Source organism: Levilactobacillus tongjiangensis, assembly GCF_003946345.1.
Lineage (GTDB): Bacteria > Bacillota > Bacilli > Lactobacillales > Lactobacillaceae > Levilactobacillus > Levilactobacillus tongjiangensis.
Genome location: NZ_RHNY01000011.1, coordinates 56,639 through 103,474, shown reverse-complemented (window position 1 = coordinate 103,474; position 46,836 = coordinate 56,639). Strand labels below are relative to the sequence as shown.

General features: G+C 50.2%; 33 protein-coding genes, 1 pseudogene and 1 riboswitch (1 of these 35 running past the window's edge). Of the genes and pseudogenes, 20 read left to right on the top strand and 14 right to left on the bottom strand.

Annotated features, from left to right (window positions below; genetic code table 11):
* Nucleotides 1-372 precede the first annotated feature (372 nt).
* Genes EKM75_RS08170 through EKM75_RS08155 form a run of 4 tightly spaced genes read right to left on the bottom strand, consistent with a single transcriptional unit; the run spans nucleotide 373 to nucleotide 3,567 of the window.
* Nucleotides 373-1,083: a TatD family hydrolase gene (locus EKM75_RS08170; RefSeq protein ID WP_125693641.1), complete on the bottom strand. Its 711-nt coding sequence runs from the start codon at nucleotides 1,081-1,083 to the stop codon at nucleotides 373-375.
* Nucleotides 1,073-1,810 (bottom strand): ABC transporter ATP-binding protein, encoded by a 738-nt coding sequence (locus tag EKM75_RS08165; protein WP_125693639.1) that lies wholly within the window; start codon nucleotides 1,808-1,810, stop codon nucleotides 1,073-1,075. The genes EKM75_RS08170 and EKM75_RS08165 overlap by 11 nt, the downstream gene beginning before the upstream one ends.
* Nucleotides 1,811-1,813: 3 nt before the next feature.
* A complete protein-coding gene (locus EKM75_RS08160) occupies nucleotides 1,814-2,818 on the bottom strand; it encodes an ABC transporter substrate-binding protein (RefSeq protein WP_125693637.1) in 1,005 nt (334 codons plus the stop codon).
* A complete protein-coding gene (locus EKM75_RS08155; RefSeq protein WP_125693635.1) occupies nucleotides 2,815-3,567 on the bottom strand; it encodes an ABC transporter permease in 753 nt (250 codons plus the stop codon). The genes EKM75_RS08160 and EKM75_RS08155 overlap by 4 nt, the downstream gene beginning before the upstream one ends.
* A 60-nt stretch (nucleotides 3,568-3,627) precedes the next feature.
* A riboswitch (TPP riboswitch) is annotated at nucleotides 3,628-3,733 on the bottom strand.
* Between the two features lie 409 nt (nucleotides 3,734-4,142).
* On the opposite strand from EKM75_RS08155, the gene EKM75_RS08150 reads away from it, so the two are divergent.
* The 4 genes from EKM75_RS08150 (at nucleotide 4,143) to EKM75_RS08135 (ending at nucleotide 14,540) form a co-directional block, all read left to right on the top strand.
* Nucleotides 4,143-6,248: a MucBP domain-containing protein gene (locus EKM75_RS08150; protein ID WP_225426684.1), complete on the top strand. Its 2,106-nt coding sequence runs from the start codon at nucleotides 4,143-4,145 to the stop codon at nucleotides 6,246-6,248.
* 520 nt (nucleotides 6,249-6,768) lie between these two features.
* Nucleotides 6,769-8,895, top strand: coding sequence for a KxYKxGKxW signal peptide domain-containing protein (locus EKM75_RS08145; protein WP_125693631.1), 2,127 nt, complete (start codon nucleotides 6,769-6,771; stop codon nucleotides 8,893-8,895).
* A gap of 579 nt (nucleotides 8,896-9,474) precedes the next feature.
* Nucleotides 9,475-11,724, top strand: coding sequence for a MucBP domain-containing protein (locus tag EKM75_RS08140; RefSeq protein ID WP_125693628.1), 2,250 nt, complete (start codon nucleotides 9,475-9,477; stop codon nucleotides 11,722-11,724).
* 764 nt (nucleotides 11,725-12,488) lie between these two features.
* Nucleotides 12,489-14,540, top strand: coding sequence for a collagen-binding domain-containing protein (locus EKM75_RS08135; RefSeq protein ID WP_125693626.1), 2,052 nt, complete (start codon nucleotides 12,489-12,491; stop codon nucleotides 14,538-14,540).
* A 964-nt stretch (nucleotides 14,541-15,504) separates the two neighbouring features.
* Here EKM75_RS08135 and EKM75_RS08130 read toward each other — a convergent pair.
* The 3 genes from EKM75_RS08130 to EKM75_RS08120 form a co-directional block, all read right to left on the bottom strand.
* Complete coding sequence (locus tag EKM75_RS08130; RefSeq protein ID WP_125693624.1) at nucleotides 15,505-16,257, bottom strand: sulfite exporter TauE/SafE family protein; 753 nt, start codon at nucleotides 16,255-16,257, stop codon at nucleotides 15,505-15,507.
* A gap of 488 nt (nucleotides 16,258-16,745) precedes the next feature.
* Complete coding sequence (locus EKM75_RS08125; RefSeq protein WP_125693622.1) at nucleotides 16,746-17,981, bottom strand: MFS transporter; 1,236 nt, start codon at nucleotides 17,979-17,981, stop codon at nucleotides 16,746-16,748.
* A gap of 17 nt (nucleotides 17,982-17,998) precedes the next feature.
* Nucleotides 17,999-19,660 (bottom strand): family 43 glycosylhydrolase, encoded by a 1,662-nt coding sequence (locus EKM75_RS08120; protein WP_125693620.1) that lies wholly within the window; start codon nucleotides 19,658-19,660, stop codon nucleotides 17,999-18,001.
* Nucleotides 19,661-19,861: 201 nt separating this feature from the next.
* On the opposite strand from EKM75_RS08120, the gene EKM75_RS08115 reads away from it, so the two are divergent.
* The 4 genes from EKM75_RS08115 (at nucleotide 19,862) to EKM75_RS08100 (ending at nucleotide 23,838) form a co-directional block, all read left to right on the top strand.
* The gene (locus EKM75_RS08115; protein ID WP_125693618.1) at nucleotides 19,862-20,698 is read left to right on the top strand and encodes an AraC family transcriptional regulator; all 837 of its coding nucleotides are present in this window, start codon (nucleotides 19,862-19,864) and stop codon (nucleotides 20,696-20,698) included.
* An 83-nt stretch (nucleotides 20,699-20,781) separates the two neighbouring features.
* Complete coding sequence (locus tag EKM75_RS08110; protein WP_125693616.1) at nucleotides 20,782-21,639, top strand: SDR family oxidoreductase; 858 nt, start codon at nucleotides 20,782-20,784, stop codon at nucleotides 21,637-21,639.
* Nucleotides 21,640-21,686: 47 nt separating this feature from the next.
* Entirely contained in the window at nucleotides 21,687-22,121 is a 435-nt protein-coding gene (locus EKM75_RS08105) for an Rrf2 family transcriptional regulator (RefSeq protein ID WP_125693614.1), read from the top strand.
* A 391-nt stretch (nucleotides 22,122-22,512) separates the two neighbouring features.
* On the top strand, nucleotides 22,513-23,838 hold the full coding sequence (locus EKM75_RS08100) for a MucBP domain-containing protein (RefSeq protein ID WP_125693612.1): 1,326 nt from the start codon (nucleotides 22,513-22,515) through the stop codon (nucleotides 23,836-23,838).
* Between the two features lie 135 nt (nucleotides 23,839-23,973).
* On the opposite strand, the gene EKM75_RS08095 is transcribed toward EKM75_RS08100, so the two are convergent.
* The 3 genes from EKM75_RS08095 to EKM75_RS08085 form a co-directional block, all read right to left on the bottom strand.
* Nucleotides 23,974-25,179 (bottom strand): glycosyltransferase family A protein, encoded by a 1,206-nt coding sequence (locus EKM75_RS08095; protein WP_125693604.1) that lies wholly within the window; start codon nucleotides 25,177-25,179, stop codon nucleotides 23,974-23,976.
* 10 nt (nucleotides 25,180-25,189) lie between these two features.
* Entirely contained in the window at nucleotides 25,190-26,113 is a 924-nt protein-coding gene (locus EKM75_RS08090; RefSeq protein WP_125693602.1) for a hypothetical protein, read from the bottom strand.
* A 911-nt stretch (nucleotides 26,114-27,024) separates the two neighbouring features.
* Nucleotides 27,025-27,387, bottom strand: coding sequence for a winged helix-turn-helix transcriptional regulator (locus EKM75_RS08085; protein WP_125684644.1), 363 nt, complete (start codon nucleotides 27,385-27,387; stop codon nucleotides 27,025-27,027).
* A gap of 129 nt (nucleotides 27,388-27,516) precedes the next feature.
* Between EKM75_RS08085 and EKM75_RS08080 the strand changes: the two genes are divergently transcribed.
* The 3 genes from EKM75_RS08080 to EKM75_RS08070 all read left to right on the top strand — a co-directional run bounded on the left by EKM75_RS08080 (nucleotide 27,517) and on the right by EKM75_RS08070 (nucleotide 33,537).
* Nucleotides 27,517-28,722, top strand: coding sequence for an MFS transporter (locus tag EKM75_RS08080; RefSeq protein ID WP_125693599.1), 1,206 nt, complete (start codon nucleotides 27,517-27,519; stop codon nucleotides 28,720-28,722).
* A 208-nt stretch (nucleotides 28,723-28,930) separates the two neighbouring features.
* The gene (locus tag EKM75_RS08075; RefSeq protein ID WP_125693597.1) at nucleotides 28,931-31,102 is read left to right on the top strand and encodes an L-type lectin family protein; all 2,172 of its coding nucleotides are present in this window, start codon (nucleotides 28,931-28,933) and stop codon (nucleotides 31,100-31,102) included.
* Nucleotides 31,103-31,242: 140 nt separating this feature from the next.
* Nucleotides 31,243-33,537, top strand: a complete 2,295-nt coding sequence (locus tag EKM75_RS08070; RefSeq protein WP_125693595.1) for an L-type lectin family protein — start codon at nucleotides 31,243-31,245, stop codon at nucleotides 33,535-33,537.
* A 59-nt stretch (nucleotides 33,538-33,596) separates the two neighbouring features.
* On the opposite strand, the gene EKM75_RS08065 is transcribed toward EKM75_RS08070, so the two are convergent.
* From EKM75_RS08065 to EKM75_RS08055, 3 genes are all read right to left on the bottom strand, one after another.
* The gene (locus EKM75_RS08065) at nucleotides 33,597-34,247 is read right to left on the bottom strand and encodes a TetR/AcrR family transcriptional regulator (protein WP_125693593.1); all 651 of its coding nucleotides are present in this window, start codon (nucleotides 34,245-34,247) and stop codon (nucleotides 33,597-33,599) included.
* A 244-nt stretch (nucleotides 34,248-34,491) separates the two neighbouring features.
* On the bottom strand, nucleotides 34,492-34,758 hold the full coding sequence (locus EKM75_RS08060; protein WP_125693591.1) for a hypothetical protein: 267 nt from the start codon (nucleotides 34,756-34,758) through the stop codon (nucleotides 34,492-34,494).
* 242 nt (nucleotides 34,759-35,000) lie between these two features.
* Nucleotides 35,001-35,951: an aldo/keto reductase gene (locus EKM75_RS08055; RefSeq protein WP_125693589.1), complete on the bottom strand. Its 951-nt coding sequence runs from the start codon at nucleotides 35,949-35,951 to the stop codon at nucleotides 35,001-35,003.
* A gap of 195 nt (nucleotides 35,952-36,146) precedes the next feature.
* Between EKM75_RS08055 and EKM75_RS08050 the strand changes: the two genes are divergently transcribed.
* The 9 genes and pseudogenes from EKM75_RS08050 (at nucleotide 36,147) to EKM75_RS08010 (ending at nucleotide 45,678) form a co-directional block, all read left to right on the top strand.
* On the top strand, nucleotides 36,147-36,908 hold the full coding sequence (locus tag EKM75_RS08050) for an ABC transporter ATP-binding protein (protein WP_125693587.1): 762 nt from the start codon (nucleotides 36,147-36,149) through the stop codon (nucleotides 36,906-36,908).
* Between the two features lie 10 nt (nucleotides 36,909-36,918).
* On the top strand, nucleotides 36,919-38,730 hold the full coding sequence (locus EKM75_RS08045; RefSeq protein ID WP_125693585.1) for an FtsX-like permease family protein: 1,812 nt from the start codon (nucleotides 36,919-36,921) through the stop codon (nucleotides 38,728-38,730).
* Between the two features lie 35 nt (nucleotides 38,731-38,765).
* Entirely contained in the window at nucleotides 38,766-39,134 is a 369-nt protein-coding gene (locus EKM75_RS08040) for a GntR family transcriptional regulator (RefSeq protein WP_125693583.1), read from the top strand.
* 1,151 nt (nucleotides 39,135-40,285) lie between these two features.
* Nucleotides 40,286-40,690: an iron-sulfur cluster biosynthesis family protein gene (locus EKM75_RS08035; RefSeq protein WP_125693581.1), complete on the top strand. Its 405-nt coding sequence runs from the start codon at nucleotides 40,286-40,288 to the stop codon at nucleotides 40,688-40,690.
* A 203-nt stretch (nucleotides 40,691-40,893) separates the two neighbouring features.
* Complete coding sequence (locus tag EKM75_RS08030) at nucleotides 40,894-42,249, top strand: collagen binding domain-containing protein (protein WP_225426683.1); 1,356 nt, start codon at nucleotides 40,894-40,896, stop codon at nucleotides 42,247-42,249.
* Nucleotides 42,250-42,328: 79 nt separating this feature from the next.
* A pseudogene (locus EKM75_RS08025) lies at nucleotides 42,329-42,463 on the top strand (HAD-IC family P-type ATPase); the annotation flags it as partial.
* Nucleotides 42,464-42,889: 426 nt separating this feature from the next.
* Entirely contained in the window at nucleotides 42,890-44,425 is a 1,536-nt protein-coding gene (locus EKM75_RS08020) for a multicopper oxidase family protein (protein ID WP_125693579.1), read from the top strand.
* Nucleotides 44,426-45,137: 712 nt separating this feature from the next.
* Complete coding sequence (locus EKM75_RS08015) at nucleotides 45,138-45,416, top strand: type II toxin-antitoxin system Phd/YefM family antitoxin (RefSeq protein WP_125693577.1); 279 nt, start codon at nucleotides 45,138-45,140, stop codon at nucleotides 45,414-45,416.
* Nucleotides 45,417-45,423: 7 nt separating this feature from the next.
* Nucleotides 45,424-45,678 (top strand): Txe/YoeB family addiction module toxin, encoded by a 255-nt coding sequence (locus EKM75_RS08010; RefSeq protein ID WP_191988806.1) that lies wholly within the window; start codon nucleotides 45,424-45,426, stop codon nucleotides 45,676-45,678.
* Nucleotides 45,679-45,844: 166 nt separating this feature from the next.
* Here EKM75_RS08010 and EKM75_RS08005 read toward each other — a convergent pair whose 3' ends face one another.
* Nucleotides 45,845-46,836, bottom strand: the 3' portion of a protein-coding gene (locus tag EKM75_RS08005; protein ID WP_125693573.1) for a linear amide C-N hydrolase. It continues 64 nt past the right edge of the window; 992 of the gene's 1,056 nt are visible here — the last part of the coding sequence; the start codon falls outside the window, past its right edge — the gene reads right to left on this strand; it ends in the stop codon at nucleotides 45,845-45,847.

Below are 46,836 nucleotides of genomic sequence, written 5' to 3'. Positions count from 1 at the left end.
GGGGCAGTGTGCCCCTTTTATTATACAAAAAATTGGTGTTGATAGATTTCTCTATCAACACCAAATATCATAGAACCATAAAAAGTGGCCCTAGTAATCAGTTGTTGATTACTGGGGCCACTTTTTTGAGTTGCTAGTTTGAGGCTGTGTGACATCAATATCTGTGTAGCCGGAAGTGGTCAGGGCGGGGGGGCGGCTGTGTCGGTGGCGTTAACTCGGTGATCTTCCGAGTCTACGCCACGGGATAAGCTTGGAAACGCAGTGAATTTCTGCGGTTTCAAGTTAAGCCGAAAGCCCGTACTTTGGCTGTAGGCGGTCCTCACAGCAGACGCCCGCCCTGACCACTGGAGGCGGCATTTTTTTCAATGATCACTAAGCCAGAAACGCCTCTAAATTCCGATAGACCTGGGTCTCCAGTTCGTCCGCGGCCATTCCCCGTAATGCTGCCACGGCCCGGATGCTCCGGTGTAACACGTGGGGGTAATCGGCCACCGTGGCTTCGGTATCCCCTGCCCAACGGATGGCTTCCAAACCATCCGTCTCAATCAAAAGCCGGTTCAGCGGGACATCCTGGGCTAACTGAGCCACTGCTGGGTCGGTCAGCACGTCCACGCCAATCGTGAAGAAACAGTCCAAACGGATGTAGTCACGTTGATAGTCCTTCGTGGCGTACCAGTGGACCATATAGCGATTGGGATACTTTTGAATGGTTTTGAGCACCGCTCGTTCGCACCCTTTTGTGTGCAAAATGACGGGCTTGCGGTGGTCATGTGCAAACTGGAGTTGGGCTTCAAAGACACGCGACTGGTCCAGCAGGTTCACGTCCGTCCAGACGTTGTCTAAGCCGATTTCGCCGACCACGGCAGTTTTCTCCAGGTAGGGAGTGACTTCCGGCCAGCGAAAGTCCGTGGCCTGCCAGGGGTGAATACCGAAACTCAAGTGTTGGTGAGCACCGGTGAGTAACGTGTTGCCCTCCCACTCGGCGGGTGACTGACAGTTGATGATCGTTAAAATCTGGTCTTGTTGTTGCAGATTGGCCAGTTCCCGGCTTCCTGCCAGGTGGCAGTGGGCATCACTTAACATCGGAATCCTCCCGTAAGAGTTGATAGATTTCAGTCTTCAGCGGGGCCTGAGTGGCCAGCCACTCTCGGTCACGGGTCGCGGGTGTCAGTGAAATGTCCTGGACCACGTGAGCCGGGCGAGCCGATAGAACTAAAATACGGTCGGACAGGTAGATGGCCTCCTCAATGTCGTGGGTCACTAGCACTGTCGTCCGTTTTAAGGCCGTTGGCAGGCTGAGTAACCAATCCTGCATCAGTCCGCGGGTCATGGCGTCTAAAGCGCCAAACGGCTCATCTAAGAGCAGGTAGTTGGCTGGATTCATCATGGTTCGCAGCAGGGCGACCCGCTGCCGCATGCCACCGGAGAGTTGTCGGGGCAAGAAGTGGCGGTAGGCGACCAATCCAAAGAGGGTCAGCAGGTCCGTCACATGGTCCTGATCCACGGCCTGATGGTTGATCCGTTGGTAGAGCGTAATGTTCTGGTCGACGTTTAGCCACGGTAACAACATATCTTCCTGCGGGAGGTAACTAAACGTGGTGTTCAGCCCGGTGATGGGTTGACCGTCGACCACCACTGAACCAGTCGAAATGGGTAACAGGCCGGTTAGAATTTTTAGTAGGGTCGATTTACCGGCGCCACTGGGTGCAATCAAGGACACGAAACTGCCCGCGTTGATAGTGGCCGTGACGTCGTTTAAAATCTCTAGGTCATCTAGTGTCAGGCCAACGTGTTCCAGTGTGATCGCCATAGGCTAACCTCCGACGTATTGGTTGGTGTACAGAGTGCTGGCTGGGATGGTCTTCTTGATCAGACCGTATTCCTTCATAAAGCCGGTGTAGTTGTTCCAGACCTTACTGTCCATTTGGCCCCATTTGCTAGCGTCGTCCGTGTAGTTCTTGGACAGGAAGGCTTGGGATTCCTCAAGGAACTTCAGGTCGTAATCCTTGGCATACTTGTGTAGAATCTTGGCGTCGGCCTTCGGGTGGGCGATAGCGTCCTGGTACCCCTTCTTCGTGGCCTTCATGAAGGCTTTGACCAGCTTAGGATCCTTGTTCAACTGGGTGTTATTCGTAATGATGACGGGCGTGTAGTAGTCTAAGCGTTTGTCCAGTTGACGGAGGGGCATGTAGTTGATCTTGATGCCGTCGTCCTTGGCCCGGATAACGTCCCAGCCTTGGAACCACCATTGGATGTCGTTCTTCTTCCCGAGACTCTTAGGACCATCACCGGTGGTACCGACGATCTTCAAGGATTTCGGATTGACCTTGGCTTCGCTCATAACGGCCTTCAACACGGCCTCTTCACTTGGTGTCTGCCAACCAGCGTAAGTCTTGCCGACAAAGTCCTTAGGTGAGGTGATACCGCTGGACTTCTTAGAAACGAAGCCGGAGGTATTGTGCTTGATGACCGTTCCAATAGCCTTGACGGGGATGTTCTTGCCGTCTGCGTGGGCGTAAGTTACATCTTCTTGATAGCTGACCCCAAACTGGGCCTTGTTGGCACCGACCATGCCGACGCTGGTGGCGTTGTCGCCGGGTTCGATGATTTTAACGTTTAAGCCGGCGTCCTTGAAGTAGCCTTTATCTTTGGCCACGTAGAGCCCTGTATGGTTGGTGTTGGGAACGTAGTCGAGGACAATTGAAACGTCAGTCAACTTTTTAGCGGGTTTAGTGACGGACGATGAACTCTTGGAGTTGCCACAGGCGGTCAGTGAGAGCAGAACCGGAACCAGTAGCCAAAGTTTAGATAATTTCATGATGATCTCCCTTGGATTAATGTTCTATAATATAATTTTTGCAAACTACGCGTTGCTACGTTGAGTCCTAAACTTAAAACGATAACGCAGAAAATGGCGGCGAAGACCTTGTCGATCTGATACCCGTTCTTCACCCGAATCATGTAGTATCCTAGCCCAGCTTCGGCGCTGAGCCATTCCCCGATGATGGCACCGCTCACACAATAGGTGGCGGCGATCCGTAGACCGGCGAAGAAGCCCTGCATGCCTTGTGGAATCTTGAGGATGCGATAGACTTGCCAATCCTTAGCGCCCATGGTCTGTAGGAACCGAATCTGTTCCTTTGAGACTTTACCCAGGGCCTCCGAGAAGGACACGATGATGGGAAAGTAGCTCATTAACACGACCAGGATGACTTTGGGGGCCATGCCAAAGCCAAACCAGAGGCTCAGTAGTGGTCCCAGAACCATGACCGGCAGTGTTTGTGAGATAACCAGTAAGGGATAGAAGGATTGATACAGTAGCTGCCAACGGTCCATGACGAGCGCGGTCCCAAAGGCTAATAAACAGGCGATGACTAGGCCAATCAAGGATTCGTAGAGTGTGACCCAAGAATTAGTTAGTAGGCCACTGGCATCGGCCACTAGTGCTTGGACGACCGCCACGGGACTGGGTAGAATGAAGGCCGGTGTCTTAAGCAACGTGACCGCCACTTGCCAGACCGCTAGGAGTAAGACCAAGCTTCCTAACGGGTATAGCTTACGTTTCATAAATAACCTCCTTTACAAAATAAAAAGCTTCATCTCGGGGGAAATCGCCGCCGCAAGATGAAGTATCCGTGCGTTTCTCCCTACGCCAGTGTTAACTGACAGGTTCGATGGGTCAAAGTTCACAACTTACTCTCGTGCCGTATGACGGTATCCCCAGAAACTTTTTTAAGTTGGACATAGTGTAGCATGGGAATAGGGGTGGGACAACCTAATTTACTTATATCTAAGGGAATCGTTCGAGAAATGACCAAACAAACCTTGTAGGGCGGGCCTTTACCACATTTAAAAATATGTAACATGGGAAATGATTGAATAATCAACTGGCGGTAGATAATATAAAAATAGTTATAAACGCTGGTAAGCCAAGAACTTAACCACCGAAACAGATTCTACATCAACTGATTTATAGTTGCTACAATGGTATTGATTGTTCACTATATACTAGCTTTATGACGGAGGACCAGTTATAATGGGGATGAATCAAAACAGCCGAGATCTTTGCTAGGGCATCACTAAATTTCACAACTGTATGTAGGACAATTGCCAACCGAATGAGGAGGATTATCGTGCGTAAAATGAACGACACACCGACAACTTGGACGTTGACGAAACAGGGGCGCAGCTGGGTCTGGGCCACTGTGGTTACTGCGGGCTTGGCCGTTGCCGTCACTGGTGGCCAGACCGCTCAGGCAGACACAACGGCGGGGACGAACGCTGAGACTGCGGCAACTACGACACCCCTACAGCACGTGCAGGCAGATTCCGTAACGCTGAATCCAGCAACCGCGGAGCAGCCAGCAGAGACGATTGAAGAAGAGCCGGGCGCAACTGATTCGGTAGAAAATGAAAGCGCTGACACAAATGAAGTGCTGGTTGCTGAACCAACAGAGACTCCGACTGATCAGAAAGACGCCCAGCCGGCTGCAACGCCGGAAAAGCCTACAACTGAACCGGAAACGGCGGTACCGATTTCCGCTGAAGCCACGGCGCCCACCACGGTTAAACAGGGGGCTGATCCCACCATTAAAGCGGTGAAATTGGTTAAAGCCCAGGTGGCCCAAGCAGCACCGGTTAAGCTGAACCATCAAGCAAAAGTTTTGGCAATTGATGAGTGGATGCCAAACCAGATTCTACAGCAAGCTATTTTAACCGCGTTACGTAGTCAAAATCCAAGCCAGTCCTGGGGCAGCGTTGCTGATATTACGCAGGAAGACCTGCTATTATTGACGACACTCAGCATTCAAGGGAAAGTCAACACGTATATTGATGGGAAAACGGAATTTTCTCTGGAGGGCCTCCAGTACGCTACCAACCTCACTCGGCTGAGCCTCGGCAGTAGTTTGGACCAGAACCCGGGCTATTACTACGGGGATGTGGTTGACTTGACACCACTGGCTAAGCTTAACAAGCTAACTTACTTGGATCTGCAACATAACCGGATTGAAGACGTGACCCCGCTAGCCGGATTGACGAACGTGAAGACTCTATTGATGGCGTTTAACCACGTTCAGGACTTTTCACCGTTGAAAGGAAACCGCTATACGACATTTCACGCGGGCAGTCAATTTGTGAAATTGAATCCGGTCAATGTGGATACTGATTTGCGGGAGGGCCATTTAAAAATTTCGTTTACCACAATCGATGGCAACGTTGTTCAGATTGCGGCGACAGCTATCGTGGGTGAGCCCGTGTCCTTTGCTAACAACGGCCTGTATTACCGCATTTATAATACGGGAGGCACGGCGACGAGTGACGGTCAGGGCGGTCTATATTTCACAAAAATTCCTGATCAGAAGCCTGGTGGGACCACTTATCCTGGTGTTAACGTGATTCCGATGGAGGAGTATTACTTTATGACGGGTAACGCCTCCGGAAACGATTCTTACGGGACCTACCAGTTTGCCGTGGTGCAACCGTATGTGATTGCGGACAAGGCAGCGGCCGTGACGGTCCACTATCAGGACGAAGCGGGAAAGGACTTGGCAGACGCCGTGACGTTACCTGCCGGGATGGTGGGCGATGACTACGTGACGGAGGCCCAGACGATTAAGGGCTATACCCTGTTGAAGACCCCTGAAAATGCGGTCGGCAAATACGGCGATACTGCTATTGACGTTTACTACGTGTATCAGAAGGATGGCGGCGGAACTGTGACACCACCCGTGGTGACCCCGGTAGCGGATACCACCGTGACCGTCCACTATCAGTTGGCTAATGGCCAATCGGTGGCGGCAGATAAGGTGCTGACTGGTCAACCAGGAACGACCTACACGACTGAAGCTTTGGAAATAGAGGGCTATCACTTGGTTTCGACGCCAGCCAATGCCAGTGGTACGTTCGGTGAAGAAGACCTCAATGTGACCTACATCTATGCAGCTGTTGAGACCGGCGGCGATGGAGATGAGGGGACGACTGATCCAGATGTTGATGATCCAGACGTGGATTTACCGGGACCTGAAGAACCGGGTAAGCCGTCAACACCTGGTGGGAGTGGCACTACGACCGGTGGTCAGGGGGCAACTGTGACCACTAAGCCGCTAGCAGCGACTGGACCAACAGGTGCTACAGCGGCAACGACCACGTTACCGCAGACTAATGACCAGTCAACATCACCTTGGTGGGGCGTGGCGTTGCTGCTTAGCTTGGGTGGTTGGTTAGGATTCCGACGGCGGACGAAATAAACTAGCAAATGACCCAGAATACGACTTGTGTGATTGGAGTAGGCTTGCTGTTTGAAGCAAGCCTACTTTTTAGTTATAGTATAAACCATCGCTTTGCGGATTTTACTGTCAGTTGAAGAGCAATCATAGTTGGCGATTACGCGGACGGATGCCAGTATAAAGTTAGATCAGTTTCCAGTACTGGTATACCCTCGAAAATTAGTAAAACGGTTTGACTTGATATCCGTCAATTTCCGCAATTACAAGGATTCTTGGTCGGTTACCCTGAAAGGTGATAACTGATTGGTAAGGTCGTGAAACCAACTAAATAAATAGTTGTAAGCATTTACAGTTTCTATTGATATTTATCTGGAACGCGTTACAATAGGGTCATAAAGAAATTTATCCGCTTCATCAAATGTGTGGCGAACTAGGGACGCTCACAATCGTTAATCTTCAAAAGCATGAAGTGGCTATGACCGGTTTAATGTATGCGCTTACTAGGACGCGATACAGGACTTCACACTGAGGAGGAAGCATTATGTTACAAAAAGTTGAGGGAGTATCCAAAGAACACTACAAGAGTTACAAGGCAGGCAAACGCTGGGTTTTCGCCTGCATCACCGTTTTGGCCTTAGGGATGGGTCTGGCCAGTGTTAGCGTGGCCCAAGCGGACACGCCTGACACCGATGCTGCGCAGAGCAGCGTTGTCAAGCAGGATGCGGGTTCCACTGTTAAGCCGGCTGGTGTGGTTGATGATCAGGCCAAAGACCAGACGTCGAATGATGTCAGTGGCGTTAAAGGTCAGCAGCAAGACCCACAAGAACCGGCTACGCCATCCAAAGATCAGGCCCCTAAAGAAGACGCACCAGCTGCTTCTGAAAAGCAACCCGAACAAATTCAAAGCGCAGCTCAAAAAGGTGATCAGGAATCGGTTACCAAGGATGGCTCAAAACAGACCGAGGAACCTGTCCAAAATGATAAGCAGCAAGCGCCAAAGCTAATGAGTGCGCCAGCATCTAAATTAGCAGTTGATCGGTCTAACTTAGCCAAAGTTGCTAAGCCTAGCATTGACGGGGTGGATGCTTCAGTATGGATGCCAAGTCAAGCAATGCGGACTTGGGTGGAAAACGTTGTTCAAAAGTCTGCACCGTGGGCTAAGATTACCGACGCTAACTTGTATCAGTTCATTGAAGATGCCACGACGCTGACCACCAGTAACTACAGTGGCACGATTCCAATGCCTTCAGAATTTGAAGGCCTTCAGTACTTTACGAATCTACAAAACTTCGATTACGGTTACGACATTCCAGCAGACCAAATGATCGACTTTTCCTTTGCGCCTAACCTGAAACAACTGGACTTGGGGAGTCTAAATGGGACGGCAACGCCTAAGGACGTGGCTAGCTTCTTCAACACCTACCTCGCGTCAAATACGAAGTTGAGCAGCATGGACGTGAGCCACTTTGGTTTGACTGGCACGATTCCGGACCTGTCCCGGTACACCGCACTCTCCTACTTAAACATGGCGAACAATAACTTGTCCGGTGACTTATCCGGAATTGCCGGTTTAGCGAGCTTGAACAACCTGAACCTGGCGAACAACCAATTGACTGGGAGTGTGCCAAGTCTCAGCAACTGGCCAGATATCCAATACCTGTACATTAACAACAACCGGCTGTCTGGTGATTTACCAGACCTCAGCAACTTTACCGGTATGTTCTATGGTATCTACAACGAATTTTCATCCGGGATGTTGGACCGTTACAACGGCTCAACTCAAATCAACAACTACAGTTACTACCAATTCTTGAACGGCAAGAGTTACACGTTGACGGCTAAGAACCGGACCTTTGACCCTATCACGAACGTGGTTAGCGGTGTCCAAGACGGCAAGACCGGTCAACTTAGTAGCGACCCCATCATCCTCACCCAGTATTCTAAGGGCGTCCGGATCACCTACGGGGCACCCGATGACACGGTTGCGATGACGGACTTACTCGCCTGGGAAGGCAAGCAAGAGAATGCCACGAGCTGGTTCACGGTCGAAGCAGACCCAACCAATAAGCTAGGCTTCAACCTTGTTGCCAACGCAGATGCCCCAGATGGGACTTACTATATGGCCATCCGGAACAGCAGTTACACGAGTCAATACGGTGGCTACATTGCCTACGTTAGTTTTGAAATCAAGAACGACCAAACCCCCGTCGTTGATCCCGGTACTGGGACCACCACGACGACTGACCCGATGCCGGGCGTCGATCAACCAGCCGTCGTTGCGCCATCAGTTGACGCAACCACTGACACCGACGCACCTGTTGTTACGACTGGTGGGGATGCCGCAACTATCGATGAAGCTGACCAACCAGTCGTTAAGACGGTTGCGAAAAAGGCCGGTTCCCATCAGAATGCGGTCGTTCAATCCAACGGACAGGCGGCTAAGGTGACGGTTGCTAAGATGGCTGCTTCAGCCGTTAAGACCGGTGGTCAAGCAGCAACGGTTGCCAAGACCAGCACTACTGCCAGTGACCAAACTGCTAACCAATCAGCAGCTAAGACGACCCTCCCACAAACGAACGAACAGAGTACAGCTAGTGCTATTGTTGCTGGCATCGCGATGCTGTTGGCTACCTTAGGCTTGGGTGTTAAGTCTCGGAAGAACGACTAATTTAAAATCACTAAAGGCAGAATAGAATTGTAAGGTCCTGAGAGAAAAATCTCAGGGCCTTCTTGTGTATACAGGTGATCAACTACCAGAACAGCTCCGATTGCTTAGAAAATGAAAAAATGACGTCCCTGATTTTGAGGACGCCACCTTTAGCTGACTTGTAAAATCTAGAATGTATTTACTTTTCTCTTTTTTAATGACAACTGCCTGGCTTTATAACAGTCTTCATAAGACCGTACCAGCTGTGACTAACATTCTGTAATGTCATTTTTTAGCCAAGCTGGCAGTCGTTTTTTGATAGCTGACTTAAACGGTTATCAGCTGGTGCCCCGCCATTTTTGGCCCCTGAAACGGTTTTTTAATAGTTTTGTTATGGATATTTATAATTCGTATTGAAAAAAATATTTATCGGGCTATAATGAAGTCATAAGGTTCTTTGTCCACATAAACAAAAATGTGGTAAAGAGCACTGAAAGATAACTGATTAAATAGACGCGTACATACTATTTGTAAAGACCACCCTCAGGATGATACAGGCGGTTACTAGGGAATCACACATTTCACGAGGAGGAAAAAATCATGCGGAATCAAACAGTTTTAGGGGAAACTAAAGAACATTACAAGAGTTACAAGGCAGGCAAACACTGGGTTTACTGTTGCATGACTGTGTTGGGCTTAGGACTTGGCATGGCTGGTATCAGCGTTTCTGCTCAGGCGGACACTGATACTGGCGATGCTGCACCGGTTGCCAAAGTGAGTGAACCGGCCGCTACTTCTGATGGCAGTGTACAGGGTGAACAACCAAACGATTCTGAAGCACCGGCTAAGCAACAGGAACAACCTGCTGGTCAGGAAAATGATGACGTTTCCAATGAAAAAGACAATCAATCACTCGGTGAACAATCTGGGCAAAAAGATGTTCAAGAACCTACTGACCAATCACAAGTAAACCAAAGCAATGGGCAAAAGGTCGCGCCTAAACAAGAAGCGCCTAAGCAGCAGGTTGCTGAAGAACCTGTTCAACCGGGAACGGACGTTAAGCAGAACGTTCAAGTGACTCCAGACGTTAAAGAGACTCAGACTCCAGTTGCTAGCCGGGCTAACTTACTACGGGATAGCGCCGTCGTTGCACCTACCTTGCCAACCGATGTTTCTAAGATTCAGGGTGTTGATGCATCGGTCTGGATGCCTGATTCAGCTTTACGGCACGCGCTTGAAGCTTCCTTTGAACAACAGTGGACCGGCTACACGGTTGAAGACTGGTCACTTTACGCATGGACTGGTTTCCGGGTTTCACTGAATGATATTCTTGTTAATAGCACGGATAAAAAAGAGCAAATTAAAGATTTGACCGGTTTACAGTACTTTACGGGTTTAACTAACGTTGATTTGGAGAATGCTGACGTTGACCCTGCAACGATTCCTAACTTCTCGTTTGCACCAAACTTGACGGGCTTTCAGTTGCTCTACCCAGATGATGCCCCAGCTAACTGGAACATGACGCCAGATCAATTTATCCAGAGTCGCTTTGACAAGAATCCTAATTTAAGCTTTCTGTCACTTGATGGTGCCGGCTTGGTGGGTCAGCTACCAGATTTGCATAACAATCTAAATTTGCAAAGCTTGAATCTGTGGAACAACAAGTTGACTGGCGATATTCCAGATTACAGTTACTTGCCAAAACTAGATATCTTAGTCCTGGCATATAACCAGTTGAGCGGTGGCATGGAGAACGTTGCTAAAATTAACGCGGATGTCAACATTGCGTACAACAACTTTAGTGGGGATGTCGTAGCGCCAAGCATGGGAAACAATCAGCTTAGTTCCTGGAACAACCACCTCACAGTGGGAATCGTGCCAACTGCACAACAGACGTACTACTCTCAAGATCAAACGCTCACTGGTCAACCTGTCACGGTTAACAGCGGGAATTACACTTTCAATCCAGTAACGGGTGCTGGTATTGGGTTTAAGTATGATTCAACTAACGTCATCGACCCATCATTGAAGGGAACCATTGCTTCCGTTAACTACTCGGCAACGGCACCAACTTCACAAACGGATCTGGCCAGCATGGACGATGCAGCTAGTGACGTGACCATCAAGGGTGACCAGCTGGTTGCCAACGCCAACACGCGGGATGGCTACTACACCATCGTGGTTAACGGTCCTGCCGGTTCTAACTACTCTGCTTACGTCACCTTCCAGTTGACGAACGACAAGACGGTCAAACCGGTTACGCCGGTGGATCCAGTTAATCCAGTCGACCCAACGCCTGGAACGACGACGGGGACGGTTACCATCGTCAACGTTGACCAAGATGGCAAGGTTATCAGTCAACGCGTTCAAACCGGGAACGTCGGCGATACGTACAACGTCACCGCTGATAAAATCAATGGCTACCAGGTCTTAGGTTCTGGTGTTGCCAGTGGCACGTACTCAGCTAATGGGTCAACGGTTACCTTCAGCTACAACAAGCTGGCTAACGGCGGCGATGGTGCTACGATTGCTCCAGCTAACCCAACAAATGGAGATCCAAAAGCTCCTGTTGCTACAGCAACTACCGGCAGTGCGGCTGCAGTCGTTAACAAGGGCGGCCAATCAGGTGCTACGGCAACTGTTGCTAGTGTCCAAAAGGGTGCAGCGGCCGCTAAGGTTAACTTAGCAGCTAGCTCTAAGTCAGGTGAACAACCAGCTGCTAAGGCCGCTGCGAAGACGACGTTGCCACAAACCGGTGACAAATCTGTTGCTGGTGTTGTCGCCGCTGGCTTGGCCGTATTGGTTGGCAGTCTTGGTTTAGCTGGCTTTAAGAACAAGCGTCGTAACTAAATTTAAATTGTGTTTGAGGGTGGGAGATTACTTCCGCCCTTTTGTTTTGCCTTAAATATGATTGCCGCCTCCAGCAGCCAGGGATGGTACCGCACTGTGGGGACCGGATAAAGCCAATGGGCGGTCTTTATCCTCGACTGCTTGGTAAGCCCGCCAAGGTTTCCAGTTCGTCCCACGCTGTAGGCTGGCTAAAAACACCAACCAACAGCGTCGACACAGTGGGTACCATCCCTGGCTGCCTGCGGCTACACTTGAATCTGAACGTGTAGGCCTGGTGGCTTAATCATGATTAGTCATTTTGTTAAGTTGTAGATTCTTTGAGAATTTTGCCAGGCATGCTGGAAGTAGCCTCTGAGTTCAAAACAGATTCTAACTGTCCTGACGTCACCGATATGAATAGTGTTCGCTATTTTAAAGGTAGTTTCTGTTTGTGTAGCTGACAGTCACTGGTAAGCAGTCTGTAATTGGACCAATCAGAAATTTTAATTAGGGGTCAGCTTCTCAGAGATAGCTGGTTTTTCACGTCATATTGAAAGGTTGTCTGGTGGATAACCAATTACTGAAATTATATTGAAATTTAGTTGGCAAAATTGGGGAAGCATGACAAATCCCTTTATCTTTTCTAACCACATTTGTCATTGTGGTAAACTACCACATCATTGAGTAGTTTTTAATCAAAATAATTTCCATTTGATGTTGAATGTTCTCCGTGAGAGAGAGAAAATGAAGACGGACTTTAATGCGAAAGGTAGGGATAATTCGATATGGAAATGAAACGGACGCATTTTAAGATGTATAAGGCAGGCCGTAAGTGGGTCTTTGCTTGCGCCACAATTCTAGCCTTAGGCGCTGGCGCCACGGTAACGGCTCAGGCCGATACCCAGCCAGCTGCTGCGGATGGATCATCGAAGGTGGTTGGTGAATCTAACGGGGATCCTGCTGGGGACAAGGACCAGTCGGCCCAAGATCAGAGTAAAGCCGGTTCAGAGCTGGCAGACAATCAGCAAAAGAGCGATTCAGATAAGGGGACTGACCAGGAGAAGACGTCTAATTCTGATCAAGATAAAGTTACTGGTTCTAAGCAAGATGGCTCACAAGTAACCAACAACCAGATGAAAAAGTCTCGTGCTAGTTTACTGAAGTCCGCGCCGGTCGCTAAGGCACCGACGAATCAATCAACGACCACCACTACTCCTACGACTAACAGTACCAGTACACAGACAGCTGCTGCCAAAGCTGCGGCGGCCGCCAAAGCCCGGGCAGCCTTAACTAAGGCATTGGCCAAGATTGCCAACCAAACGACGGTTACGACGGCGTTGACGCCAACTGGTGCCGAGGGTATCCAGGCCGGCGGGAGCGTTTACGATGACTATCCTGATTTGAATAACATCCTGGGAGTCTCTTCACAATTCCACATATTTGCTCGCGAAGCCGAGTTAAACACCCACACCAACGGGAACGTTGCCGTTCAAAACCTGATTGGGAACGTCAACTTTGGGACGAACATCATTGAAGAACTGTTGGACAAAGATATTTCTTACATACAGAACATCACCAATATTGCTGGCAGTTCCTTTGTTTCTGCCGGGGATACCCGGGTCAACAAGGTCGTCTTTGGTCAGGGTGTGGAAATTGACGTCAGCAATCCTAACCGGCCAATGGTCAACGGGACCTACATTGACCACCTGCTGTCATCCGAAGTTTATCAAGACCAGATGGGGCAGACCTACATTGATTTTGATGAAGAATTTGCCAAATTGAAGCAGGTCAATGAGTCGCTAGCTAACCGGAAGAGCGAGGCCAGCTACACGTCTAGTGACTTCGCCGATCAAAACAACCGGGTCATCGATGTCAGTGACTTGAAGCCAGATGCTGACAATCGCATCGTCATCAACCTGTCGTCGGACGTTTTGGCTGGAAACACCCCTTTGACCATCAAAGGCTTGTCCCCTGAGGATACCGGGACCACGATTATCATCAACGTGGATACTGGTGGTGCCGAAGATTACACGGTGAACTCGCAGATCAAGATTCAATACAGCGATGGTAGTGACCGGGATAACCAAGAAACGGAACACTTTGGCGACAACCATCTGTTGTGGAATTTCTACGACAGCACCACTAGTGACAAACAATTTACCGGTGATATCAACATCAACGCACCATTCCAGGGTAGTATCTTGGCACCATCCGCAACGGTTATCGCTAACCAAAACATTGATGGGAACATCATTGCGGACAAGGTGATCGTCAAGGCTGAAACCCACCGGTGGGATCTGCAGGATAACTCCAAGGAAGACGAGGATACGGGTGATGAGGATGAAGATGGCGACATCGACATTGATGATCCTGAACCCGAAGTTCCTGATATCGAAGTTCCTGACACGGAAACGCCTGACGTTGAGACACCAAACGTTGAGACACCAGACGTTGAAACACCTGAAGAACCTGGTGAAGAAGCCAATGGTGGCGATGAAGATCTGACCTACGAACACGAACACCCAGAGTACACCGAAGACATGGCAGAAGATTTTGAGGATGACCTGATCGACTTCGAACAAGAAGGCAATACGGCCGCTGAAGAAGCACTCCTGAACCAAGTCGACGCGGCGATTGCTAAGGCACGGGCTGAAGGTAACACGGCATTGGTTGCACAACTGGAATCCGTTCGGCAACAGATTTTGGCAGCGCTCGGCTTGGCCGATGGTTTGCCACAAACTGGTGAAGCCAAGGGCAACTGGGTCCAAGTCTTAGGACTGGCACTGGCAACGAGTTTGCTGGGAACCGCGGTTGTTCGACGCAAACGTCGCAACTAAAGAGTGAGTCAGAAGGCGGTTAAGCGGAGCTAGCTGCCTGCTGGCACACGTTTCGACAAGTTAAATGAATATAAAAAACGTGAACACTCAGAAAAGTGTTCACGTTTTTTGTTGCCATTGGCCGCCTCCGGCTTTCAGAAGTGGCACCAGCTGTGGGGGCCGGCGTGAGCCAAAGAGCGTTCTCCCGCCTCGACTTGAAGCCACGTAAAACCCAACGTGATTTCAAGCTCACATTTGGTGTAAAGTTGGCCGCCTCCGGTTGCCAGGAGTGGCACCAGCTGTGGGGGCCGGCGTGAGCCAAAAGGCGGTCTCCCGCCTCGACTTGAAGCCACGTAAAACCCAACGTGTCTTCAAGCTCGCCCCATGCTGTAAAGCTGGGAAAGCCCAAGCGCCCAGCTTAACACCATCGACACAGCTGACACCACTCCTGGCAACCTGCGGCTACGATACGTGATTGAACTTCAGTAGATGTCTGTTGGTTGATGTGCTTTGTTGAGAGTGAATTTGTTATAATGCGGCCTGGTTAATGACTATTATTAGTTATTTGAGTATTTATAAATTGGAAGAATCTTGTGCATACTTTCTTGCAGTTACGTATATTTCTGTATTAATTGACATTGTGAGAGTTTTTGTCAGGTATCGTTTGAAGTGGAATCATTTGTCTTTTTGTCAGTGTACCAACGAATTCAATGTAGCCGGAGGTTGTCAGGGTGGGGGTCGGCTGTGACGGTGGTGTTGACTCGGGGGTTATCGAGTCTACAGCACGGGACGAGCTTGGAAACGCACGGGTTTAGTGCGGTTTCAAGTCGAGCCGGAGGACCGTTTTTCAGGCCGCAGGCGTTCCCCACAGCCGACCCCCACCCTGACGACCGCAGGCGGCAATTAGACGGAGATATAAAAGGTACAAAATGACAATAAAAAAGTGAGCAGCCATCACAGCCACTCACCAGTAAAATGATTAATTTCAGAACAACGGCAAGACCATCCGCACGCCCATAAACAGCAGCATGATACCAATGAATGGCTTGGCGTAGTCGTTAAGCTTAGTCGGATTAACGTGGGCCAACAACCGTGGTGCACAGAATGCCCCGACCACCGCACCAATCATCAGGCTGAGGCCAATCGACCAGTCGATATTGTTGGCAGAGAGGTGGAAAATCAGGCCGATTAGAGACGTTCCCACTAAAACGTAGGACGACGTTGCGGCCGCTGGGAGCATGTCTAAGCCCAGGACCAATAGTCCGGCAATAATGGGGCCACCACCGCTTAAACCGGCAACGCCGACCAAAATACCGCTAATCACGCCATACAGGGCAGCTTGAGCACTCTGATGTTTAACGGGTCGGTCGTTGTGACTGAGAAACCGTTTGATCAGAATCTGGACACCTAGTCCGGCTAGGATGATTGCCACAATCCAAGTGTAGGGGCGATTAGGAATGTAGGGCGCAATCAGGGCGCCCACCACCGTAGCGGGAACCGCTGTTATCAACATTTGATTACCAACTTTGAAGTGAATCTGCCCGGTTCGGTAGTGGCCGTACGCACCGACAATCAGTGACGGAAAGGCCGTCACCAGTGAGGTTGACGCAGCCACAGCCGGGGCGAGGCCAAAGATGCTGGTTAGGATTCCCAGATAAATGGCCGCCCCGCCACCACCGGTAGAAATTACCAGTAACCCAACCAAAAATCCAATGACAACTAACGTAACCCATTCCATGTGTGTATTCGTCTCCCTACCAATTTAGCATGTAGATAAGTTTAACGATAACTGAGTTAGCCGTCAATCTATTGGGAAATCAAACGCCACAAACAATGGTGAAGATAAACTGGACGCACTCCGGAGGTCAGGGATTCCGTCTGCTGTGGGGACGCTTCAGCCAAAGGGCGGGCCTCTCGCTCGCTTTGAAGCCACGAAGCCCCCGTGTCTTCAAAGTCGCCCGTGCTGTAAGCTGGAAGGTCACCAGCAAACATCACTTTCACGGCTGGCTACATCCCTGACCTCCTCCGGCTTTGATTGTGATGTAACGTGATTATCGCTGATAGCAGATAGCTTTGACAACAAATACTGTATAAGCCGAGAAGTTGCCAGATATGGGTTCAGGTGTACCGTTCCAGGTCACAGTTGGTGACTAATAAAGCGAAAGGTCATTCGCCTGGTAGGTTAACCCAAACGAATGACCTTATAAATGTTTTTTAGTTAATTACTTACCGTTTCACTGACTTGATTCCTAGAATCAAGACCCCACCGATCAGGGAGAAGACGAAGGACACGATGAAGATACCGGAGTACCCGAAGAGGGAAATCACGGCCGCCGCGAGGACGGGGGCAATTGCTTGGGTAATCGTGTTCCCCAGATTGTAGACCCCCAGGAAGAAGGCGACCCGGTTTTGATCAGGGATAACTTCCAGGTTCAATAAGTTATCCAGGGAGTTCCACATCCCCATTCCAATCCCGGCAGCGAAGGCGTAGGTGATGATCCCAAACGTGTCGCGGAAGAAGAACAGCATCAGGGCTGCTAGGGCCAGGAATAGTGTGGAGAACCCAACGGGCAGCTTCAGAATCTTAAACTTGTCGGAAACGGGTCCAGCAACGAAGCCCATGAAAACGCCGAAAATCAACATGATCAGGTTGATCAATTGAATGGATGATTGGGTTTGGCTGCCGCGGTGAAGGAAGTCGGTCATGATGTAGAGAATGTATCCAGTGATAGCAAAGTTACCGACCCCTTGGAACAGCTTGGCAATCAGAGCCATGTAGTAGTCCCGGCCAATCGACCAGCGGGGGAAGATTGAAGCGGCGTCCTTTAGCGTTAATTTTGGCTTAGGCGCTTTTTCTTCGATCTCTTCGTCTAAGTTAGAAGGCTCATGGACAATGAAGGCCGCGATGGCGACCCCAATAAAGGTAATGATCCCAAAGATGATGAATCCAAGCCGGTACTGACTGAGAAACATGGCCCCAATTACGTTGAAACCGTTGTTCCCCAGGGCCATCCCTAAACCGCCGTAAGCGGAGGAAGCCGTTCCCCGCCCATCCTTAGGAGCAAAGTCAATCCAAGCTACCATGGGAGCCACGATGAAGTTGAGGGCCGCTTGACCGACCATCCAGGCTGTTAGAAGCACCGGAATGTTGGGAGAAAATGAGGCCGCAATCATGGCGAGCATGAAGACGAAGGCACCACCCAGCAACCAGGGAGCCCGCTTCCCGAACCGGGATTTCGTTTTATCCGACAAGGCGCCGGCAATCATGTTGGACAGTGCTGCGACGATCATCCCACAGGTCGAGAAGAGGGCAACTAATTCGACCTTGTGGGCGGCGTTGAAGTGTTGAATCAACGCTGGTAGGAACAGACTGTTCATGACGATGTAGGGACCAAGCCAGCTGGCCGGGCCAATGATTAACCCCGGAATCAGACGTTTGAGAGAGATTGTCGTTTTATTCATAACTGAATGCCTCTTTCTTAATTGTTTTTGACGGTGTAGTAGTCAAAGTCAGCAAATGATTGCAGTTGATGGGCGTCAACGGCACCAATGAAGTTGAACAGGGCCGTGAAGCCACCAATTTCGCCGGGCGCCCCGTTGACGCCTTCATCGGACAAGTAGGTGACGTCAAAGTTGTCACCTAATGGCTGCCAGTCGGCGGTATCGGTTCGGCGGTAGGAAATTTGTGCAATCCCTTGGTGGTAGTCCAGTCGAATTTCAGCGGTATCGTCGGGTACCGTGACCTCATCAAAGAGGTGATCGACGCGGTCGCCTAACTTGGCTTGTAAGACGCGCAACACGGTGTGGTCTTCGGTATCGTCCTGGCATAGACGCGCGTACAGCCAGTTATTAGAGTCATAGTAGAGCCCCAGTCCGGCCGTTTCTGAATAGTGGTCGGGGTGGAAGGTGAGCTTGGTCTGGACCGTGTAGTCGAGCGAGGTGGCCCGGGTTGCCATGATGCTAGGATTGACCTGTGAGAAGAATGAGTTGTGTCCGTGAATCCGCAGGTGACCCGGATTTTCGGTGGTGTTGACCCAGCTGACAGCTTGCGTTCTGTACGGTGTCATGAACCGCACGTCGTAGGTGTCGCCAGTAAAGTTGTCGTTAATATCAAATTGAGTGGTTGATTGGGTAGTTGGAACGTCCTTTAAGCCTTCAAAGGACATCTTAGCGAGGTTACTGCCGTCAGCCATTTCCAACCAACCGTCCGCGTTCCACTGCATCTTTTGCAGGGACGTTTCCCGACCCAGCGGATTCTTTTTCTGACCAGGAAGTGGCCGAGACATCAGGTGGGCAACGTACCATTCGTCCGTTTGCGTGTGGACCAGGGAGCCGTGGCCCGCCTTTTGCATCAAGGAGTTCGGGTTAAACATTTCGAAGTGCCCAGCGTCCGGGTCGCCTAAGGAGAATAGGTGGTGTGGGGATGAGGTGATGATGGGTTCGCCGGTTGGATTGGGTTCGTAGGGGCCAAAGACCGTCTTGGAACGGCCAATCTCAACACCGTGACCGTAGCCGGTGCCACCCGCCGCAATCAACAGGTAGTAGTAACCGTTGTGCTTGTAAAGCTGTGGGGCTTCGGCACAGCCGCGGGTGGTAAAGCCCGTGGTGACGCGGTGCCAGTCACCAATGATGCCGCCATTTTCTAGGTCGACCTCAGCGATGACGATGTGGCCGGGCGCCTGGTAGCCGGTCCGAGTTTCCCATTCCAGGATGGCGGCATAATGCTTGCCATCATCGTCGTGGAAGACGGCTGGGTCGAAGCCAATGGACGTTAGGTAGACGGGCTTGGACCAAGGACCGGTGATGCTATCGGCTGAGACGGCAAAGGAATCCGAGTTGAATTCACGGCCGGCCATGTTTTGCATGTGTGAGTAAGCTAACCAGAATTTCTTGGTCCGCGGGTCGTAAGATAGGTGAGGGGCCCAGATACCAGCGGGCGTGTTGGTTCCGCGCAAGTCGACTTCGCCGTGGTTCAAGGCGTAACCAATGAGCTGCCAGTTGGCTAGGTCAGTTGAGTGAAAGATTTGAACAGCGGGTGTCCAGTGGAAGGTTGAGGTGGCAATGTAATAATCTGCACCCACCCGAATGATTGAAGGGTCGGGAGCCATTCCGGGAATAATTGGATTTTGAATTCGTGACATAGTATTTTCACGCTCCATTTGTTAAAATTAGGTTACTTATAAACCGTCATATCAGAATTTCAAGTTAGTTGTTTTTGAAAACTAATTGTTGAATTCAGAATACTTTGAAAGCGGATACAAGTCAACGATGTTTTACTATGTTGTCGATTATTGGCGGCGAGTAGGTAATGATTGTCACTTTTTTTGGAGAGGATGAGTCAGATGACCCGGCAACATCATGAGAACGTGGTTTCAAATTTAGATATCGGGATTCGGTTCTACGAATCCAACGTGGCGACGAGTGGTTACGTTCCGTTCCACTGGCACAGTAGTATTGAGTTGGTCTGTGTGTTGGCGGGTCAACTGACCTTTCAATTCGACGGGCAGGCTCACGTGATTCGGGCCAATCAATTTTCCATCGTGTCGTCTGGGGTCATCCATGACGTGACCAACACGCCAAACCGCTCGCTGGTTCTACAGATTCCGTTGCGTTTCATTGAACGGTACGTGGCGCACCCGGAACGGCTGAATTTTTCGACGGTGGGGCTGGAGACCACGCCAGCTTACCAGGAGGTCGTGGCAGCCTTTAAACGGTTAAACCAAATCAATCGGGAGCGGCGACGGGGGTACCTCATTGATACGGGAATCACGGTGCTCACCATGTTAAAGTCGTTGATCCTGAACTTCACCGATCCAGATGACCCTTTGACTGAGAGCTCAAGTAGCCTGAAGTCCATCGTCATTTACGTCAATGAGCACTATCGAGACAAATTAAGCGTCAAAGCGGTGGCCCACCAATTTGGCTATAATGCCAGCTACCTCTCTCGCTTATTTAAGGCTCAGACCGGGGTCACGTTGGGGCGTTACGTCTATCTGATTCGGTTGAACAATCTGTATCGGGATCTGATCGACACGGATACACCGGTGGATGTGTTAATGGATAAGCACGGCCTGACTAACCGCCGGACCGCGCGGGAGATGTTCCAGGAGATGTATGGGTCGTTGCCCAAGCAGATTCGACTTCAGTATCGGCGAGAACGGGCGCAACGGATGAATTAATAAGTGAAAGGTCGTTTTCGTTGACTTTTTGCCCAGCTGATGTAACATATAAAGTAACATCAAACACAGAAGGAGTCCTTACTATGAAATTTGTCGTTACTGGCGCCACGGGTCACCTGGGGTCACAAATCGTCCAACAACTGGCGCAACGCGTTGCTGCCACTGACATTACGCTGGGGGTTCATACACCGGCGAAGGCTGCTAGTTTTGCTGATCAGGGGATGACGGTCCTTCCATTAGATTATGGTGATCAAGGGAGTATCGTTGCTAGCTTGACTGACGCGGATGTAGCCATCTACGTGCCGAGCAAGAGTCACGATAGTTTCAGCCGGGTCACGGAGTTTGAACACGTGATTGCTGCGGCTGAGCAGGCCCAGGTGGGGCATCTCATTGTCATGGGCTTCATTGCCGATCAGGCCACGAATCCGTTTGATCTGTCCGCCTTTTATGGGTACGTTCCCCGGCGGTTGGCGTCTTCCGGCCTGAGCTATACGATTTTGCGCAACGCCCTGTATGCCGATCCACTGGTACCTTATCTGCCAGAGTTGATTGAACGCAAAAACGTGATCTATCCGATGGGTGACGCCTCGCTGAGCTTTATCAGTCTAGCGGAAAGTGCGGCGGTGTTTGCTGAAGTAGCCACCCGTCCAGAGTTATGGACGCAATCAATGTACACGTTGACCCAGGAACGCTCGTATACCATGCCGGCGTTGGCCCAAGTCCTACAAAATGTATCGGGTCAACCGATTGGCTACGCGCCAGTCACGCTGTCTGAGTTTGAAAAGATGTACGACCAGGGTAACGAGGGGCACATGTTGGCGTCGATGTACGCTGGCGGTGCGCAAGGCTTGCTGGCAACGGTGACCGATGATTTCAAGACGATCATGGGCCGGCCTGCACAGACGTTGCCAGACTTCTTAGCCCAGGAGCTTGCAAAGTAATATCAGATTGGTATCATGTGTCCTGAAGAGAGTGAAGGAGGGATCGGATGCGCTATTCACATAAACTTAGCGATGCGATTCACATTTTAGCTTACGTGTCGATTTATCAGGATGGTGATTTGTCTAGTGCGACCATTGCGGCCAGTGTGGAATCGAATCCGGCACTGGTACGACGGCTGATGGGAGCGTTGCGCCGGGCAGGCCTGCTGACCACCCAACAGGGCTCGGCGACCCCCAAATTGACTAGGGATGCGACGGCAATCACGTTGCTAGATATTTACCGGGCTGTTGAAGAGGACGGCAACCTATTGCACGTAGATGATAAGACCAACCCCCAGTGTGTGGTGGGGGCGAACATTCAGGATACGTTGCGTGAGGCCTACGATGAGGTGCAGCGGGCAGCGGAGGCTCAGTTGGAGCAGCAGACGCTCGCCCAAATCATTGCTGGCATCCTCACCCGCCATCACGCCAAAATTCACTAAGTTGTTCGTCGCTGGTTACTAGGGACGGCCACCCAGTGGGGCAGACCTGGGGCCTATGAAGCGGTCGCCAGGGCGACTTGAAGCCACGGATAATGCACGGCGTCTTCAAGCTCGGCCGTCCGCTAAGCCCGGTAGACCATCGGGCTTAGCGAACCGACACAGGGTTCCGTCCCTAGTAATCAGTGATTGATGCTAGTCGTTGGTGTGGTTGCCGGTGGCTATATCACTGCAAATGTCTACTTTGTTAAAACGCTCAAATAATCTCAGCTTTTCAAATCCCCAGGTCAAGACGTCAATGTCTTGACCTGTTATTTTTTAAAGCGGTTTCATGTTTGACATCAAGTTGTGCTAAACTGAGCATATACTTAGCTTAAATTCATGAGGTGATGAAATGTCAAAATTAGTTCGCCGGATCGTTCTAACCGGCCTTACATTAAGTTTACTGGGTGGTATCGTCACACCAACTCTGGCTCAAGCGGCAACAACTGAGCCGGGCACCACTGCAACAGCTGATCCTCAAGACACTGTTACTTATAAATTCGATTCAATTCAAGCGCCCTACGATCGAATCACCGACGAACAAGGCCAGACGACCCATACGCCTTGGTTTGCCAAAAAACAAGGGGTCCTTGTCCCTCAGCTCTATTCAGTAGCGGACATAACTGGAGACAACTTCAAATTCCCGTTCGTCGGTGCTTATGATAACGAAGGAGACGATTCTCGCGTAATCGCGGCCCAAATGACTAGCCTTGCGCAGAATGGTTTAACTGTAAGTCCAGATGAATCTTTTGCAGACTACATCGCCCAGCCCAATCCTCCCAAAGAGTTAAGTTCTGACGAGCTGACCACCTACTATAGTGACTATACTTACTTCTTCGCTTGGCTTTTTAAGGTCGGCGCACAAACGGATCTTGAAACACGAGATTTTAGCGACATTAAGAAAGAGTATGACGGCAAAATTACGGATATGTTAACCAAGATGTACGACCTCTCAGGAATTAATTTTACGGACACCTTTGACTTGTACTTTGCCTCAGAAGACGATTTGAATTCGTATCTTCCACAAATTCAGGACCTTGCGAAGTCCTATCGATACTTAACCGATTCATCGGAACAACTGGTGCGATTGGATCCCCAAGCCTCCGCGGATAAAGAACGTGCCTTGCTTAAGGAACCACTCACTAATTTTATTATTAAGCAGACCGATGACAGTGATCCAACAAAGATCACTTACGTCGCCGATGGCCAACTGAGTGCAGCAGCGGTATCAACCGCCACAACTTGCTACGTCTACAAGGACGATTCAAAGCCAACAACACCCGCTGTTACGCCCAGCGCTACCAGCCAGCCCGTCACCGTCCACTACGTCGATGAACAAGGCAACACCTTAAAGCCAGACAAGACCTTAACGGGTTCGCTTGGCGACAGCTACAAAACGGCGCCCCTCAGTATCGATGGTTACCAGCTCGTGAAGACGACCGGTGACGAATCTGGTAAGTTTACCAGCGCCAATCAATCCGTCACCTACACCTACCGCAAGGCTGCGGCCGACGTTGCTGTTAAGGATAGCGTCCGTCTATGCCACCAAGAAGATTGGTCTCTACGGGTCCTCAACCTTCACCAAGAAGACCCTCAAGACCACGTACGCCAAGAAGTCGCGGATGAACCGGCCTATGTTCAAGGTCATTGGTACCGCGACCGCGAAAAACGGGGTTAAGCGCTACAAGGTTGAGGACCTCAATGGTAAAGGAACCATTGGCTACATCACCGCAAATAGCGACTATGTCGCACCACTCTACTACGCCAAGAAACAAAGTAAGGTTACCGTGATCAACCCCAGTGGTCTGAATGCCTATTCGAAGAGTGGTTTGACCGGCAATTTAGTAAACCACCAGTTGTACGCTAACCGCGTGACGCCACGACCCCGGTGACGCACGACTCGGTTCAACTGCCGTAGCCGCACCAGCGTGTTGATCCGCCTTTGGGGGAGCCTGCCAGTGTGTTGAATTTTGCGTAAGATTTGGCGACTGAAGCGCGATGTTGTGTTAAAGGCGGCCGGCGTAACGCCTTGCAGGTAGTGCTGTAGCTGGGTCATGAGGACTGGCACGTCATCCACAGTTACCGGCGTGCTAGTCGCTAGCGCCTGAAAGAGGTATCGGTGCAGGCGGCGGATCGTATAGGTACTGAAGGCCGTTTGGAGGTCGTTATCGGTCAGGTCAGTGAGTCCAGCCTCCCAGGCCGCCACCCGCAGGTGCCAACGGTTAGGGACTTCTAGCTGGTGAGTGGCCGGCGAGTTGATAGGATCATTGTGCCGAACCCGAATGTAGGTTGGGTTGGCTAGGACGACGTAACGGGAGGTTCGGGCCATGACCTGAGTTAGAAAATGGTAGTCCGGGTACAGGGCGTTGGTCGCGTCAAAAGTTAGCTTGGCCTGTTGCACCAACTCGCGGCTGATGACCTTACCACTAATTTTAAGTTGGCGGTCGAAGGCTTGCCAGCGTTGTTCGCCCTGGTAGAGCCGCGTCTTATGTTGCAGCCAGTTTTGAGCTTCAGCTGGTAAATCAGCGGGCAGAGTCGCTGCCAATTCAGGCGTTAAGTTGAGGGCGCGGTTCTTGGGGGCGTGGCGCTTCTTACCACCCCATTTAGGTAGACTATCGCGGGCTGTATCTGGCGTGAGACTGTTGGTAAAGGACACGTGGGGTTCGTAGGTGGCGTACTGGTTGAGGTCCGCCATGGTAGTGGCCGTCAATGCTTGGCTGGCCGCCATTTCCGTGAGAGCGTTAGGCAGTAAGTAGTCATCACTGTCAACGAACACGAGCCAGTCACCGGTCGCAGCGGCCATGGCGGCGTTACGGGCGCCCCCGATGGTCGCCGTATCTGGCGTGATCACATGAATGGCAAAGTCGGCCTGCCACTCGGGCTGGCTGCTGTCAATGGGCAGCGTGGTGGCAATCAACCATTCAAAATCGTAGGTCGTTTGGGCTTCTAAGTTACGTTTTAGGCCTTGCAGTTGCGCTAATTCTCCAGTTTTAACTGGGGTGATTAGACTAAATTTCATGAGGTACCTCCTAATAGAACAGCCGGTGTGCCATGCGAGGCGACACGAGCTGTAGGAGACCGAGACGAGACCACCGGCGGGTTGGCTGGACGGTCAGGTGCTTGATCCGTTGCAAGAGTTGTAAATGAACCGACGCTGACAGCGCTCGACGACCCGCAACATTCAGCAGCGTGTTGAGCTGACTTTGCGCGTAGGTCGTGAAGACCGGTTGCCAGCTGACATCGAGGTCACTGACCGTGATACTTTGTAGCTGATCTAACCACGCCAGCGGGGTGGTGGCGGACCAAGCTTGGCGCGCTAACGTTGGTACGTGGAGCCGGACGACATCGGTCGAGTTCTGCAGAACCGTGAGCGTTTGGGCCAGGGAAACCAGTGGTAGGTCAGCACGTAGAAGGGTCTTAGGTAGTAAGAGCCCAGTTAACCGTAGTCGTTGGCTCAACAAGCGTTGCGTTTGCAGGTTATCCTGGACACTGTAGCTTTGAAGGGCCCACAGGGTGGTGGTGTCGGTCACGGGGGTGTCACCAGCCAGTTGCTGCAGCGTCAAGCGCGTGCTGGAATCTTGGTAGTCGGCCAGGTAGCTGGCAATTTGATTGGGCACTGGTTCAGCACTATCAAACGTTGCCAGGCTGACCAGACTGCCGGCGTGTTGGGCCGTGACTTGCGCCCACTGTTGTAGCGCGCCCGGCAGTAGGTGGTCCGTCTCTCGTAGGTTCAAGAGGGTCGTGTCGGTGTCACTGAGTTGGGGGTGGGTGTTTTGGGTAAGGGACCAAGCGTCCGCCTGCCGAGTTTGTTCGGCAGTCAGTTGCTGGTCTGTGGGTAGTTGTAAGTTTAAAGTGATGGCCGCAAAGTGTTGGTCAGCAATTTCTCCGATGAGCGTTGTTAAACGCTGCCAATCCAACTGGGCTTGCGGCACAATATTGATGAATAAGTGCATAGCGATTTCTCTCCCCAGATCCGTTAATTAAATTAACAATCTTAAATAACAATAAAAATAATTATAGACCTTTCAGGGAGGTAGGTCAGCAAGTTTGTGCATTAATTTAACACAGAAACCGTTTATTCAGGTGATAAAGTTCATTTATGGCTAAAAAATTGCTGAAAGCCGGTACGTGTAAAGGAATCGTGGTAATTTTGATTGTCGCCGACGGGCGTCAGAGGCGGCGCTGGCTGTGGGGCACGGTCCAAGCCTGAGGAGCGGTCTTGGCCCTCGGTTGGGAGCCCTGGTTAGCCCGCCAAGGCTCCCAACCCGTCCCATGGTGTAAGGCCGGGAAAAAGCAAGCGCCCAGCCTAACACCATCGACACAGCTAGCCCCGCCCCTGCCCCCCGTCGGCTACCGAGTCGCAATGGGTTTAAACTGGTGGAATTATGGATGGTGTGTGGCCAACAGTTGAATATTCTTTTGTAGTTGAGGTAACTGGTGGTTTTTTTCGGAGGCTACTTATTGATCAATATGGGTTAATGGCGGCTATTTAAATTCAACACAAAATTAGCTGATTATCAAGGGTGGTAGCATCCAAAGTAATCAGCTATTTTTGTGTAAATACAAGGTTGAAATCTAGTTAAGTAGAATCAACGACCAGCCTAGTTTGACGGTGAGCACTGGTCTAATGTCAATGCGCTACCGTAGCCGCAGGTTGTCAGGGTGGGTGCTGGCCGTGACGGTGTTCTTAGCTCGGTGAATTTTCCGAGGTTAGAACACGGGACGAGCTGGGAGACTTGGTGGTTTGACCAAGGCTTCCAGTCGAGCCGAAGGACCGCACCTAAGGCCACAGGCGGTCCCCACAGCTAGCACCCGCCCTGACAGCCGGAGGCGACCATTAGCCGCGACCTTTACTCATCAACCGTTAGACATCGTCGCGACTTAACAGGGTGATCTCTTCACCCTCAGCCTGCCGCCGGTCGATATTATCTTCCCCCCAAACGCAGAGCTCGTGGAGAATGCCAGACAGTGACTCGCCGTAATCAGTGAGCGCATAGTCGACCCGGGGTGGGACCTGCTTGTAAACGTGACGGGTCACAATATTAGCTGCTTCCAGTTCGCGAAGTTGTTGCGTCAACATCTTCTGCGAGATTTGGGGAATGGCCCGGGCTAATTCACTGGTTCGCATGGTTTGATGGCGGAGATGGCAGAGAATAATGGATTTCCACTTGCCACCGATGATTTCCATCGTAGCTTCGACACCGATGTGATACGTTTTTGTGGGCATGAAACGGCCTCCTGTCTAATAGTTACCTTTTGGTGGGTATCGCACTTTAAAGTGGGTTCTTGTACGTAAGTTACTAACCAGTATAATCAATACTTATCACGTTAGCAAACGAAAAACAAGGAGGTCATTATGACTAAGAAAATTTCACCAACCTTTACTTTACTGGCACTGGCCGTCAGCGCCTTTGCCATCGGCTCCACGGAATTCATCAGCGTCGGCCTGATTCCGTTACTGATTCAGAGCTTTTACGTCAGCATGGCCCAGGCCGGCATGACGGTCTCCGTCTACGCACTGGGAATCATGGTCGGCGCACCACTGATGACGTTACTGACCGGGCAGATCAACCGGCACACCTTGATGGTGATCATCATGTTACTGTTTATTTTAGGGAATTTAGTCGCTGCCTTTGCCCCGGCCTTTATCATCTTGTTGGCTGGTCGGGTTATCGCCGCATTGGCTCACGGAATCTTTATGACCGTGGCGTCAGTGATTGCGGCGGACGTGGTGGCACCTTCCAAACGGGCTTCGGCCATTGCCGTGATGTTCACTGGTTTGACGGTCGCCACGGTGACCGGGGTACCAATGGGCACCATGATCGGTCAACTTGGCGGTTGGCGCTGGTCCTTCATCTTCATTAGTGTGATTGGTGTGATCGGGTTGATTGCGGACTACATTTTAGTACCGCGGAACCTGCCATTGCCTAGCAAGGCTACTGCCAAAGGCATCCTGCGGGTATTGGGCAATCCCCAATTGTTATTAGCGCTGTTGGTTACGGCGTTGGGCTACGGGGGAACTTTTGTGGCATACACCTACCTGTCACCCCTGTTGGAACAGAAGATGGGGTGGTCGGCTGGCGCCGTTGTCGTTATCCTGGTCGTTTATGGGTTGATGGTTGCGATTGGTAATACATTAGGCGGTCGTTGGGCTAATGCCAAGCCGTTGGCTGCGCTATTGAAGATGTTTACCGGTCTGTTCGTGACGTTGCTAGTCCTGACGTTTACGTCCGGTAGTCATTGGCTAGGCCTCCTAACGGTGTTGTTCATGGGGTTCTTTGCCTTTATGAACGTGCCAGGCTTACAATTGTACATTGTTCAGCTAGCTGAAAAGAACACGCCCAACGACATCACCATGGCGTCAGCCTTGAATATTGCGGCCTTCAACGTGGGAATCGCGCTGGGGTCTGGGATTGGTGGTCAGGTGACGAGTCAATTTGGTTTGAGCTGGACGCCCGTCTTCGGCGCTGGGATGGTGGCCATCAGCATTGGCTTGACCTTGGGATTGATCAAGCTGGCGCGGCCGGCGAAGCGTTTAGTGAAGAAATTCAATCGAATTTAGACATTATGTAAAACGGGGTCATTAAATACGTGTGATCCGGTAGGTAGCTTGGGATTGCGCCTGGGCTACCTGCCTTTAACTATCTGGTGTAAGCGCTGCCACAATTACATACATATTTAAATAATTATATTTAAGCATTTAAGGTGTGTGGCTTGCCCGACCTCTGTATAATCTGTGTCCGAACGTTAAAGCAGGGGGAGCAACACACATGAAATCACTTTTGATCGTACTCGCGGTGGCCTGTGGTGTGGGGAGCCAGTGGGTCACGGCACAAGCGGCCGATAATCCGGATCTGGCTCACGCCGTACGGACCGCTCCGGTGGGTTTACCACTGGATAAGCTGTTAACGACCCAGGCACCACAGAATTCGGCAGAACTGCTGGATTCACCGAGCATGGCGAAGTCAATTGCTTTGATTACGCGTGATCAGCCAGCAACGGCGACCGGTCAGGCAGGGTCCGTTTGGTCTCAGGATGGTGGTCAGGATGCGGTTCAGGCTAAATTAAATTTGAAGCAGGACAAGAAAATCGGTCTCTGGTTATACTTTGGTGACAAGGGGCAGGCGGCGGCCGATGGGTTAGCCTTCGTGTTGCATAATTCACCGCAACAGGCGCGTGCTCAGTCTCACGCGGGGCAGTCCCTGGGGGTGTGGGGAACGGATAAGACGCCGCTGGTGACCGAGCCACTCGCAGTGGCTCAATCGGCCATTCAGAATAGTTGGGCGTTGGAGTTTGACACGCACGTGAACCGGACGCCGTTGCCGGGGATGCACGGCTTCTTTGACGGTGATCCAACGGTACCCAACGGGATGCACGTGGATCACGGGTATCCGGGGACAGCTAGCAGTTACGTTCAGCTGGGAGCTGCCCAACAACACTATTATGGCTTAAAACCGACGCAACCACGACCGGTCAGTAATCTGGCGGATGGCCGATGGCATCATTTGACCGTGAAGTGGCAAGCTCAGGAAAGTGTGCTGGTCTATCAATTAAATGACAAGGATGCAGCGGGCAACTTTCAGAGTAAGGATGATTATCTAGCCGGGCAGATACGAGTCGACCAGCAACAGTTTGCGGTGAACGGGAGCGTACCGAACGGCGTATTCTGGGGCGTGACCGGAGCAACGAGTACGGCTGGAAGTGAGAATGGGTTGGTGGTCGTGGACCAGTTGAGTGACACCCCAAAATTTGATAAATTAGGTGCCGTCGTGCGGGATGTGACCGGTTTGCACAGTATGGAAGAGGGTGGCCGGTTGATACGAGCGGGCGACAAAATTGACCCCGGACACCGCGTGCGTTACACATTCCGGACCCGGTACACTGGCAAGACTGAATTAGCTGGCGTGAAGATTGATGTTCCGTTGCCTAAGGAAATCAAGTGGCGCCGGGCAAGGGTGGCCTTACAGATGTCGGATGATCTCTTTTTTGAGGAATCAACCTTACAGGGTGACCGCTTTCAGTATCAGTTGCAGCGGTCAATGACGGCTAACGTGCCACACGCTAGAAATACCTTGCTGGTGAGCATTGAAGGAACCGTTCGGCCGACTAGCCGGATGGTACGGATGCCGCCAGTAATTGGGAATTTTTACGGACCAGATTATCGGAGCCCCTCAGCGACGATACCGTATTTGATCAATGGCCAGTCTGACTTGCAAGTGGCTAATCTTGGTAAGGACGAAATACACGCCGTAGCCGATAAACATGCCTTGATTGCCGGTCGGCTAACGAATGGTCGTGATCCGTTGACCCATGAGGAGTGGGAAGACAGTCATGTAAAAGTGACGTTGAACAACCGAGTCGTGGGACAGCCTCAGGTTACGCAAGCCCGACAGCCGGGCAGTCAACCGGGGGATTTCCACGTGTCGATTCCCATTGACAGTCTTAAAATGGGGCGGAATATCGTGACTATTTCGGCGGACGATGGGTACGGTAACGTGACCCGACGGCCGTTCAGTGTGCACGTGATCAAGCAGGCGGGACAGTTACAATTCACCCAAGTACCCAAGGACAGTACGTTTAAGACCACACAACTGTCGGGTTCCCGGCAATTGATTCAACGTCACCTGAACTGGGGACTGAAGATCCGGGATACCCGTGAGGCCGGTCGGAGTTGGAAACTGGCAGTCCGGTTATCCGAGCCATTTGCGACGACGGCTCAACGCCAGTTATCTGGAAATTTGGCTTGGGTGCAGAAGAAGCAGACGACCCATATTAAAGCGGACGAGGCTTTTCCCATCCCGGCTTCGCCAAAGGGCCAAGCGGAGATTGATGTCACGCGGTCATGGGCTGCGAACGAAGGATTGATGTTGAACGTTAATAATGATGCTGTTGCAGGTGAGTACGCAGGACAACTGACATGGGAACTTTATGACGCGCCATAGGGAGATGCTGATTTAACGGCATTCGTAGACGCTTTCATAACAAATAAACTATTTAAATTGTCATAAAGGCACATATTATACCCCATTGTCCATTGACACCTGTATAATTCACTTTAGATGATAAATGGGAGGAGATTATTGTGAAAAGGTGGTTAATTGGACTGGCGGTTGCGGGCGTAACCGGACTGACGTTGACAAGTACCCAGACGATTCTGGGTCATGCGGATGCAGATTTAGATAACGCGTTGAAGACGGCACCACAGGGTGTGATGCTATTCGATGGGGATAAGAATTCAGGCCATAATGTTTTTAATACGCGGAAAGTTAAGCAAAAGGATAATGGCAAGATGGATAACGATCCAAACTTATTCAGTCCTTCAAAATGGGTCCCTAGTTCTATTATGATGTTAACGGAAAATGGTAATCAACAGCAAGAAGGGGCAATTTGGTCAAAAGAGGCTTCATCCAATCGGTTAAATATTTACAAAAATGCGCATTTTTCAATGTGGCTACACTTTGGGGATAAAACGGTTGATAAGATTGGGGAAGGGATGGCCTTTGTTCTGCAAAACGGTACGGGTGGAAATGCCCCCAAGGACAAACAACTTTCTGGGAGTGGCGAGTCGCTTGGTGTCTGGGGGGTTGAGGGGAGTAATATTCTTGACCAAGCAATTTCACATAGCTGGGCACTTGAGTTTGACACGCACGCGAACCGGTCTGCAAAGTATAATGCTTTGCAGGCATTTGATCTTGATGGAGATTCAATTCCGGAATTGGCTGGCCCGCATATCGCTAGTGGCTATCCCGGAGAAGCCGATACCTATACGACGCACACAGGTGGGGGGTATAACCACTATACGATGACACATAATCAGCCCAAGTCACTTACAGGTTTTAATGATGGGCAGTGGCATCACGTTACGTTAGATTGGGATGCACAAAGCAAAATGATGTCGTATCAGTATGATGATGTGGATACCCGGACTGGTCAGAAACAGGATGAGAGCAAAATTATTCAGGATAAAGTTAAAATTGATACGTCAAAACTAGTTTCTCCGGCCAGTAACGGTGATGTTTTTTGGGGGATGACTGGGTCCAACTATGGCAAAAGTGGGAATCAAACTGCCACTAATCCAGATCCAGACAGAAGCGAAAACGGGTTTGTCATCATTGAAGATCCGGACACTTTGGACCGAGTAGTTCCGGAAGCTAGCTTAACCGATGAGACCACTGGCAAACCGATTGCTGAAGGTGAGACCGTGATTAGTGGTCACAAGATCAAGTATCAATACAAGTTTACCTATAAGCAGCCGGTAAATAAAAATGAGCGTGAGCAGGTGATTCAACCGCTAACCATGAATATTCCGCTACCTACGCAGCTTAAATGGACCACGAGTGGCAGTGACGTCAGCTATGACTGGGACGCTCAGAGTGATCCGTTTAGTGACAGCGACTTGAATGGTCAAGCAATGCTCAACAAAGCGTGGACCCAAACGTTAAGTAAAGACCACAAGACGGCGACCGTCTCAATTGCGGGAACGGTCAAAGACCACAACGCCGATTCAGTTGTGTCTGGCACAACGAGTCGGTTCTACGGGACCAACTACCAGACGACCTTGAAGCAACCTAGCTTCAAGGTACAAGATGCTGTGAAGCTGAAGTTGGCTGCGCTGGGGGAGACCAACCAGACCGTGAAGCATCGGGATGATGCCACAGTGAAAGCCAGCTTGACCAATGATGGCACGGCATTTGCTACGACGGCAGAGGCCGCCAAGTATCCAATTACAGCAACGTTGAACGGGAAAGACGTCACCAAGGACGTTGCCCAGGCCGCAATTGCCGGCGATTTAACGCCTGGCCACTACCAGTGGACGATTCCAGCAGAACTGCTGACCCAGAGTGAGAACCATTTATCCTTGAAGGCTGCTGGTGGTCAGGATGCTTCGGCCTCTGAGGCGGTGGACTATGTGATTACACGTGAGCCGGGGAAGGTTTACTTCTCGGCCTTACCTGACAAGCCCGCCTTCACGTCAACGCAACTGACCGGAAACAGCCAATTAGTTGGTCGGGAACCGAACAACTGGAATCTCGGCGTGTACGATGACCGTGACGAAAATAGTCAGTGGTTAGTGACTGTTTCCCTACTTAAGCCTTTCCACGTGGGGGATGACCTCAGCAAGACGCTGGATGGAAACATCTTGTTTGCGCAAAAGGGTGAGCAGCCGGCCGTCCTGGATGAAAACGCCAGAGTAGTTATGGCGCACAAGATGGCCGCGGGGGATGATGTTGAGACAAACATTTCTGGTACCTGGGGAGCTACCACCGGACCAACCCTAAACGTGGGGGCCGGAGCCGCACAGGGCAATTACAACGGGACCTTCCAGTGGACGTTGAACAACGCCCCAACCGGTCAAGAAGCACCCAAGAGCAAGTAGTAAGCATTAAAAGTTGAGAAATAAAAAGGCTGAGAGTTTCCTCTCAACCTTACCCATGACTAGGGCTGTAATACTTTTTCAAGTTCGGCAATTAAATATTTCGCCTCGACATCGTCGTCCCACTCGCGTTCAGGGAAGAGGACGTAGCGGTCGACCACGTAACCGACAATGACCGCAATGATGTACCGGAAAATTTCGTTAAATGGCCAGTCGATCATGACGTGACGACGTTGCATTTCCACGATGTTGTCATGAAAGGTGGCAATTAATTCGTTTCGGGCGGTCTCAATAAACTTCTGTCGGAGATCTTCGTTGTACAAGAGTTCACTGAAGAAGACCTTGATGGCGTCCTGATTCTCTGCGGCAAAAGCCATGCGATTTCGGACGAAAAAGTCGAGAAATTCGTGGAGGCTGGCGCTAGTATGCCGCAACGATTCCTGCTTGAACTCGGCTTCCACATCAGGGATGAGTTGCTTGATCACAGGGTCTAGGGCCACGCGTAGAATGTTGGCCTTCGACTTAAAGTGCTTGAACATGGTGCCCTCTGACTGATGGGCTGCCACCGCAATCTGATGGGTACTGGTATTCGCGTACCCTTGTTCAGCAAATAGACGAATGCTAGCGATTAAGACATCCTTCTGTTTTTGGGTTAGCTCCGGGTTAGCCTGAACGATCTCTGGAAACTTATCCAAGATTTTCTTGTTCGCCATGACTTTACCACCTTTGTAATTTCTAATTAAGTCTATCTTAGCAGGCAATTCGGGAATTCGCGACTTATTTCCCGTAGAAAAAACCGGCGTGGTCTCGCAGTAGACACGCCGGTTTTTTCAGCAATCGGATTGATTGGATAAGAAGTGTATTGGTTTGAAGGAGGAATGTCTGCTGAATGTCAGAATGCGAGTCACCTAGACTAGGACGAGACCACTCAGCAACTTCAGCCACCACTCTTATTCGCTAATAATTCTTAGCAGTCGTCTTCCGGTAGGCGAAGACAAATTGGACGATGGCCAGAATCACGTTGACCCAGTTAACGGCAGTGAACCAGCCGCCAAGTGCGGCAACACTAGCTGCACCGTAGAATACCCAGAATCCAGCGATGATTGCAATCACGTTGATCCAACCGAACCACTTCATCAGCTGCTGGTTGTTGGTTGCAAAGCAGGTCCAAACACCGTTGACAATTAACCAAATAGCTAAAATCCAAAAAGTAGTGGTAAACATGATTATAATCCCCTTTCTTGGTTGTCGAGCGAGTAATCACTCGCCCTTAAGAACACCTTTAGTTTACCACCAAATCGGGAAAGTGCAACCCTTTTTGATAAATAATTTTATAACGGTGATTTAGGGCTGCAATCCCCGTTATACTGGGATTTTAGTGGAAATAAAAAGGCGTCATCAGGAATCTTTGAGTCAATTTGATAGAAAGATTTCGGATGACGCCTAGGTTGGTTAAAGGTGATTTATTAAGGCAAAATGTTGCCGGCGGACAGGTAAATGTCGTACCATTCCTGCTTCGTCAGTTTAACATCAGCACCGGCTGCACTATCCTTGATGTGGTCTGGATTCATGGTGCCGAGTAGTACCTGAATGTTGGCTGGGTGCCGGAGAATCCAAGCGGTGGCAATACCGTTCTTGGAAACGCCATACTTGTCAGCGAGTTCTTGCAGTTTTTGATTCAATTCAGGGTACTTCGGGTCGTTGATGAACATGCCTTCAAACAGGCCATACTGGAATGGGGACCACGCTTGGATGGTAACGTTCTTTCGGCGAGCAAACTCTAACATACCGCCGTCAGTAGCAACTGGTGAGTTGTCCATGTTGACCTGTAGGCCTTCACTGATCATCTGGGAGTGAGCCGCACTGAATTGCAGCTGGTTGAACATCAATTTCTGATCAACGGCTTCCTGTAGCATCAAATACTGTTGGACATTAAAGTTAGAAACCCCAAAGTGACGAACTTTACCAGCTCGTTGCAGGGTATCAAAGGCGTCCGCAATTTCTTCAGGTTCCATCAGTGGGTCTGGCCGGTGTAGCAGGAAGGCGTCCAAGTAGTCGATTCCCATCCGTTCTAGGATGCCGTCCACAGCATCTAATAGGTGTTGCTTGGAGAAGTCGTAGCGTTGGCCGAAGACCAGGCCGTCGTGGCTCCGTGCGGGGTCTAAGACAATGCCACCCTTAGATTGAATGTAGAAGTCGTCGCGGTTCAAGTCAGAAGCCTGGAGGGCCTTACCAAAGGTTTCTTCGGAGAGCCCACCCCCATAGATATCGGCGGAATCAATGTAATTGATACCCGCTTCATGGGCGGCTTGGAGGGTTTTTACGGCGTCATCGACGTTGAGAGTGCCCATCCGCATGATGCCTAAAGCAGCTGCGGAAGCCTGCCAGGACGAGCCACCTAAGTTTAATTGTTTCATCAAAAAAACTCCTTCTGTGTCAGATTTAAAGCTTACAAGTGCCAGTGTACACCGAATAATCACGAAATTCTCGTGAAGCGCCTCTGCTGGGTTTGGCAGTTTTTTTGTAAATGATGGTTGACAATTGCTCACTAACCGTTATAGTTAATTACACAAGTAACTAACCAACGAACGAGAAAGAGTGGGGATTTTAAAATGACAACAACAAATGCAGTCGTCAGCGTTGCTGGCCTGGAAAAAACGTACGGTAAAGCTAATGAACGCCAGTACCAGGCACTTAAGGACATCAACTTTCAGGTAGCCAAGGGAGAATTCGTCGGGATCATGGGGGCGTCTGGTTCCGGGAAGACCACGTTATTAAACATGTTGTCGACGCTCGACACACCAACTAAGGGTGATGTCATCGTCAACGGTCATGATGTCACCAAGATGCGGGGCAATCAACTCGCCGATTTCAGGGCTGAAGAGGTTGGGTTTATTTTTCAAGATTTTAATCTGTTGGAAAGCCTGACGGCGGAAGAAAACATTGGCCTACCACTGGCCCTCAAGGGAACCTCCTCCCGAGTCATGGACCAGGCCATTCATGAAGTCGCCGAGACGTTGTCCATCGCCGACCTCTTGCAGAAGTATCCAGCGGAATTGTCAGGTGGTCAGAAGCAGCGGGTAGCCGCAGCGCGGGCCATCGTGCACCATCCGTCAATTCTAATGGGGGACGAACCGACCGGGGCGTTGGATTCGACTAGTGCCCGGGAATTATTGGATTTGTTAACGACGATTAATCAGAAGCAAGCCATGTCAGTTCTCCTAGTGACACATGATCCGTTCTCCGCTAGCTTTTGCCAACGTATCCTATTCATCAAGGATGGCCAGATTGGGTCAGAGTTGCGGCGAGAAAATCAGGACCGGAGTGCCTTTTATCAAGAGATCTTAAACGAACTCGGCACGTTCAACGAGTAGGGGGATTAGCATGTTAGGAAAATTAGCACTCGCCGGGATCAAGAACCGGCGCCGCGACTACCTGGTCTTACTCGCGGGATTGACCATGTCGGCCGCCATCTTCTATATGTTTGCCAACCTGGCAACGAACACGGCCTTTATCAAGGCCAATGCTGTCACTTCATCTGCCAGCCTGATTTTTGGCTTTGGCGCAGTTTTGTTGATTTTGATCACCATTGTCTATATCATGTATGCCAACAGCTTTCTTCTGAGCATGCGGCGCCACGACTACGGATTGTTCATGATGTTAGGCGCCAAACGTAAGCGAATCGGGGAATTGGTCTTCTTAGAAACCTTGATTCTGGGAACGGTCGCCACGGTAATTGGGATTGTGCTAGGCTTGTTGATGAGCAAATTTTTAGTCGGCTTTCTGTTGGACAACTTAGGCTTACACTTGGCACATTTGGTTGCCTTCTATGTACCAGCCATTATTGCTACGGCCGTCTTGTACGTTGGGCTCTTCATTTTGGCGTCACTGTTCAACCTAGTTCACCTGACCAGAACGACCGTCCTGAAGTTACTGCACAGTGACGAGCAGGCAAATCAAACGCAAGTCAAACCTTTTCGGCAAGCAGTTGCCGGGGTACTCGGTCTGATTTTGTTAGGTATCGGGTACTGGGCACTAGCTGCCATTAAGGTCCTGCAAACAGCAGCCATTCCACTAGCACTAGTCACAATTACGTTGGGAACGTATCTCCTTTTTAGAGCGACCGTTTTAATGTTTATTCGGTCGTTACGTAAGACGGCTTGGGCTAAGAAACATTTGAATAGCTTCCTATTAGGCCAGTTAAACTTCCGGGTTCACAATTACACGCGGATGTTGACGATTGTTTCACTACTATTTGCCATGGCACTTGGCGCGATTACTGTGGGGTCCGGCTACCACCGTCAATTACCAATGATGGCGGGGAACTTTGGTGCCTATACCATTGCCGTACACGATAAGACGGCACAGGAACAACGGTTAATTGATCGCCTAGATATTCGTCACCAAGCGACTTACACGCAGAAACGTCAGGGGAAAATGGTCTACTATAATGCGGCGGAGTTAGCCAAGGAGCCCTTTGAACAACTTAAGATGACGACCGGCGATAACGTGAAGACCAGTTACGTGACGGAATCCATCAAGAAATTTCAGAAGACTGGCCCCACTGACATTGATTTCTTGGGGTTAGCCACAACGTCTCAGCGGATGCTGACACCCAAGATTGTGTCGGCTAGCCAATTTGCCAAACAGTCAGGCAAGACGACCACGGTGACGACAGTGCGGGTCAAGGATCTACAGCGCGATACCCCGACGATTAAAAAGTTGGCTAAACTGGAACGTCAACGTTTCAGCCAACCCGCTGAAATGACGATTGGGAGTTACCAGTCGTACGAAATGATGACCGGGTTCTTCGGTGGCTTGGAATTCATGGGGTACTTCCTGGGAATCGCCTTCCTGGCCATGTTGGCCTCATGCCTCATGTTTAAAATCTTATCTGGCGCGCCCGGGGACCAACGACGTTACCGGATGCTCTACAAGATGGGGGTTCGTTACCAGCTGATGCGGTCGGGAATCGCAAAAGAAATTGGGATTTTATTCTTGATTCCTGGTATCATGGGTATAATTGATGTTTTGTTCGGCCTGCAAATGTTCAAACCACTGATGCAATCACCGATGAGCCCATACTTGGGCATCGGGAGCACCTTCGCAATCTTCTTAGGACTGTACGCCATTTACTACCTGATTACGTTGGTTCTTTATTGGCGGATCGTCTTACCTAAGGGTGCGGTTAAGTAACGACAAAACGAGTTTATACAGAATGTAGGATGATTATGAATTTTAACTTTGATAGTCCGGAACCCATTTATCTACAAGTAGCCGAACAGGTTGAAGAGGCCATCTTTACCGGCATCTACCGGGCGGGTGAACAGGTTCCGTCGACAACGGAAATCTCGAAAGAATTTCATATCAATCCAGCGACGGTGCTCAAAGGGATTAACCGACTGGTCGCTGCCGGCGTTATTGAAAAACGGCGGGGAGTCGGTATGTTTGTCACGCCCTCAGCCGCGGAGAGCATTCGTGAGAAGCGGCGGGCGGAGTTCTTCGAGCGCTATGTCAGCCGGTTCACCAGTGAAGCGCAGAAGCTGAATCTGTCTGAAGACGAAGTGGTCGCTCTAATCAAACGTGGGTACGAACAGTAGTCGTGATTGACGTTGACCGCTTCCGGTCGGCCAGGTGGTCACTGGCGGTGGGGACCGGTACAAGCCATAGAGCGGTCTTGTACCTCGACTTGAAGCCCCGCTGAAGTTCGCGGGTCTCCAAGCTCGTCCCGTGGCGTAACCTCGGGAAGGCACCGAGCTAACGCCACCGACACAGCCAGTCACCACCTGGGCGACCTACAGCTATTGTGAGGCCGATTGCTGCTAAAAAAATAGTGAAATAGTTGAAATCTCATCAAATTTGTTAAGCAAATTATGAGGGCCTGGGGGTTAATCCCAGGCCTTTTTTGTCTCCAAATTTATCTGGCTGAAACGTGCGGCAGCAGGCAGCTCGCTCCGCTTAACAGCGATAAACTAAAGGTTGAAGGCACTGAAATGTCCACTATGCCTGATACAACAAGGATTGGGTGTTGGGGTTTAGTCAGATACAGTGGAAAATTGTCGCCTTACCGTTCGCCAAATTTGGACTGGAACGCGGTGGAAAGGCCGGGACAAGCCAAGCAGGCGGCCTTGTCCCTCGCTTGAAGCCGCGGAGCACGTCTTCAAGTCGCCATTTTCAAGAAAATCACTTGAAAATCCCACGGCTTAGTCCAAATTTGACCCACTCTCGGCTACCTAGTGGAGCATCAATAATACTGAGTAAGTTTTGTCATTTAGGCATCTAAGCTAGCTTAGTTTTCAAGCACCCGTTTAACCGGAGGAGGTCAGAGGTGGAGCCAGCTGTGTCGACGGTGTTAGCCGATTTTCGGCTTACAGCGTGGGACGTGGTTGGAGACTGGTGGTTTTCCCAGACTTCAAACCGAGCCGAAGGACCGTTTTTCAGGCCGGAGGCGTTCCCCACAGCAGGCGGAATCTCTGACCGCCGCAGGTGGCTGGGTGAGACTAATTTTAGGTCTATAACGCCTTACTATTCTTGGTTTGATAACGGTTTTCGGACTTTCAACCTTTAGGCGATAAACAAATAATCCAAGTGTGGGATTATCTGCTTATCACCGTTAATGCTCACGAGTTAAGCGCCTGTCGCCGCACTCTTTTCTATTGAGCTAATCAGTTTACAAGTTCCCGTTAAAAAGGTATAAATAGTTGTGCACAATTGACTGGTAGTTGGTTGGCTAGAAAGAGGGAAATTGCTCATGAAAATCACGATTAAAGATGCAGCGCAGGTCTATTTGGCAGCGAACGTTCAGCCGGATGCTGTGCTCCTATTAACGACAGACGACGGTTCCAACCGGTACTCTACGGTTGGTGGGACCTGTGCCATTGGGGACAAGTTTCAGTTCGTGGCGTTGACCGATGATGATCCCGATTACGCCATTCCCGTGGAGAACAACTTGGGGCTACGGCTATTTACCAATGCCGATACGGAATTGTATCTCAGTAGCGGGTTGATCTTGGACCGGGTGTTCAATCAATTGTCGCTACGTGATGACTCTGGTATTTTGGACAGCGCGGTGGGCTTGATCACCTATACGGCTGAGGAAAAATCTGATTTAGATTTAAAGAAGGAAATGCAAACGTTGGGAACGCGTATTTGCTAGGTCCTATTTGGGTGTACGTTTCGACCATCTGCGTTTGAAGCGTAAAAGGGTTTGAGACTTTTGCCTCAAATCCTTTTTTAGTGCCATTTTTGTGAAGCATAATTTTTCCCACACAGTTCGTAGAACTTGTCCAGCCCCTATTGCCAAGCTACCGCCTAGGCGCGTATACTTTGTCTATGTAAAAGTTTCGGGAGGGGATTTTTTTGATTAAAAATAGTAAAGTATGGCGACTGATAATCGGACTATTAGGTATGGTCTTGGTATTAGTTGTCAGCCAGATGGCAATACCGGCCAAAGCGGCCACTAATTATAACGGTGCGGACTTCACCACGTCAGCAAGTGTGACGAATGGTCCGGACTTCAAACATAAAGATACGATTGATATTCAGTACAACTTGAACTTTGGAAACACCCCGATTCACAGTGGGGATACCATCACGTTGGATTTTCCTGAGAATCTGAAAGGGAAAACGCCGGGGGATGAATTCAAGGTCTACGACACGGATGGTACCGTCATTGGGAACGCCGTGGTCTCCGACACCGGGGTCGTCATTACTATGAATGATGCCTTGGAGGGCAAGACTAATGATAAATTAACGTTGAACCTAGCCACCAAGTATCGGTACGAAGATACGGGTGAAAAGGACGTGACGTTCCAACTGAAAGATAAGGGCAGCAGCACGTCACAAATCAACATCGTGTCAGATGAAGCCAACTTGTCCAAGAAGGGTGTCTTACAAGATGATGGCACCATCAAATGGACAATCTTGGTTAACCGTCAAGAACTCGAAATGAAGAACCTGGACGTCACCGACACAATTGGTGATTACCAAGATCTGATTCATGGCGTGACCGTCAGCAATGGGACTTGGACGAGCACCACGAGTTACAAGCGTGAAAAGTCAGCCATGACTGAAGGCGACGACTACAACGTTACATATAACGACAACGGGTTTGACCTGTCATTTACCGACACGGTCAACAACCTCGTGGTCATTGACTATTACACCAAGGTCACTGATCCTTCCCTGATTGATTCTGGTTATAAGTTCCGGAACAACGCCGTGATGAGTTGGGGCGGTGGGACCTCTGGTGGCAAAAATTCTGAAGAAGCTAATGGGAAAGTTTCCTCCTCTAACGGTAACAGCGGTTCTGGTGGTGGTGACACGAACACGAACGAAACCGATGAGGAAGAGGAAGACGACAACACCGGGACAATCGATGTCGATGAAGGCACTGAAAGCGACAAAGAACAAGAAGAACGTGAACAGGAAGAAAAGGACGAAGCTGCTAAGAAGGAAGCCGCAGAAGCCGAAGCCAAGAAAGCCGCTGCTAAAAAGGCAGCTGCCGCTAAAGCTGCTAGTCTGAAGCATCTGAAGCATCTGAAGCATCAACCAGCCAAGGCCACGGTTACCGAAAACGGTGGTCACACCGTCGCTGCAGGGAACACCAAGTTGCCTCAGACGCGTGAAGCCAATGCAACCCCAGTAAGTGTTTTGGGTGTCGCTTTAGCTGCGGCCACGTTGGGTGTGAGCGCAGTAGTGCGTCGTCACTTCTAGGTTAAATTTTGTGTGGTCCCCTCCTAGCTGGATGAGATTGTTGAACTGCATAAAACGATAAGGTCAGGGCTTAGGTCCTGGCTTTTTTGTCTGTACCGCGTTGATGCTGATTGCCAGTTTTGGGGTGATTTCCGCCATCATTGGGGCCGTTTTCCAAGAAGTGGTCGACACCGTGACGAGACTCTACGCCTTGCGGGCGCGGACGGATCGGTAGCTTGGTTCGCGACAGTGTTCAGAGAGAGAAAATTGCTACGGAGACACTTAAATAGATAATATATTTGAGGGGACTGAGACTTTTGTTTCAGTCCTTTTCTGCTTCCAGTTGGTTTTGCTGATATACTCACTAGCTAACGGTTGAAAGTTCAGAAACCGTTATCAAGCCAAGGACAGTAGGATATTATAGACTTGAAATTAGTTTCACCAGTTACCGAAGACGGTCGGAGATTCGCCTGCTATGGGGAACGCTTACGGCCTGAAAAGCGGTCCTTCGGCTCGGTTTGAAGCCTGGAAAAATCGCCAGTCTCCAAGCGCTTCATGGTTTACCGGACAATTTCACAAACGGATTATTATTACTCGTTCGAAAGAATGCGGTATGATTACTTTGTAAGTGTTCTAAATAACTCGTAGGGGAGCCTTCAAGATGACAAAATCAATTTACACCGATTATTTCTTTGATGAGGCGGCTTACAATACGCACGATGGTGGGTACGTACCGCTGGCAGAACCGAAAACGCCGCAACAACCGTTACGGATTCCACCACTGCTGAAACCCGATAAAGAGACGGCGACGGATACATATTACACGGTCGAGGCTCAGGCCGGGGAGACCCAATTATTGCCAGGTAAGAAGACGAAGACCTGGGGGTATAATGGGTCGCTACTTGGCCAAACCGTTGTGTTTGCTAAGGGCAAGACCATGCACATTGATTTGAAAAATAGTTTGCCAGAACTGACCACGTTCCACTGGCACGGCTTGAACGTCCCAGGACCGTATACTGACGGTGGCTGTCACGCCCCCGTTTATCCTGGTAAGACGCGCAACATTGATTTCAAGGTCGATCAACCGGCCGCAACGCTGTGGCTCCACGCGCATCCGTGCCCATCAACTGCCGAACAGGTTTGGCATGGTTTAGCGGGCTTGGCGCTGGTTACCGACGACGTTGAGGCCAAATTGCCATTTCCACGGAACTACGGGGTGGATGACATTCCGTTGGTTCTCCAAGACCGGCGTTTCCACGAAGACAATCAGTGGGATTACAACGCTGATTACGATCCGGACGGGGTTCAGGGACCTACACCAATGATCAATGGCACCATCAATCCCTACTTTGATGTCACCACGCAACGAGTTCGCCTCCGCATCTTGGATGGCGCTAACCGACGTGAGTGGCGCCTACACTTTGACGATGACCTGCCATTCACGCAGATTGCTTCCGACGGTGGGGTTATGCCAGAACCAGTTGAATTTACACACCTGATGTTGACCTGTGCCGAACGGACCGAAATTATTGTGGACTTCGGCAAGGTTACACCTGGTAAGACGGTCACGTTGTACAGTGACGATGTGCCGTTGGTTCGGTTCAGAGTCCACGACTTTGCGACGGACACGGCTAAATTGCCAGACCACCTGGTTGATATTCCAGACCCAGAAGTGACGCCAGACACGCCAATTCGGAAGGTCGTGATGTCTGGGATGGATGAACAAGTTATGATCGACGGTAAGAAATTTGAAATGCAACGGATCGATGCCAAGCAGAAGGTGGGCAACGTTGAGTTATGGGACGTTACCAACACCAATGACATGGAAGGCGGCATGGTTCACCCATTCCACATGCACGGCACCCAATTCCTAGTGGTCTCACGCAACGGCCATGAACCGTACGCCAACGAGCACGGCTTCAAGGATACGGTCGGTGTGAACCCTGGTGAAACGGTCCGGTTAAAGGTTTGGTTCGACAAGCCTGGTGTCTTCATGTATCACTGTCACATTATTGAACATGAAGATGGCGGAATGATGGCTCAAATTGAAGCGTACGATCCGCAACATCCACAGACGTATAAGCTGATGGATATGGACACGCTAATGAACGCGGTCGCTGAGGAGCGAGGGATTGACGTTAAGGACCTGCACCTGGCTGGTATGAGTTCCTATGAGAAGATGGGAATGAAGATGTAAAGAGTGCGGAGTGAGGCGCTTAGACCCTGAGCATTAGTGTGAAACTTGGCCTTGTTCGGTGCAGCCGGACAAGGCCAAGTTTTGTACTAAGCGCAGGGGTCTGCCTCACGGAGCACGTTTCAAAAGCAGCCAGGACCGGGATAAACAGGCGAGAACAAATCCAGTCTTTAAGCAAGATTCATACTAAGCGCAGGAACCTGTCTGGCGGAGCACGTTTCAGAGGCAGCCAGGACCGGGATAAACAGGCGAGAACAAATCCAGTCTTTAAGCAAGATTCATACTAAGCGCAGGAACCTGTCTGGCGGAGCACGTTTCAGAGGCAGCCAGGACCGGGATAAACAGGCGAGAACAAATCCAGTCTTTAAGCAAGATTCATACTAAGCGCAGGAACCTGTCTGGCGGAGCACGTTTCAGAGGCAGCCAGGACCGGGATAAACAGGCGAGAACAAATCCAGTCTTTAAGCAAGATTCATACTAAGCGCAGGAACCTGTCTGGCGGAGCACGTTTCAGAGGTAGCCAGGACAGGGATAAACAATCTAAATTCAAAACTAGAAAACAACGAACGAATCTATTAAGTTGATGAAATGATAACTGGCCGTTACTAGTTATCATTTTTTATTGAGAAAAACTAAAAATAACGTACAAAATTCTGTACAGTTTAGCTAAAATTTGCTAAACTACAGCTACTAACTGGGGGAAGGGAATGGGAGTATGGCAATTAGTGCAACGAATATTACTGATGCACGCAATAATCTTAAAAAAATCACGGATGATGTGGCAGAATATGATGATCAGGTTATTATCACTAAGCCTAAGAATAAGAATGTGGTAGTTATGAGCGAGTCTGAATTTAATTCTTGGAAAGAAACACTTTATTTGTTTAGTAGTGAAGCCAATCAGTTAGCACTGCAAAAATCTTTTAAGCAAGCGGAAACAGGTCAAGTTAAGGCGTTAACTCCTGAGGAATGGAATCGGCTGTCACATGAATAATACACCGCTGAACATTTTATTCACGAACATTGCTTGGGAGGACTATCTGTATTGGCAAATGAATGATCGAAAGACACTAAAGCGATTGAATTCACTAATTAAAGATACGCAGCGGCACCCATTTACGGGAATCGGGAAACCTGAACCACTGAAGTATCAAGATAAAAACGCTTGGTCACGTCGTGTTGATAAGGTTAATCGTTTAGTTTACCAGGTCATGCCAAACAGTCTGACAATTATTCAGTGTCGTTTCCACTACTAAGGAACTGCTAATTATTGCAGTTCTTTTTTTATTGAGTTTAGATTCCTGAAATCAATAATGACGGCGAACTCAACTAAAAAAGATAGCCTAGACCCTAAATATTTTCCAGGAGCTAGCTATCCTCTGAGTGATGAAATTCAATTTTTACGTAAAGTATGACACAGTTCTAAATCGTATTCTCCCCAGCTGCCCAGGAATTCTTCTCAGTAAATGGGCGGGCAGTTTGCTTGGAGATGAAGCTAAAGTAGCGGATGTCACTGCCCCAATCGCTGGGATCACCATAGTTCAGTGACCGCAGATCTCGGTTGTCGTAGGTGAAGGCGTACAGAATCTTCTGCTGAATATCGTAGCCAGCGGTGTACTGCGTCCAGGCGACCAGTGTTTCATCTGGTTGTGGAATCCGCAGGGAACCCTTGGGCGTATTCACTGTGGTTAGCAGCTGGAAAATCTGGTTGAGGGCCTCATCGTCATCAACGTCTATGGAGAGGAGCTTGGAGAAGGCAGCCCGGAGAAACCGTGATTCGGGTTTGTAGTCGGCGGGTATGCCTACCAGGCCACTAGTTGGTTCGTCCAGCTTGATCTGGTCAATGGGTTCATCAACGGTGAAGTGGTAGTGACGGTCAGTAGTTCGTTCTAGCCAGGTCTTCAAGTTACTTAGATGCCAGTCAAAGGTAGGTGCATTGGTGAAGACACCGAGCTTATTTTCGTAAATGTGGAAGCCATTTTCGACTGACGGTTCGACCACGATAGACCGACCCGTTTCGTCGTGAAAGACGCAGTGTTGTGGGACAGACATGCCCATCATCGGGCCCGGTTCATTAGTGATACCAATGTCTTGGCCAAGGTTGTTTTTGATGTCATCCAGACTACGGTAATGGGTCAGAATCCAGGTGCAGAGTTCCTCGCCACGAATTGCAGTCTTGCCGCTGGCAGTGATCTCGGCAGTCGGCACGTAGCGGTAGAAATGGTCAAAGTAAAATGAACCGCCACAGATGCCGTATTCGTTGATCCCGTCGAGAAGAACCGGTGATTTGTGAATGTCATTGGCCCAGACGATACCCATGACGTTGCGTTCACTTTTGAACGGGGTAAAGGCTTCTTGAAATTCATAGCCTTTGGGAATCTTCACGCCAGAGTATTCAAAGTGTTGTTCAAAAT

Excerpts from the sequence above, each read along its gene's own strand:
- EKM75_RS08170 (WP_125693641.1), bottom strand. The coding sequence starts at position 1,083 with ATGTTAAGTGATGCCCACTGCCACCTGGCAGGAAGCCGGGAACTGGCC.
- EKM75_RS08165 (WP_125693639.1), bottom strand. The coding sequence starts at position 1,810 with ATGGCGATCACACTGGAACACGTTGGCCTGACACTAGATGACCTAGAG.
- EKM75_RS08160 (WP_125693637.1), bottom strand. The coding sequence starts at position 2,818 with ATGAAATTATCTAAACTTTGGCTACTGGTTCCGGTTCTGCTCTCACTG.
- EKM75_RS08155 (WP_125693635.1), bottom strand. The coding sequence starts at position 3,567 with ATGAAACGTAAGCTATACCCGTTAGGAAGCTTGGTCTTACTCCTAGCG.
- EKM75_RS08150 (WP_225426684.1), top strand. The coding sequence starts at position 4,143 with ATGAACGACACACCGACAACTTGGACGTTGACGAAACAGGGGCGCAGC.
- EKM75_RS08145 (WP_125693631.1), top strand. The coding sequence starts at position 6,769 with ATGTTACAAAAAGTTGAGGGAGTATCCAAAGAACACTACAAGAGTTAC.
- EKM75_RS08140 (WP_125693628.1), top strand. The coding sequence starts at position 9,475 with ATGCGGAATCAAACAGTTTTAGGGGAAACTAAAGAACATTACAAGAGT.
- EKM75_RS08135 (WP_125693626.1), top strand. The coding sequence starts at position 12,489 with ATGGAAATGAAACGGACGCATTTTAAGATGTATAAGGCAGGCCGTAAG.
- EKM75_RS08130 (WP_125693624.1), bottom strand. The coding sequence starts at position 16,257 with ATGGAATGGGTTACGTTAGTTGTCATTGGATTTTTGGTTGGGTTACTG.
- EKM75_RS08125 (WP_125693622.1), bottom strand. The coding sequence starts at position 17,981 with ATGAATAAAACGACAATCTCTCTCAAACGTCTGATTCCGGGGTTAATC.
- EKM75_RS08120 (WP_125693620.1), bottom strand. The coding sequence starts at position 19,660 with ATGTCACGAATTCAAAATCCAATTATTCCCGGAATGGCTCCCGACCCT.
- EKM75_RS08115 (WP_125693618.1), top strand. The coding sequence starts at position 19,862 with ATGACCCGGCAACATCATGAGAACGTGGTTTCAAATTTAGATATCGGG.
- EKM75_RS08110 (WP_125693616.1), top strand. The coding sequence starts at position 20,782 with ATGAAATTTGTCGTTACTGGCGCCACGGGTCACCTGGGGTCACAAATC.
- EKM75_RS08105 (WP_125693614.1), top strand. The coding sequence starts at position 21,687 with ATGCGCTATTCACATAAACTTAGCGATGCGATTCACATTTTAGCTTAC.
- EKM75_RS08100 (WP_125693612.1), top strand. The coding sequence starts at position 22,513 with ATGTCAAAATTAGTTCGCCGGATCGTTCTAACCGGCCTTACATTAAGT.
- EKM75_RS08095 (WP_125693604.1), bottom strand. The coding sequence starts at position 25,179 with ATGAAATTTAGTCTAATCACCCCAGTTAAAACTGGAGAATTAGCGCAA.
- EKM75_RS08090 (WP_125693602.1), bottom strand. The coding sequence starts at position 26,113 with ATGCACTTATTCATCAATATTGTGCCGCAAGCCCAGTTGGATTGGCAG.
- EKM75_RS08085 (WP_125684644.1), bottom strand. The coding sequence starts at position 27,387 with ATGCCCACAAAAACGTATCACATCGGTGTCGAAGCTACGATGGAAATC.
- EKM75_RS08080 (WP_125693599.1), top strand. The coding sequence starts at position 27,517 with ATGACTAAGAAAATTTCACCAACCTTTACTTTACTGGCACTGGCCGTC.
- EKM75_RS08075 (WP_125693597.1), top strand. The coding sequence starts at position 28,931 with ATGAAATCACTTTTGATCGTACTCGCGGTGGCCTGTGGTGTGGGGAGC.
- EKM75_RS08065 (WP_125693593.1), bottom strand. The coding sequence starts at position 34,247 with ATGGCGAACAAGAAAATCTTGGATAAGTTTCCAGAGATCGTTCAGGCT.
- EKM75_RS08060 (WP_125693591.1), bottom strand. The coding sequence starts at position 34,758 with ATGTTTACCACTACTTTTTGGATTTTAGCTATTTGGTTAATTGTCAAC.
- EKM75_RS08055 (WP_125693589.1), bottom strand. The coding sequence starts at position 35,951 with ATGAAACAATTAAACTTAGGTGGCTCGTCCTGGCAGGCTTCCGCAGCT.
- EKM75_RS08050 (WP_125693587.1), top strand. The coding sequence starts at position 36,147 with ATGACAACAACAAATGCAGTCGTCAGCGTTGCTGGCCTGGAAAAAACG.
- EKM75_RS08045 (WP_125693585.1), top strand. The coding sequence starts at position 36,919 with ATGTTAGGAAAATTAGCACTCGCCGGGATCAAGAACCGGCGCCGCGAC.
- EKM75_RS08040 (WP_125693583.1), top strand. The coding sequence starts at position 38,766 with ATGAATTTTAACTTTGATAGTCCGGAACCCATTTATCTACAAGTAGCC.
- EKM75_RS08035 (WP_125693581.1), top strand. The coding sequence starts at position 40,286 with ATGAAAATCACGATTAAAGATGCAGCGCAGGTCTATTTGGCAGCGAAC.
- EKM75_RS08020 (WP_125693579.1), top strand. The coding sequence starts at position 42,890 with ATGACAAAATCAATTTACACCGATTATTTCTTTGATGAGGCGGCTTAC.
- EKM75_RS08015 (WP_125693577.1), top strand. The coding sequence starts at position 45,138 with ATGGCAATTAGTGCAACGAATATTACTGATGCACGCAATAATCTTAAA.